The organism is Lolliginicoccus lacisalsi (assembly GCF_014841105.1).
Classification (GTDB): domain Bacteria; phylum Actinomycetota; class Actinomycetes; order Mycobacteriales; family Mycobacteriaceae; genus Lolliginicoccus; species Lolliginicoccus lacisalsi.
Genome location: NZ_JACYWE010000004.1, coordinates 239,928 through 297,598 on the forward strand (window position 1 = coordinate 239,928; position 57,671 = coordinate 297,598).

The window sequence follows — 57,671 nt, forward strand, 5'->3', positions numbered from 1 at the left end:
TCACCAACCTCTTCCTGTACCAGTTGCAGCGCCACTCCGATCACCACGCCAACCCGACCCGCCGCTACCAGATCCTGCGCAGCATGAAGGGCTCGCCCCAGCTGCCCGGTGGCTATGCCTCCATGATCGTTCTGGCGGTCTTCCCGCCCGTCTGGCGCGCGGTAATGGACAAGAGGGTGCTAGACCACTACGACGGCGACATCACGCGAGCTAATATCGACCCCAAGAAGCGTGACAAGATCCTCGCCAAGTACGGTCAAGCAAACACTGTGGAAACTGCCTAGGAGGTCGGGCCCGATGAGTCGATTCGTCTGCCCTGTATGCGACTACGTGTACGACGAGGAGAAGGGTGCCTCCCGCGAGGGGTTCCCGCCCGGGACCCTCTGGGCCGACATCCCGGATGACTGGCCCTGCCCCGATTGCGGGGTCCGTGAGAAGGTCGATTTCGAGCCTGCATCCTGAACATGACGTGCTCCCAGCCTGAGGTGGACAACCACAGGCTGGGAGTTCGCGCAACTACGGCTGCGCGCCGAATTGACAACGCCGTCGACGATTGTGAGATGGAAACGACATGAGCACCGAGTACAAGCTCTATCGCTGCCTGCAGTGCGGATTCGAGTACGACGAGTCCGAAGGGTGGCCCGAGGACGACATCGCGCCAGGAACCCGCTGGGAGGACATCCCGGACGACTGGAGCTGCCCGGATTGCGGCGCGGCCAAGTCTGACTTCGAGATGGTAGAGGTCTCGCGAGCGTGAGCGAAGGTATAGCGCCAGACGGAACCGTTGTCATCATCGGCTCGGGAGTGTGCGGAGCCACGGCCGCCGAGACCCTTCGCAAGGAAGGGTTCGCCGGCAAGATCGTGATGATCAGCAGTGACACCGAGTACCCCTACCGGCGCCCGCAGTTGTCCAAGGAGCTCCTCGAGGGGAAGGTCACCGTCGAGCGCTCGAGGCTGCGGCCCCCGACCTTCTGGGACGAGCAGAACGTCGAGATCATCTCCGGGACCACGGTCGCCGGGATCAAGCCAGCCGATAAGAAGATCGTTCTCGAGAGCGGCGCGGAGCAGCCCTACGATGCGCTTCTCGTCGCCACGGGCGGCCGCCCCCGGATGATGCCCGGCCTCGATCCCGAGTCCCAGCCGAACGTGCACTACCTGCGGAGCATTTCGGACGTGCCCACGTTGCGCGAGGCCATCGACGGCAAGGGCAAGCTGCTCATCATCGGCGCCGGGCTGATCGGCTCCGAGGTGGCGGCGACGGCGCGCACCCTCGGCTCGGAGGTCATCCTCCTCGAGGCTGCCGAGCGCCCGCTCGCGCGGATGCTCCCCGAGCCCATCTCGCGGCTCTACGCGAAGATGCACGAGGACAACGGCGTGGAGTTCCATGCCGGCGTGCAGCTCGACCGCGTGGACGTCGACAAGAAGGGCGTCACGGCGATCTCGCCGGATGGTCGTAGCTGGAAGGCAGCGGCCGCGCTCGTCTCGGTCGGGATGATGCCCAACGCGGAGCTGGCCGAGGAGGCCGGTCTCGCGGTGGATACCTCGGGCCGCCGCGGCATCATCGTCGACAAGTTCTGCCGCACCTCGGATCCCGCGATCTATGCCGCGGGCGACGTGGCGATGTTCCCGAACCTGCTGCTCGGTGGCATGCAGCGCGTGGAGCACTGGAGCAACGCGCAGGAGCAGGGCGCGCACGCGGCGCGGGCGATCCTGGGCATGCCCACCCCGTACGCCGATGTGCCGTGGTGCTGGACCAAGCAGTACGGCAAGAACCTGCAGATCGCGGGCTGGCCGACGCCCGAGGATGATCTCATCATCCACGGCGATCTCGATGCGCTCGACTTCACGGTCCTGTGCTTGCGCGACGAGCAGCTCGTGGGCGTGATCTCCATGGGCAGGCCAAAGGAGTTCCGGAACGCGAAGGCGCTCATTCCGGATGCGCCGTATATCAACCGGAAGGACCTGGAGGAAGGCGTTCCTGCCACTGCTCCAGTACGGGCGGGCGCGCCAGGCGGCAACGACAAATCGTAGTTGTCTAGTGCTTTGACACCGGGCATGGTTTTGACTAGCATCTTGACCATGCCCGGTGGACGCACGCGAGTCACGTACCAGGAAGCCGCGCGGCGACTGCTGCGGGACTCCGTCCTCGATGCTGTCCGGGAGCTCCTCGATGAAAAGGAGTGGTCCGACATCACCATGGCCGAGGTCGCCCGGAGCGCCGGGGTGAGCCGCCAGACGCTCTACAACGAGTTCGAATCCCGCCAGGGCGTGGCGCAGCAATACATCCTCCGCCTCGTCGATCATTTCCTCGATGAGGCAAACGAGGCAGTGCAGACGCATGTCGGGGATGCCCGCGGTGCTATCGGCGACGCGTTCCAGCGCTTCCTCGGCGCCGCCACCCAGGATCCTGCCGTGCGATGGGCCCTGCTCGGCCGCGCGAAGGCAGAGATCCTCAGCCTCATCACCACTGACGGCTGGCCCGTGCTCGAGCGAGCAGTGGACCGCCTGGCCCACATCATGCAGGACAACTGGCCGCGGCTCGACGAGCGCGAGGCGCAGGTGACGGCGATGTATGTCGGTCGCATAGCGCTGAGCTTCATCGCCATCCCGCCACGGGCTCCCGATACCATGGTCGAGGACTTCACCGATTTCGTGGCGCCCTATCTCGAGGCCGCCTATCGGAAGGCTAAGGCTCGCGACATCGCGCCGTCCGCGTGATTCCCGGTCGCCCAGCGGCTAGCCTGGCGGTGCGCACCCCGAACCCAGCTCCTGGCCGCGAGGGCCAGGCCAGCAGCGGATCGCCCCCGCGTCCAATCCCAGCGCTATCGCTGGAACGTATGCCTAACGACGATGGAACAGGCCGTCACGCGGCCCCAACAAGAAGATGGTGACGATAATGTCGGCTCTGCCGGTCGCAGACGTCAAGAATGGAATCGAGCACAAGGTCGCCGACCTCGGGCTCGCCGAGTTCGGCCGCAAGGAGATCCGCCTTGCCGAGCACGAGATGCCGGGCCTGATGTCCCTGCGCCGCGAGTACGCGGAGGTGCAGCCGCTCAAGGGCGCGCGCATCACCGGTTCGCTGCACATGACCGTTCAGACCGCGGTGCTGATCGAGACCCTCACGGCGCTGGGCGCGCAGGTGCGCTGGGCATCGTGCAACATCTTCTCCACCCAGGACCATGCGGCAGCCGCTGTTGTCGTCGGGCCGCACGGCACTCCCGAGGAGCCCCGCGGCACCGCGGTGTTCGCCTGGAAGGGCGAGACCCTCGAGGAGTACTGGTGGTGCGCCGAGCAAGCGCTCACCTGGCCGTCCGCCGACGGCCCCGCCAACATGATCCTCGACGACGGCGGCGACGCCACCATGCTTGTCCTGCGCGGCGCGCAGTTCGAGGTCGCCGGCGTGGTCCCGCCGCTCGACGAGGAGCAGCATTCCGCCGAGTACAAGGTCTTCCTGGAGCTGCTGCGCGCGTCCGCGGCCACTGACCCGGCCAAGTGGAGCACCATCGCCAAGTCGGTTCAGGGCGTGACCGAGGAGACCACCACCGGAGTCCTCCGGCTCTACCAGTTCGCCGCTGCCGGCGAGCTGACGTTCCCCGCGATCAACGTGAATGACTCCGTCACCAAGAGCAAGTTCGACAACAAGTACGGCACCCGCCACTCGCTGATCGATGGCATCAACCGGGGCACCGATGTGCTCATCGGCGGCAAGAAGATCCTCATCTGCGGCTACGGCGATGTGGGCAAGGGCTGCGCCGAGTCGCTCGCCGGGCAGGGTGCCCGCGTGCAGGTCACCGAAGTCGATCCCATCAACGCGCTGCAGGCCCTGATGGACGGCTATGACGTCGTCACCGTCGAGGAGGCGATCGGCCAGGCCGACATCATCATCACCTCCACCGGCAACAAGGATGTCATCACCCTCGATCACATGCGGGCGATGAAGCACCAGGCGATCCTCGGCAACATCGGTCACTTCGACAACGAGATCGACATGGCCGCCCTCGAGCGCAGCCCGGAGACCTCCCGCATCAACATCAAGCCGCAGGTCGATGAGTGGGTTTTCGCGGACAAGGCCGGCAACCCGCTCAAGTCGATCATCGTCCTCTCCGAGGGGCGCTTGCTCAACCTCGGCAACGCGACGGGGCATCCCTCGTTCGTGATGAGCAACAGCTTCTCCAACCAGGTCATCGCCCAGATCGAGCTGTGGACGAAGAACGACGAGTATGACAACGAGGTGTACCGCTTGCCCAAGCACCTCGATGAGAAGGTCGCACGCATCCACGTCGAGGCGCTGGGCGGCAGCCTCACCAAGCTCACCAAGGAGCAGGCCGAGTACATCGGCGTGGACGTCGAGGGCCCCTACAAGCCGGAGCACTACCGCTACTGATGATGGGCATGCTCGTCGTCCTCGAGGGGCTCGACGGCTCCGGGAAGCGCACTCTCGCCGCGGCACTGCGGCAGGAGCTCGCTGACCGGGGCCTGCGCGCCACAAGCCTGGCGTTCCCGCGCTATGGGCAGTCCCAGCCCGCTGACATCGCCGCGGAGGCGCTGAGGGGCCAGCACGGCGATCTGCTGGCCTCGATCAATGGCATGGCCGTGCTGTGGGCGCTGGACCGTTACGGGGCGCGCCCCCTGCTGGAGCAGTTGCGGCAGGAGCACGATGTGGTGCTGCTCGATCGGTACGTCGCCTCCAACGCCGCGTACTCCGCCGCGCGCGGCGAGGCCGGGGCCGAGCACGCCACCATGGAGTGGGTGCGCGAGCTCGAGCACGATCGGCTGGCCCTTCCGGAGCCGGCCCTTTACATCCTTGTCGACGTCGAGGCGGCGGTAGCGGAGCAGCGGGCCCGCCACCGCGAGGCCACCGAGCCTGGCCGCGGGCGGGATGCGTACGAGCGGGACTCCACCCTGCAGGATCGCACTGCCACCATCTACCGGCAGCTCGCGGAGCAGCAGTGGACCTCGCCGTGGGTGGTCTTCCGCGGCTCCGCCGGGGACGGCGCCATCGAGGCCCTCGCAGGACGCATCGAGGACATCCGTGCGGCAGGCGATGGGCGGCGCTAGAGTGGTGGGAAGCGCGGCGCGCCGGCGGCGTCAAAACCACGCTTGCAGGCATTTGAGTGTAACGATATGGGTATGAAGCCGAAGATTCTGGTTGTCGACGATGACGCAGCGCTCGCCGAGATGCTGACCATTGTGCTCCGTGGTGAGGGATTCGAGCCCTACGTCGTTGGAGACGGCACGCAGGCATTGAGCGCGGTCCGGGACATCCGCCCCGACCTCGTGCTCCTTGACCTGATGCTGCCCGGAATGAATGGCATCGATGTGTGCCGGGTGCTGCGCGCTGACTCGGGCGTTCCGATCGTGATGCTGACCGCCAAGACCGACACCGTCGATGTGGTGCTCGGCCTGGAGTCCGGTGCCGATGACTACGTGATCAAGCCGTTCAAGCCGAAGGAGCTCGTGGCACGCGTGCGTGCCCGGCTGCGCCGCCGCGAGGATGAGCCCGCCGAGCTGCTGAGCATCGGCGAGGTCGAGATCGATGTGCCCGCGCACAAGGTGACCCGCAATGGCGAGCTGATCAACCTGACTCCACTGGAATTCGACCTGCTGGTCGCGCTGGCGCGCAAGCCCCGCCAGGTCTTTACCCGCGAGGTGCTGCTCGAGCAGGTCTGGGGCTACCGGCATGCCGCCGATACCCGTCTGGTCAACGTGCATGTCCAGCGCCTGCGCGCCAAGGTCGAGAATGATCCCGAGAAGCCCGAGATCGTGCTGACGGTGCGGGGGGTTGGATACAAGGCCGGACCGCCGTGATCGGTCGCGCCCGCACCCGGCGCAAGATCAATGGTCGGACCACGAGGTGGGTGCGCAGGTTCAGGGCAATAGGCTCGGCGCTGTCGCACTGGTGGCGCCGATCACTGCAGCTACGAGTCGTTGTGTCCACGATGGCGCTGTCGCTCGTCGTCATCCTGGCGCTCGGATTCGCGCTGACGAACCAGCTCACCGCGCGAATGCTCGAGGCCAAGCTTGCTGCTGCGGTGCAACAGCTTGATTCGGCCCGGCAGACCGTGCAGCGGGAGCTTGCCGGGGCGGGGGACACCACGTCCCGCCAGGGCCGCATCAATAGCGCGCGCTCGGCGCTCAATTGGCAGGTCGACAACGAGCAGAGCACTGGCGGCGCGGGATTGTGGACGCCGGTGCTCATCGCGGCCGATCCGGAAGCGACGCAGGGCCTGACCACCAGCGGTGCCGTGGAGCAGATCCCGGAATCGCTGCGCGACTATGTGCGCCAGGGCCAGGTCTCCTACATGTACTCGACCGTTCCCGCGTCCGAGACCAGTGTCGTGTCCGCGTTGATCATGGGCACGCCCACCGCGTCAGACATTCCTGGCCTCGAGCTCTACCTCGTGTTCCCGCTCGAGAGCGAGGCCCGGAGCTTGTCCTTGATGCGGGGAACCGTGCTCACCGGCAGCGCCGTGCTCCTCGTGCTGCTGACCGCGATCTCGCTGCTCGTGGCGCGCCAGGTCGTCATCCCGGTGCGCTCCGCATCGCGGATCGCGGCCCGCTTCGCCGAGGGCAGGCTGAAGGAACGCATGCCCGTGCGCGGTGAGGACGACATGGCACGCCTCGCCATGTCGTTCAACGAGATGGCGGAGAGCTTGTCCCGCCAGATCACCCAGCTCGAGGAGTTCGGCAACCTGCAGAAGCGTTTCACCTCGGATGTGAGCCATGAGCTGCGTACTCCGCTGACCACCGTGCGCATGGCCGCCGACGTGATCTACGACAGCCGCGACGAGCTCGACCCCATGCTCGAGCGCTCGGCCGAGCTGATGATGCGCGAGCTCGACCGATTCGAGAGCCTGCTGGCCGACCTGCTCGAGATCAGCCGCCACGATGCGGGCGTCGCCGAGCTCTCGGCGGAGCAGATCGACGTTCGCTCGTGCGTGCACGCCGCGCTCTCCACGGTGCAACGCCTCGCCACGGACGCCAGCATTCCGTTGATCGTTGACATCCCCGACGATCCGATCATCGCCGAGGTCGATCCCCGCCGCGTCGAGCGCGTCGTCCGCAACCTCCTTGCCAACGCCATCGATCACAGCGAGGGCAACCCGGTGCTGCTGCGGATGCGCGCCGACAACGACACCCTCGCGGTCCTCGTCCGCGACTGGGGCGTGGGGCTCAAGGCAGGCGAGGAGAAGCTGGTGTTCAACCGCTTCTGGCGCTCCGATCCCTCGCGAGTCCGGCGCTCCGGCGGCACCGGACTGGGCCTCGCCATCAGCGTGGAGGACGCCCGGCTGCACAATGGGCGCCTCGACGCATGGGGGGAGCGTGGCTACGGCTCGGTGTTCCGCCTCGCGCTCCCGCTCACGCGCGGCCGCCGGGTCACCACCTCGCCCTTGCCGCTCAAGCCTGATCCCGAGGACATGGACATGCCGGTGATCGCCCCGGCCACGGAACCAAGCACCAAGTCCGAGGTGGAGATCATGCTCGATCCGATGGAATCATCAGCAGTGTTCACGCCCGACGAAGTCACCGACTCCCGTCCAAGCAGGGACCAGGAGGACGCGGGGTGGCGCGCGCAATGATGAGCGAGCAGCGCCCCAGCGCTCGGCGGGCCCAGCGCACTCTGGGCTGGCTGGCCCTCGCTGCGGCCACCATGCTGGTGGCCGCGTGCACCACACTGCCGACGGATTCCCAGCCCCGCGCTATCGGCACCATCCCGCAGGAATCCATCGCCACGTCGGTGCCCGAGCCCACCCCAGGGATCGACGCGTTCCCCCTGGTGCGCGAGTTCCTGCGCGCCAGCGCTGATCCCCGGGGACGGCACGCGGCTGCCCGCAAGTTCCTCACGCCCTCCGCGGACAGCCAGTGGAACGACAACGCGAACATCGTCATCGCGAACCGCATCGACGTGCTCTCCGAGGGGCTGCGCACCGCCGACACCGCGACGTTCGCGATCCGCGCGGAGAAGGTGGGCCAGCTCAGCGCCGACGGCGTCTTCACCGCCGAGGAAGGCACCGTCGAGTCCCAGGTCACGGTGGTCATGAGCGAGGGCGAATGGCGCATCGAGGAGCTCGACAATGGCGTGGTCATCGAGCGCCCGCATTTCCTGACCAGCTACGAGCGGTTCTCCGTGTACTTCCTGGACGGCTCGGGCGAGCATCTTGTCCCGGACCTGAGGTGGGCCGCGGTGGCCGAGGACCAGAAGGTCTCGCAGCTCATGGCGATGCTCATCGACGGCCCGAGCTCCCGGCTCGCGCCCGGCGTGCGGACCCGCTTCAGCGGCGATGTGCGCCTGCGCGGTCCCATCACCAAGGCCGACGGCCGGGCCTCGCAGGTAGGCGTCGGCCTCGGCGGGGTACGCATGGACTTCCAGGGCCTGGGATCGGCATCGCTCGAGGAGCGCAGGCGGCTTGCGGCGCAGATCGTGTGGACGCTCGATAGCGCGGGCATCCCCGGGCCCTACCTCATCGAGGCGGACGGTGCCCCGCTGGTCGAGGAGCAAGCATCCGGATGGGGCCTGCAGGACGTCGCGGCCATGGATCCCGCGAGCAGCACCGCCACCGAGGTGGGGCTGCACGCAGTGGTCGAGGGCCGGGTCGTGGCCGTGACCGATTCCTCGATAACCCCGGTGCCCGGGACTGCCGGGGCGCTCGACAGCGTCGAGTCCGCGGCGATCTCCCATGATGGGCGTTCCGTAGCGCTCGTTGCCCGCAGCGACCAGTCCGACGAGGCGCCCTACCAATTGCTCATCGGCGACTACGGGGGCGCGCTGTCCGTCGTCGGGGAGGGCATGTCCATCACGAGGCCCACATGGTCCACCAGTGCCGACGCGGCGTGGGCAGTGATCGAGGGGGAGACCGTCACACGGGTCGCCCGAGACGCCGGGACCAGCACGTTCTCCACGACGACCGTTGAATCCGGGGCGCTCTCGGCCCTGCAGGGGCAGATCACCAGCCTGCGCCTCGCCTCCGATGGCACCCGGGTAGCGCTGATCATCGGTGGCCGCGTCCATGTCGCCGTGGTCGCCGAGCCTCGTGCCGACGAGTTCACCTTGGTCAACCCGCAGCCTGTAGCGCTCAACCTGACCGATACCGCGGTGGCGCTCGACTGGGGCACGCCCGACGCCCTGCTCGTGGTCCGCGGCGTCGCCGATGCTCCCGTGGCGCGGGTCTCGGCCGACGGCTCGCGCGTCGAGCAGCTTCCGCGCAGCAACCTCTCGCCCCCGGTGACCGCCGTGGACGCCTCGCCGACCACTGAATACGTCACGGATTCCCGCGGCGTGCTGCGGCTCGGCCGCGATGAGCCGCAGGGCGAGCGGTTCTGGCGCGAGGTCACCCGTCTGATGGGGACCGACGCCAAGCCCATCCTCCCGGGCTAGCAGCGCTGGGCCGCCGATCCATCGGCTGTGGATAGCGCGGCGGTCATCCACAGATCCCGGACCACGGGCGCTCAGAGAAGCGGCGGTGCCGCAGGATCGTGGGCATGCAAGCCTTGTGGGAACTCATCGTGCCTCGTGAATGCGGGGGATGCGCGACGCCGGGAACGAGCTGGTGCGAAGCGTGCGACGACACTGTGCCGTGGGTGCCCGCGCGGTGGATGCCCCGGCACGATCCAGGGGTGCCGGTGTGGACGCTGGCCCGGCACAGGGGCCCTCTGCGCCGCGCCCTCGCGGGGTGGAAGGAGCAGGGGCGCAGTGATCTCGCGCCGGTTCTCGCGCACCGGGTGGCGCACGCGCTGGCCATGACCGGCGGCAACGCTCTGGGGGAAGGCACGCTCGCCGGCCGCACCGTGCTCATCCCCGCCCCGAGCCGCTGGTGGGCCACCCGCATGCGCGGCCATGATGCCATCGCCAGTCTCGCGTCGCAGTCCGCCCGGCTCCTCGAGGAGCATGGCGGTGGCGAGGCTGTCGCGGAGCGAGCGCTCGCGCTGCATTGGCGGGCGCGGGAATCGGTGGGCCTGACGGTGCGCCAGCGCGCCGCGAACGTGCGCGGCCGGGTCCGCGCACGCGAAGCCTGGCGAAGCACTCCGAGCAGCGCAGCGAAGCAGGAGCAGGCCCGTGTAGTACTTATCGACGACGTCGTCACCACGGGCGCGCTGCTCGCGGAATCGGTCCGTGTACTGCGGGAATGCGGTATCCCTGTGGGCATGGCGATGGTCCTAGCGGCGGCCTGAACGGACCAGGGCAAATTTTCCGTGACTTTTCGGTCCGAACGGTAGCGCGGGGGGAAACGACGTACTACCGTCGCGTTCACAACCCGTAGCACGGCGATGTGGGGAGGTGAGGTCATCGATCCCTTGTGCCGGGCGTGGTTGAAGAAGTTCCCGGCACTCTCGCACTGCATGCTGACACCGCAGGAACGGTGAGCAGCGGAATCTGGGAGGTATTGTGTCGACTGTTTCTCAAGCGGATCTTGTCCGGGCCCGAAACGGCGAGCCAGTAGAGCTCGACGAGGCCACCGAGGATCGCGGCAATCACGCGGACATTGTTGTCAAGGGCCGAAACGTCGAGGTTCCCGATCATTTCCGGATCCATATCGAGGAGAAGCTGGGTCGTCTCGAGCGGTTCCACCACGATGTCTATCTGTATGACGTCGAGCTCCAGCACGAGAAGAATCGTCGCCAGGCCAAGCATTGCCAGCGCATCGAGATCACCGCGCGCGTCAAGGGGCCTGTTATCCGGGCGGAGGCGTCCGCCGAGAATTTCTACGCAGCGCTCGAGATCGCGGTGGACAAGCTCGAGAGCAGGTTCCGCAGGACGCGCGACCGGCGCAAGGTCCATCACGGAACCCGCACACCGATCTCGGTGGCCGAGGCCACGGCAGCAATGGTCAACGAATCCCTGCTCGAGCCGGGGTCTCCCTCGCTCAACGGCCACGCCCGGGAGAACAGCGCCACGGAGGACATGGTGACTGCCGCTGAGAGCGTGCCGGACGAGGCGATGGAGGAGTATCCAGGTCCGGGGCACATCGTGCGCACGAAGGTGCACTCGTCCAAGCCCATGACCGTCGACGAGGCCCTGTACGAGATGGAGCTCGTAGGGCATGACTTCTATCTGTTCCATGATGTGGATTCCGACAGTCCCTCGGTGGTGTATCGGCGCCATGCCTTCGACTACGGTTTGATCAGGCTGGCTTGAGGAAAGCGACGGATCACGATCCGCGCTCTACCATGGAGTCCGGCTAGGTGGATGCCTAGCCGGATTTTCCATGGCAGGACACCGCCCCGGGGGTGGTCACGCCGACCGGGTGCACGCTGTCACGACGACGATTGAGGAAACCTGTACATGCTCTCGAAGCTGCTGCGAGTGGGCGAAGGCCGGATGGTCAAGCGGCTCCAGGTCATCGCGGACCACATCGGAACGCTCTCGCCCGACGTGGAGAAGCTGTCGGATGATGAACTGCGCGCCAAGACTGACGAGTTCAGGCGCCGCCACGAGGCCGGGGAATCACTCGATGACCTGCTCCCCGAGGCGTTCGCCGTCGCACGGGAGGCATCGTCGCGTGTGCTGTCCCAGCGGCATTTCGATGTGCAGGTGATGGGAGGCGCTGCGCTGCACCTCGGCAACATCGCCGAGATGAAGACCGGCGAGGGCAAGACCCTCACCTGCGTGCTGCCCGCCTACCTCAATGCCCTCTCCGGCAAGGGCGTCCACGTGGTGACGGTCAATGACTACCTCGCCAAGCGCGACGCCGACTGGATGGGCCGCGTGCACCGGTTCCTCGGCCTCGAGGTCGGCTCCATCCTGTCCGGCATGACGCCAGCTCAGCGGCGCGCCGCCTACAAGGCCGACATCACCTACGGCACGAACAACGAGTTCGGGTTCGACTACCTGCGCGACAACATGGCGCATGCCATGGAGGAGCTCGTGCAGCGCGGCCACAACTTCGCCGTCGTCGATGAGGTCGACTCCATCCTCATCGACGAGGCGCGCACCCCGCTGATCATCTCGGGCCCTGCCGATGGATCATCCAAGTGGTACGGCGAGTTCGCGCGCATCGTTCCGCTGATGGAGCCCGACGTCCACTACGAGGTGGACATCAAGAAGCGCACCATCGGCGTCCATGAGCTCGGCGTCGAGTTCGTCGAGGACCAGCTCGGCATCGACAACCTCTATGAGGCCGCCAACTCGCCCCTCGTCAGCTACCTCAATAACGCCATCAAGGCGAAGGAGCTGTTCCAGAAGGACAAGGACTACATCGTCCGCAACGGCGAGGTCATCATCGTTGATGAGTTCACCGGGCGCATCATGCAGGGCCGTCGCTACAACGAGGGCATGCACCAGGCCATCGAGGCGAAGGAAGGCGTGGAGATCAAGGCCGAGAACCAGACCCTCGCCTCGATCACCCTGCAGAACTACTTCCGCATGTACGACAATCTGTCCGGCATGACTGGCACCGCCCAGACCGAGGCCGCCGAGCTGCACCAGATCTACGGTCTCGGCGTGGTCTCCATCCCGACCAACCGGACGATGCAGCGCGTGGACCAGGCCGACCTGATCTACAAGACCGAGCGGGCCAAGTTCGACGCCGTCGCTGATGACATCGCTGAGCGGTACCACAAGGGCCAGCCCGTCCTCGTGGGCACTACCAGCGTGGAGCGCTCGGAGTACCTCTCGCAGTTGCTGCAGCAGCGCAAGATCAAGCACAGCGTGCTCAATGCGAAGTATCACGAGCAGGAAGCGCAGATCATCGCCGAGGCCGGGCGCGCCGGATCGGTGACAGTGGCGACCAACATGGCCGGCCGTGGTACCGACATCGTGCTCGGCGGCAACCCCGAGATCATTCTCGACATGAGGCTGCGCGCCATGGGCCTCGATCCCGTCGAGCATGACGAGGAGTACCAGGCCAAGTGGGACGCCCAGATCAACGACGTTCGCGCCGAGGTATCCGCCGAGGCCGGAAAGGTCCGCGAGGCCGGGGGGCTGTACGTCCTCGGCACCGAGCGCCACGAGTCGCGGCGCATCGACAACCAGCTCCGTGGCCGGTCCGGCCGCCAGGGTGATCCAGGCGAGTCGCGCTTCTACCTCTCGCTCGGCGATGAGCTGATGCGCCGCTTCGGTGCCGTCGAGGTCATCATGTCCCGGCTCAACCTGCCCGAGGACGTGCCCATCGAGTCCAAGATGGTGTCGCGCTCGATCCGCTCCGCGCAGACCCAGGTGGAGCAGCAGAACTTCGAGATGCGCAAGAACGTCCTCAAGTACGACGAGGTGATGAACCAGCAGCGCAAGGTCATCTACGCCGAGCGCAACCGCATCCTGCGCGGCGAGGCGCTCGATGGCCAGATCAGCCACATGATCGACGATGTCATCACCGCGTACGTCAACGGAGCCACAGCCGAGGGCTTCGCCGAGGACTGGGATCTCGAGCAGCTCTGGGCCGCGCTGAAGACCCTCTACCCGGTGAGCTTTGGCTGGCAGGAGCTCGCGGGCGAGACCAAGCCCGGCGAGCACTCCGAGCTCACCCGCGAACAGCTTCTCGCCGCGCTCCTCGAGGACTGCCACGCGGCCTATGCCAAGCGCGAGTCCGACATCGAGGCCGTCGCCGGGGAAGGCTCGATGCGTCAGCTCGAGCGCCGCGTGCTGCTGTCCGTGCTCGATCGCAAGTGGCGCGAGCATCTCTACGAGATGGACTACCTCAAGGAAGGCATCGGCCTGCGTGCCATGGCGCAGCGCGATCCGCTCGTCGAGTACCAGCGCGAGGGCTACGACATGTTCACCGGCATGATCGACGGCGTGAAGGAGGAAGTCGTTGGCTTCCTGTTCAACGTCTCGATCGAGCAGCAGCCCTCCCGGACGGTCCAGCCTGCCGCAGGGCTCGGTGGCGCGGGCGCGAGCCCGCTCGCCCAGGCCGCGGCCGCCTCGCGTGCCCGGCAGGCCCAGGCCCAGGGCGCGGCCCCGCAGCGACCGGCCCAGGATCCGGCTCCGGCCCAGCCCGCGGCAGGCAACGCCCCGCAGCCCCTCGGCGTGCAGGCGAAGGGCCTCGAGGAGGATGAGCGGCAGCCAGCCCGGCTCACCTACAGCGGCCCGTCCGAGACCGGCGAGACGCAGGTTCGTGGCGAGAACAACACCGTCGAGGAAGGCGTGAGCACCAACCGTCGCGTGCGGCGCCAGGCCGAGAAGGAGCGCAAGAAGGCCACCCGCGGGCTCCGGCGCTAGGCACCACCGAGCGGGTGGGCGGGTGTGCGGCGGGTGTGCGCCCGCCCGGCTCGCGAGAGTGCGATAAACGACAGGCTTGAACGCGGAAGCTGTCGTTTATCGCACTCCGGTGGCCAAGTCGCACTCTCGCGACCGAGCCACACCGGCGCCCGCGCCCGCGCCCTCACCGGCGCCCGCGCCCGCGGCCGAGCGCGAGCCGCCCTAGCCGAGGTCGAGAGCGGTGCAGTGCCATGCGCCGTGGCGGCTGATCTCGAACCGCGCGGCGATGGCGAAGACCCGCTGGCCCCGCTCGCAGGTGCACGATGCCTCGATGCAGTGGGCCGTCACGGGGCGCACGTGCACGCTGAGTATCCGGGCCGGGGGCATGCTCGCCGGGCACTGCTTGGATCTCTCGGCGAGCAGGTCGATCACGGCGGGCGTCGCCGCGCGCCTGAGGTGGCCGGTGTCCCGCCGCTGGTCGAGCACGTCGATCATGAGGCGGAACAGTGCAGCGGCGGCGCGCGAGGAATGCCCTGCTGCTGGGTCGCTGGCGCGGCGATGGAGCGGGTTGGGTCGTCGGCGCGAGCTAGTCCCTGGTAGCCGACGCGGGGCAGCGCAGGGCTTGGCGTGGCGCCCGGGGGAGGGCTCGCTCCGCGGGAGCTCAGCGATGCGCGCGCTATGGATGCGCGCGAGGTCAGTGCGCGCGATGGGGCGTGGTGATGGTGTGGCCATGATGGTCCCTCCGTGTCCGCTGTGATGCGGGCGCCGTTCGTCGCGGCGTCCGAATCGTCCTTGTGGATCGTCTAGCGGCCGCGCGGAGAGGAGCGAGGCAGCATCAGACTACCGCGCCGTGTCAAGTGCTCGCCGCGCTCGGCCCGGTGGACCGGACATGGTGGGCTCAAACCGGGTAGTCTGTGGTGCGGTATCGCTGAGGAAGCGTGAGTGAGGGAGATTACAAGCTTGGTGCCGGTGTGTCCGCGCCGCCACATCGGGGGGGTCGTGAGAAAGGTTTCCGCGTCGCGCGGTGTTGACTCCTGCCCGGTGCATGGTGGTGCAAGGTGGCGCGCCTGCGTGGGGGACCGGGAGGTCGTGCTGTGGTGAAGAAGCTATCCAATCTCGACGCCTCGTTCTACTACATGGAGGAGAGCACGACGCCCATGCATGTGGGCACGTTGGCGATCTTCCAGAGCTCCGATGATGAGCAGCTCGACTATGACAGCTTGCTCAATCTGGTGGAGGAGCGGATCGGGCTGGTGCCGCAATACCGCCAGAAGGTGCGCGAGGTAGCGCGTGGCCTGGGGCGACCGGTATGGGTCGATGACGCGGATTTTGATATCACCTATCACGTGCGTCGCTCGGCATTGCCGCGGCCGGGCGATGATGAGCAGCTCCATGACCTGATCGCGCGGCTCGTCTCGCGCCCGCTGGATCGGTCGCGGCCGCTGTGGGAGATGTATCTGGTCGAGGGATTGTCGGCTGGTCGCTCGGCGATCTTCATCAAGTCGCATGAATCGCTGGTCGATGGCATCGAGAACATGGAGATCGGGCAGGTGATCTTCGATCGCAAGCCGCGCCCGGCGGAGCTCTCGGACGACCTGTGGATGCCGGAGCGCGAGCCCGGTGACCTGCGGCTCGTCGCGGGTGCCGTGATGGATCTCGTATCCCGCCCGCGCGATGGCGTGCACACACTGCGCATGGCGACGAAGGATGTATCGGCGACGGTGGGCAAGGTCGCGCAGGGCGCGGGGAAGGTTGCCTCGATGGTGTGGTCGGCGGCGAGCACCGCGCCCACGAGCCCATTGAACGTCACGATCTCGCGGAACCGCCGGTATGCGGTGTCGGCGAGCTCCCTGGATGAGTTCCGGCGGATCCGTGCCCGTTATGGCTGCACGGTCAATGACGTGGTGCTCTCGGTGATCACCGGCGCGCTGCGCAACTGGCTGGTATCGCGGGGGGAGCCGGTCTCGGCGTCCTCGACGGTCCGGGCGCTCGTGCCGATGGCGGTCTACCTCGAGGGCGCGCTCGATGGCTCGGGCGGCGAGGCCCGCCGCAATGTCTCGTCCTTCCTGATCGATCTGCCGGTGGGGGAGCCGAACCCCGTGGTGCGTCTCTCGCAGGTAGCGCATGCCACGGAGGTCCATGCCCATTCGGGACGCTCCGTGGATGCGGGCACGCTGGTGCAGCTCTCGGGCTTCGCGCCCGCGACGCTGCATGCGATGGGCGCGCGCGTGGCGAGCTCGTTCCCGCAGCGGGTGTTCAACCTGATCGTCACGAATGCCCCCGGCCCGCAGTCCCCGCTGTACTCGGCCGGGGTGCGGATGACGGAGATGTATCCGGTGCCGCCGCTGGTGAAGAACCAGGCTCTTTCCATCGGAGTGACGTCGTACAACGGTCGGATCTATTTTGGGCTGAACGCGGATCGGGGAGCGATGTCCGACGTTGATGTGTTCGCGTCGATGCTCGCCGAGTCGCTCGATGAGCTGCGCGAAGCGTGTGGCTGAAGGAGTTCGAGTGCGGATCTATGTGCCGGTCACGGTCAGGATGCTGCAGCAGCTCGTCGCTGATGAGCAGTTGTTCCCGGTCGGGGGCACGGCCTTCGCGGTGACCCCGGCGTTGCGGGAGGCGTATGCCTCCGGTGATGAGGAGGAGCTTGCCGAGGTGGCGATGCGCGATGCTGGGCGCGGTTCGCTGCGCCTGCTCGCCGCCGAGATCGATGGCGCCGGAACTGAACGCGCCGGAACTGATGGCGCCGGGACCGAAGGGCCAATCTTGCGTCGCGCGGTGCTCGCGGTGGATGCCGACGACGCGGTGCTGCGACCGGATCTCGACGATGCGGTAGTGAAGGTCTCCGGCCCGGTGCGGCTCGCTGACGTGGCGAGCGCGCATATCGATCTGGCTGGCGCCGAGGAATCGATCGCGCGACTATTGCCCGTGATCGACCAGGCGGACCTCGGGGACGAGGACGCCGAGCTCGCGCTCGGTGACGTCGAGGATCACGATCTAGCCTGGTATGCCACGCAGGAGCTGCATTTCCTGCTGGAGCTGTTGTAAGCAATGGGGCTGCGGAAGTGGCTGGAGAAGCCGATCGAGGACCTGCCAGCGGTTGCGGATCGCAGGCTGCACGCGACCCGCGCGGTACTGACTCGCTTGACCACGCCCCTCATTCCGGATGACTACCTGCACCTGATCAATCCGTTGTGGTCGGCACGGGAGCTGCGGGGCCGGATCGTCGAGGTCCGCGCCGAGACGGCGGATTCCGCGACGGTCGTGATCAAGCCGGGCTGGGGATTTGATCATCGCTACCGGGCCGGGCAGTTCGTGGGCATCGGGCTGGAGATCGATGGCCGCTGGCACTGGCGCTCCTACTCGTTGACGAGTTCCCCGCGCGAGGGCGGCGGGACCATCTCGATCGCGGTGAAGGCCATGCCGGAGGGGTTCCTGTCGTCCCATCTCGTCGACGGGGTGGAGCCCGGCACCATCATCAGGCTCGCTGCCCCGCAGGGCGAGTTCGTCCTGCCCGAGCCACCTCCACGGAAGATCCTGTTCGTGACGGCCGGCAGTGGCATCACCCCGGTGGTCAGCATGCTGCGGACCCTGGATAGTCGTGGCGGGGCGCCGGATATCGTCCATGTGCATTCCGCTCCGCGGGAGAGCGATGTGATGTTCCGCGGGGAGCTCGCCCGGCTTGAAGCGCGGCCCGGCTACCGGCTGCATCTGCAACTGACGGACGATCATGGCTTCTTCTCCCCGGCGATGCTCGACGTCATTGCTCCGGACTGGCGGGATCGGGAGGCGTGGGCGTGCGGCCCGCAGGGGCTGCTCGATGCGATGGAGGCGCAGTACCAGGCGGAGGGCGCTGGGGAGCACCTGCACGTGGAGCGATTCACGGTGGACCGTTCCGCGCACGCGACCGATGGTGGCACGGTGCGCTTCGCCCTGTCGGGCAAGGAGGTCGCGGTCGACGGCGCGACGACGCTGCTCGAGGCGGGCGAGCAGGCGGGGGTGCGCATGCCATTCGGGTGCCGGATGGGCATCTGTCACACATGCGTCACGCAGCTAGGGGCTGGTTTCGCGCGGGATCTGCGCAGTGGCCGGGAGGCAAGCCCGGGGGAGCGGATCAAGACCTGCATCTCGGTCGCTGCGGGGGACTGCCAGCTGGTACTGTGATTCAGATCACCATCGGATCCCCGTAATCTGCGGTGCAGTAGCCTGCGTGCAGGTAGTTAATTTTTGTCGCTTCGCCAAGGACGGTTGCGGATGGCCATCACCAACATCAAGGAGTACGCGCACCTCACGCCCGAGGATGTTGATGCGCTCGGCCGCGAGCTTGACAAGATCCGGGCGGAGATCGAGGCATCGCTCGGCGAGCGCGACGCCCGCTACATCCGCAACACCATCCGGTTCCAGCGCGGCCTGGAGATCGCCAGCCGTGGCGTCCTGTTCGCTAGCTGGTTCCCGCCGGCCTGGCTCCTTGGCACCGTCGGCCTCGGCCTCTCCAAGATCATCGAGAACATGGAGATCGCGCATAACGTCATCCATGGCCAGTGGGATTGGATGAACGACCCCGAGATCCACAGCAGCTCGTGGGAATGGGACATCAGCGACCCGTCGGCGCACTGGAAGCAGACCCACAACCACTTGCACCACAAGTACACCAACATCATTGGCCTCGACCCCGATGTGGGCTACGGCGTGCTGCGCGTCACCCGGGACAGCGAGTGGGCGCCGTTCAATCTCGGCAACCCGATCTACAACCTCGTGCTCGCCCTGCTGTTCGAGTATGGAGTCGCCGTCCAGCACCTTGAGCTCGCCAACGTCGCCGCTGGGCTGAAGGACATGGACGAGTTCGCGGAGCAACGCGATGAGGTGCTGCGCAAGGTGCGCAAGCAAGTGGCCAAGGACTACCTGTTCTTCCCCGTCCTCACCGGCCCAGCGTTCCTCACCACGCTCGCCGCGAACATCGGTGCGAACATCATCCGGAACGTCTGGGCGCACGGCATCATCTTCTGCGGGCACTTCCCCGACGGGGCCGAGAAGTTCACCCAGGAGCAGTACCTCAGCGAGACCAAGGGTGAGTGGTACCTACGGCAGATGCTCGGATCCGCCAACTTCAAGGCGGGCCCGATCATGCGGTTCATGAGCGGCACGCTGTGCTACCAGATCGAGCATCACCTGTTCCCGGACCTCCCCAGCAACCGGCTCGAGGAGATCTCCAAGCGGGTGCAGGTGCTCGCCGAGGAGTACGACCTGCCCTACACGATGGAATCGTTCCCGAAGATGTACCTGCAGACCTGGCGGACCATCTTCAAGCTGGCCCTGCCAGATCGGTTCCTCACCGGCACAACCGATGATGCCCCCGAGACCAACTCCGAGCTGAAGTTCCGCATCGCCGGCGGCTTGCGCGACACCTTCATCGGCGCTGACCCGGTCACTGGTGCCCGGCGCGGGCTGCGGACCGCGCTCGCTTCGCGGCGCAAGCGCCCGGGCCTCGTGCTCGCGCTCCGCAAGGTCATCACCGGCCAGCCCGCGGGCCCCCGACTTCCCGAGCCGGTCGCGGCCTGACTCCAACGCGCTAGCCGGGCGCGCCGGTCACCAGGGGTCGTTGGTGCCCAGCGCCTCGAGCAGCAGGCGCACCGCCATGGCCCTGCGCAGCACGGCACCCTCGAGCTGATCGAACGCGCACCCTGGATCCTCCGGTGCCCCGAGGTGCCCGCAGCCGCGCGGGCAGCGCTCCACGATCTCGGTGAGATCGTCGAACGCCGCGACCACGTCCTCGACACCGATATGGGCGAGGCCGAAGGAACGTACTCCTGGTGTGTCGATCACCCATCCGCCACCAGGAAGAGCCAAGGCGACCGACTGCGAGGAGGTGTGCCGGCCCTTGCCGACGCCCGATACCCGGCCGGTCGCCCGGTAAGCATCCGGGACCAGCCGATTGACCAGGGTGGACTTGCCCACGCCGGAATGGCCGATCATCGCGGACATGGTCCCGGAGATGTGTTCGAGCAGCGGCTTGAGATCATCCTCGACTCCCGTGGTCACGATGGGGAGGTCCAGTCCGTCGAAATGCGCGGTGAAGGTGCTCGGGTCCGCGATATCGCTCTTGGTGACGCACAACACCGGCTTGAGCCCGCCCACGTACGCGGCGATCAGGGCGCGCTCCACGAACCCCGTGCGTGGCGGGGGCTCCGCCGCCGCGACAACGATCAGCAGCACCGTGGCATTGGCCACGACGATCCGCTCGAACGGATCGGTATCGTCAGCGGTGCGGCGCAGCACGCTCGTGCGTTCCTCGAGGCGCACGATCCGCGCCAGGGTGTCGTGGGTGCCGCTCGTATCGCCGACGATGCCCACATGGTCGCCGACCACGATCGGGGTGCGACCGAGCTCGCGGGCCCGCATCGCCACTACGAGGCGCTCGCCGGGCTGTCCGTCGAGGACCATGCAGCCCCAGCGGCCCCGATCCACCGAGACCACGAGGGCCCGCTCGGCATCGAGGTGCTCGGGGCGGGTCTTGGTGCGCGGCCGGGTGCCCTTGCCCGGGCGGATGCGCACATCCGATTCGTCGTAGCGGCGACGGGTCAGCGTGGATCGCCCCCTTCGAGCATGCTGTTCCACATCCCGTCGAAGCCGGGAAGCGTCTTGGCGGTGGTGCCGATGTCATCGACCTCCACGTCGGGGACGACCAGCCCGATGATCGCCCCAGCCGTGGCCATGCGGTGATCCGCGTAGGCATGCCACAGGCCACCGCGCAATGGCACCGGGGAGATCTCCAGGCCATCCTCGGTCTCCACGCATTGCCCGCCGAGCCGGGTGATCTCGGTGGCGAGCGCGGCCAGGCGATCGGTCTCGTGGCCACGCAGGTGCGCGATGCCCCGCAATCGTGACGGGGCCTCCGCGAGGGCCGCGAGCGCCGCGATCGTGGGCGTGAGCTCTCCGATATCCCCGAGGTCCGCATCGATGCCCGCGAGGGCGCCGGTGCCCGTGACGGTGAGGCCATCCGCGTCCAGCCGGACCTCGCACCCCATGCGCTCGAGCAGGACACGGATCTGATCGCCCGCCTGCGTCGTCTCCTTCGGCCAGCCTGGCACCGTCACCGAGCCCCCGGTGACCGCGGCGGCCGCGAGGAAGGGCGTCGCGTTCGACAGGTCGGGCTCGATGTCCCACGTCGTCGCGGCCACGGGCGTGGGCGCGATCCGCCAGGTCGTGGGCTCGGGCCGCTCCACGGTGACCCCGGCCTGGGCCAGCATCTCCACCGTCATGTCGATGTGCGGCGTGGAGGGGACCTTGCCGCCCGAGTGCCGCACCGTGACGCCCTGCTCGAAGCGCGCCCCGGCGAGGAGGAGGCCCGAGACGAACTGGGAGGACCCCGAGGCATCGATCGTTACCTCGCCTCCCCGCACGGCTCCCGTGCCCCGGACGGTGAAGGGCAACGCTGATCCCTCGACGTCCGCCCCCAGGGCCCGCAGCGCGTCGAGCGTCACGCCCTGGGGGCGGACGCGGGCCTGCTCATCGCCATCGAACCGCACCGCGCCACTGGCGAGCGCCGCGACGCCGGGCAGGAAGCGCATCACGGTGCCGGCGAGCCCGCAATCGATATCCGTGCCATGCAGCGGGCCTGGCTCCACGAGCAGCTCGGTGGGGGACTGCTCAGTGATGCCGGTGCCGAGCGCGCGCAAGCCCTCGATCATCAGGTTCGTGTCCCGGCTGCGGAGCGCGCCGCGCACCGTGGACGGGCCGTTCGCCAGCGCCGCGAGCACCAGCGCCCGGTTGGTCGCCGATTTCGATCCGGGGACGGCAACGACAGCGGAGATCGGGGCAGGATGATGCGGGGCGCGCCATGAGCTCATGCGCCCATCTTCTCGCATCCGGCACGCCCTCCGCGACAACGGGGCCGATCGGGCCGGCTCGATCGCGGTGAATTGTCAGGCACTCGTGCCACGATGGAGCCATGTGCGGACGATACGCGGTGACCGCGGACCCTGCGACGCTCGCGGAGGAGCTCGATGCTCTGGACGAGACCGAGGGCGCGGCCCGGACCGGATACAACATCGCGCCCACCACGGAGATCGCGGCGGTCGTTGACCGGCATGATCACTCCGGGGGCGACGACAATGCCGGGGCAGCAGTGCGGCGCAGGATCAGGGCGATGCGCTGGGGGCTTGTTCCGGCGTGGGCCAAGGATCTCCAGTCCGGGCCCTTGCTGTTCAACGCGCGCTCGGAGACGGTGGCGACCAAGCCCGCGTTCCGCACGTCCTATGCCCGCCACCGGTGCCTCGTGCCGATGGATGGCTGGTACGAGTGGATGCCCGCCACGAGCGGCAGCCGCCCTGCCAAGATTCCGTACTTCATGAGCCGGCACGACGGTGAACGGCTCTATGCGGCCAGCATCTGGTCGGCATGGAAGAACCCCAAGGGGCCCGGTGACGGCACCACAATGCTGAGCTGCTCGATCCTCACCACGGCCGCAGTAGGGGACCTCGCGGCCATCCACGATCGCATGCCCCTGATGCTCCATGCGAGGCAGTGGGATCAATGGCTCGATCCCGATGGAGGCCCGCCCGACGCGCTGCTCGAAAGCCCCGGCGAGGCCTTCGCGTCGGCGATCGCCATCCGCGAGGTCCGGCCGCTGGTCAACAGCGTCCGCAACGATGGCCCCGAGCTAGTCGAGCCCGTGCCCGGGGCGAGCGACGGCGATGATGCACCGGCGTTGTTCTAGGAAGCGCGGCGGCATCCTCGAGCTGCGCGGGAACAAAAGCCCTCGTCCACAGGTTGCACCGGACGGACGATAAACAAGGGGCGATCAGTGTAAGAGGTGTCGCGTGGGCTCATTGTGCATGGAAGCGCCGGTGGATCAGCGCCTCGGGCAGGCGGTAGTCTTGAAGACTGCTATCAGTGAAGGGGCGCCTGTGCCAAAAGCGAATCAGTACAGCCCGGCGGAGGGCACTGACGAGTCAGACAACGCCGTGGAGACCGCCACGCAGCTAGTGGAGCGGTTCGAGCGAGACGCCATGCCCATGATCGACCAGCTCTACGGGGCAGCGCTGCGGATGACGCGCAACCCCACCGATGCTGAGGACCTCGTCCAGGAGACCTACCTCAAGGCGTACTCCGCGTTCAGCTCGTTCAAGAAGGGCACCAACCTCAAGGCGTGGCTGTATCGCATCATGACCAACACCTATATCAATGGGTACCGAAAGAAGCAGCGGCAGCCCGCGCAGTATCCCACTGACGAGATCACCGACTGGCAGATGGCCGCATCGGCCGAGCACCAGTCCACCGGCCTGAAGTCCGCCGAGGTCGAGGCCCTCGATGCACTGCCGGACGATGAGATCAAGAACGCCCTGCAATCCCTGCCCGAGGAATTCCGCATGGCTGTCTACTACGCCGACGTGGAGGGATTCCCCTACAAGGAGATCGCGGACATCATGGGCACGCCGATCGGCACCGTCATGTCCAGGTTGCACCGTGGTCGCAAGCAGCTCCGTGCCGCTCTCGCCGATGTCGCCCGTGACCGGGGATTCATGCGCAACGCCGCAGACGGCGAGGAGGAGAACGCGTGATGAGCAGCCACGACCACACCGGCTCCGGCCTGGATCCCCACGATGATGGCCACGATCACGAGCATGGGCTCGACTGCTCCGCAGTGATGGCTGACGTCTATCTCCTGCTCGACAACGAATGTGCCGACGGGGTCCGCGAACGGCTCCAGGCGCACCTCGACAATTGTGGTCCATGCCTCGAGCACTACGGCATCGAGGAGAAGATCAAGCGCATGCTGTCTCGAAAGTGCGCGGGGGAGCGGGCCCCCGAGAGCCTGCGCGAGCGCCTCACCCTCGAGATCCGGCGCCAGGTCATCTACGGCGAGATCACCCGCGTCCGCTACGAGGACTAGCTGCCGGGTCCGCGGGCGGGGGCTGGCCGACGTCCGCGCGGTGGCCGGCGTCCGCGCGGTGGCTGGCCGGCGTCCGCGAGTGGTGGCTGGCGGCAAAAGCACCGGAAACGGGCAAACGCGATAGAAGCTGACCAGGATATTTCACGGCTTCTATCGCGTTTGCTGTCGTGGCACGCCCCCGAGCCGGCACGCCCCCCCAGGTCAGGATTCACGCCTGCAGGAACACCTGTGGGGCCTGACCGGTGTATCGGTCGGGCCCCACAGGTGACGGCTCAGAGCGTTCGGTGCTCAGGCGTTTGGGCGCTTGCCGTGGTTTGCCTTGTTCTTGCGGCGGTCACGACGCTTGCGGCCTCGCTTGCTCATGGGCTGTCTCCTTGGACATGAAATGGTTATCCACGCATTGGGTTGCCGATCCAGTGTACTCGTTGCCGGAGCATGCTCCGCACAGCAGCGGCACAGCAGCCGCACAGCAGCGGCACGGCACGGCACAGCCCTGCGCACGGCCCAGGACAGCCTCTCGTGCGCCCTCCGCCATGCCTTGGCTGCCCTGCTGGCTTTTGGCGCGCGCTGTGTCCGCGGAGCCGGTAGCGGCGCGCTAGTTGCCTGCCGGTGCGAGGTGGCGGGTAGTGACTGGGCTAGCCTTGGGGGATCAGTGTGATCGATGTCGCTGCGGAGGAACCCATGGCGGAAAATGTGCGTGCGGAAATGGTCGCGAAGGTGCTCGATGTCGTGGTCCATCCTGGTGATGTCGTGAAGGAGGGGGACACTCTCGTGCTGCTCGAGTCGATGAAGATGGAGATCCCCGTCTTGTCCGAGTTCAACGGCACGGTCGACGTCGTGAACGTCACGAAAGATGATGTGATCCAGCAGGGTGACCTCATCGCGGTCATCTCCTAGGCCCCGCTTGTGTCCACCCTGAGCGCGCTGCTCGCCGAGCACACCGATCTGCCGGGCGAGGCCGTGAACCATCTGCAGCGCCTGGTGGGCGAGTGGCAGTTGATCGCGGACCTGGCATTCTCGGACTTCCTGATGTGGGTCGCCACCGGGGACCTCGAGGACGATGACGGCGCCGACGACCTGGCCGGGGCCCGCGCGGTGTGCGTGGCGCAATGCCGGCCAACGACGGCGCCGACGGTGTATCCGCGGGATCTCGTGAGCAGTGGCGTCGAGTGGGAGGATCACCCGGAGCTCGTGGCGGCCATGCTGCGGGGGGAGATCCTGCGGGAGGATACGCCCCGCTGGCATGAGGGCACGCCGCTGGCGCGCGAGGCCATCCCGGTGCGCTCTGGCGGTCAGATCATCGCTGTGCTCACGCGGGATTCCTCGCTGGCGCAGCTGCGGGTGCCGAGCGCCCTGGAGATGGCCTACATCGCGTGCGCGGGCGACTTGTGCCAGATGATCTGCGATGGCAGCTTCCCGCTCCGCGAGGATCTCGCGGGCATCCAGTCGAGCCCGCGGGCGGGGGATGGGCTCATCCGGATCGGGGTCGATGGCGTCGCGGAGTACGCGAGCCCTAACGCTTTGTCTGCGTATCACCGGATGGGTCTGAGCACGGAGATTTCGGGCCATGATCTCGTGGCGCTGACGCGGCCGCTGATCTCGGATCCGTTCGATGCGCAGGAGTTCGCGGTGCGGGGCAAGGCCGTGACGGCGCGGGAGTCGAGCATGCGGATGGAGATCGATGCGCGCGGGGCGACGGTGCTGTTCCGCGCGCTGCCGCTATACCCGCATGGTGTCGCGGGCGGCGCGCTCGTGCTGGTGCGCGACATCACCGAGGTCAAGCGGCGCGATCGGGCGCTGCTGTCGAAGGATGCGACGATCCGCGAGATCCATCATCGGGTGAAGAACAACCTGCAAACGGTGGCAGCCTTGCTGCGCCTTCAGGTGCGGCGGACGACGAACGAGGAGGCGCGCCAGGCGCTCGCGGAGTCGGTGCGCCGGGTGAGCTCCATCGCGCTGGTCCATGACACGTTGTCGATGTCGGTGGACGAGCAGGTGAACCTCGATGATGTCATCGATCGCTTGGTCCCGATGATGGTGGATGTGGCGACGATCGGGAAGCCCATCGACGTGCGGCGCGAGGGCAGCCTCGGGGTGATGCCCGCGGACAAGGCGACGCCGCTGGTGATGGTGCTGACCGAGCTCGTTCAGAACGCGATCGAGCATGCGTTCAACATGGGCGCGACGGCGGACCTGCACTACGCCGCGATGACCGAGACGGACGATTCCCGCGGCGAGATAGTGCTGCGCGCGGAGCGGTCCGCCCGCTCGCTCGACGTGGTGATCCACGACAACGGCAACGGGCTTCCCGATGGCTTCAGCCTGGAGAAGTCCGACCGGCTGGGCCTGCAGATCGTGCGGACTCTGGTCGCGGCCGAGCTCGGAGGCTCGCTGACCCTGCAGGAGAGCGCGGATGGTGGCACGGATGCATTGCTGCGCGTGCCGCTGGGGCGGCGGCGATAGATCATGCGAGGAGGACGGTTCACGCGGGGGGCGAGCGGCCCCGGGCATGAGCAAGCCCGGGGCCACGAATGGTCCCCGGGCTTGATGCTCGGCGCGGCAGGTCCCCGTCCTGGGGCGGCTCCCGCCAGTGTTGTGCTAGACCGTGCTGCGTGCGCGGGTGCGAGCCTTGCGACGCTTGAGCGCGCGGCGCTCGTCCTCGCTCATGCCGCCCCAGACGCCCGCGTCCTGTCCGGATTCCAGCGCCCACGAGAGGCATTCCGGGGGGACGGGGCATCGATTGCACACGATCTTGGCCTGCGCGATCTGTGCCAGCGCCGGACCGCTGTTCCCCACGGGGAAGAACAGTTCGGGATCCTCGTCGCGACAGACCGCCCTATGGCGCCAGTCCATAATCGGTACTCCTCACTGGGTGTGCCGCGCACGAGGGGCCAGGGTGCGTCACACCATAGTTGTTAGCAATTTATCCACGCGTAGCCAAAGTGTTTCCGCGCTGTTAACTAAGAATCGTGTCACGATCCCTGTGGAAGTCAATAGGTTTCCGCAGGGCGTAACCTAAGTCACTGCGCTGGACCCGCGTGCGCGTCTTCGTAGCGCTAGCGCGTACGGGAGAGTGATGCTGCTCACTCCAATAGTTCTACGCTCGGAGACTCCAGTGTGCGGCAATTCGGGCAGATTCGCTACCGATGAGGAGCGCGCGGACACTTCTGTGTCCAGAATCACACGCGAGAATTCTCCGGCGCGATCACGTCGAGCATGTCGGGCACCGCGTGGAATGCAACATCCTCCCGCATGCCGATATAGTCCCCGTCCACCTGCAGGCCTATCGGCCGCGAAGCCCGGACCCGTACGCTGGGCACATCGTCGACCCGTAGCAGATGGCGATGCGAGGGCCCCGCGCTGTCGAACACGATCTGCCGGGCCACCCGGGCTATCGGGACGACGCCTGCCGAGCGCATCGCGAAGACTCCCAGCCCATTATCGAAACTGACACCGGGATTTGTCAGCACGGGCCGATCATCGATGAAGGTCCATGGGCTCGCGTTGGAGACGAATGCGAAATACATGCCGTCATGGACCACTCCATCGGGTAGCTCCACCGACAGGGCCGGGGGCAGCCGCCGTTCCCGCAGGAATGCCCGCACCGCGGCCCGCATGTATCGGCCTGGTGTCGCGGCGTGCCCCGCCGCTCGCTTCTTCTCCACCGCGCGCACCGCATGAGCATCGAGCCCCAGGCCAGCATTGAACAGGAACCAGCGACCCTCGCAATGCGCGAGGCCGATCCGGCGATGCTGCCGGCGCGCGGTCAGGTCCAGGATCTGGTTGGCAGCATCGAGCGGGTCCGGCGCGATTCCCAGCGACCGCGCGAACACGTTCGCGGACCCTCCCGGGATCACCGCGACCGACGGCACAGCCCCCATCGGTAGCGAGGTCAGCAGCCCCTCGCGCGGTGGCTCGAGGATGCCGTTGACAACCTCGTTGACGGTGCCATCGCCGCCATGAACGATGATCAGCGGATAGCCCTGCTTGGTCGCCTCGGCCGCGAGCTCGGCCGCGTGCCCGCGATGCTCGGTCTGCTTGATGCGCAGCGCCAGCTTGCTCGAGAGCGCATGACCGATGAGGTCACGTCCGGCTGACGAGGTGGTCGTCGCGTGAGGGTTCACGATCAACAAGGCGCGCACGAGGACCTAGCCTAGCGGGTGAAAGTGTCCCCAGCGCGCCGCTGCGGATCCGCGGGCCGCGCGGTCGGTGGGCTACCACCTCGCGGTGCCGCTGCCTTACCCTGGCAGGGTGCCTAGGACTGGACCCGCCATGCCCCCCGAGCCGGACGAGACCCTGCCGCTCCCGGTGCCGTGGGGAATCCGCGCCGCCGGAACCATCGTCGCCGCCCAGGGCGCGACCTGCTTGGGGCTCGGCTCCTGGTTCGCGGCCCGCGCGATCGGCGCGGGGGGCAACGAGGCGCGGTTCGGCCTCGTGCTGTCCTCCTGGTTCCTGCTGCTGGGCGCCGCGGTCCTCGCCGGCGGCATCGCGCTCGCGCTGGGCAAGCGGTGGGGGCGGGCCGTCGCGATCGTGATGCAGCTGCTCCTGCTGCCCGTGGTGTTCTCGATGATCACGACCTCGCACCAGTACGCGCTCGGGTTCGGGCTCGGTGGCGTCGTCGTGCTGACGCTGGTGCTGATGATGTCCGGGCGCTCGAGCGACTGGCTCAACGCCGACTGAGGCCCCGGCGGAGAGCGGATATCGAATCGCCAGGCAAAACGCCCGCGCCGGTCCTCGCTTCGCGCGTGTTGGTCAGGGACTATAGGACACGTGACCAGAGTTCTCGCAATCGCCAATCAAAAAGGTGGCGTCGCCAAGACCACCACAGTGGCATCGCTGGGGGCTGCCCTCGCCTCGATGCAGCAACGCGTGCTGATCGTCGATCTCGACCCGCAGGCGTGCTTGACCTTCTCGCTCGGTCACGACCCCGACAACATCGACGCGTCGGTGCATGACGTGCTCGTTGGCTCGCAGAAGGTCAGCAACGTGGTCCTCGAGACCAGCGACGGGATGACCCTGCTGCCGTCCACCATCGACCTCGCCGGCGCCGAGGCCATGCTGCTCATGCGCCCCGGCCGCGAGTTCACGCTCCGCCGCGCCCTCGACACCGTCGCCCCCGAGTTCGACATCATGCTCATCGACTGCCCGCCGTCGCTCGGCGTGCTCACGCTCAATGGCCTCACCGCCGCGGACTCGGTGATCGTGCCGCTGCAGTGCGAGACGCTCGCGCACCGAGGGGTGGGGCAGTTGCTGCGCACGGTGTCGGAGGTGCAGCAGATCACCAACCCTGACCTGTCGCTGCTCGGCGCCCTGCCGACGCTGTATGACGCGCGCACCACCCACAGCCGCGATGTGCTCGCGGATGTGTCCGACCGGTACGGCCTGCCCGTCCTCGCGCCACCGATCCCGCGCACCGTGAAGTTCGCCGAGGCCAGCGCGTCCGGTGCTTCCATCCTCGCGGCCCGGCGCAACAAGGGCGCCGATGCCTACCGCGCGCTCGCGCGCCAACTGCTCGATCACTGGCAGCAAGGCACCCCGCTCGCGACGTTCGACCCGTACGCCAAGGTCTCCTGATCAGCAGCGGCCGCTAGGAGCCCGGGGCCAGCGCGACCAGGGTCTCCCCGCGCTGCTCGATGACCACCTCGCCCGACACGGCGAGATTCACGGAGCCCGGCACCTGCTCGCGGTCCACCGCGAGGACTCGGGCTGGCTCGCCGGTGCGCACATCCACGACGGCGATGCCGGACGGGACGGGCACGAGCAACCTGCCCGCCATCATCGCGGGCTGCCCCAGGGACCCCGGGAAGGTCCAGAGCGGTCGCTGATCGTTTGGTGACAGTGCTAGCAGCCCTGCCCCGGTATCCCAGACCGTGATCCCGGAGTTGCCATCGATCACCGCGGGCAACGCTGCGCCAGCGTGCTCGCCCGAGGTGTCCTCCACGTGCTCGGGCGCTACACCAGGGGGAAGCTCGTGCCGCGCGCGCGGATTGCCCCGCCCGTCGAACATCGCGATCGTGGGGCGGTCACCGGGCACCACGATGACGGTCGTCTGCGGCGAGGCCGAGACGATGCGCGCGCCGTCCACCCCTGGCACCTCGCCGAGGGTCGCATCGGTGCGGGTCAGCAGTGAATCACCGAACTCCTCGGGCTGCCGGAACGTCTCGGGATCGCTGGCCAGCATGACGAGTCGCTCGCCCACGTCGTCCGGGCACTTGACGATCATCGGGATACGGCTCCGCGTGATGGTGGCATCGCGGATCTCGCAATCCTGGCGCGGCTGCGATCCCGGCTCGATCGGTGCGCTCACCCGGCCGAACTCCAGCGTTCGCACGAGATCAGAGCGCCAGGCCTCGAGGCGGGTCGGGCCGAAGGAGACGAAGCGGGATCCGTCGGACTCGAGGGTCACCGAGTCATCAGCCTCGCTGGTGCGCTGCGCGCCCCGGTCGCCCGTGGCTGGATCGAGCGAGGCGACCTCGCTGCACCCGCGTGGCCCGCGGAACACCACGATCACCTTGTTCCACGTCGTGGTCGCCGCGCAGACGGGCTCCGCGCGCCGGTAGGACCATGCCTGCTCGCCACTGCGTGCATCGAGCCCGCTGGCCTCGTGGGCGCGCACCGAGAGGACAGCGCCCCGCGCGACCAGCGGCATCGTCGTGCCAGGGCTGCGCGCGCGCCAGGCCTCGGCGAGCGCCCCGGGAACCGTGGTGGCCGACGTGGCCTCGGGAATCGGTTCCGCAGCAGTGACGAGCGAAGCGTGGCGGGCCGGGCTCGACCACCACACCCCTAGCGCAGCGACGGCGAGGACCGCGACCAGGAGGGCCGCCACCGCGATATCAGCGCGGTGGCGGCGTTCGGGCGCGATCATGGCACCTAGCTGCTCGCGGGGCCCGAGCTGGAGGCCGAGCTGGAGCTCGAGGAGGCCACGGATTGTGCCTCGCCCGCGGGCTTGCGGCGGCGGCGACGGCGACGGGGGGCACCTGGGCCTTGCTCTCCCGCGCTTCCCTCCTCGCCGCTTCCTGGCGCGCCGCCCTTGCCCGGGCCGCTACCGCCGGGCGCGGATCCGGTGTCGGCGCTTGCTCCGCCGCTAGCGGACTGCCCGGAGCCGCCCTGCTGGCCGCCCCGGGTGCGGCGGCGCTTGCGGTTACCCTCGGCCTTGCGGGGTGGCCGTGACGCTTCCGCGGCACGAGGCTGCTCGGCGTTGTTGCCCGCGCTCGCGCGGGGAGGGATGGACACCCGGCCCGTGACGTCCTTGGGGATATCGAGATCGGAGTACAGGTGATCCGACGTCGAGTAGGTCTCCACGGGGTCGGGCTTGCCCAGGTCCAGCGCGGTATTGATGGCCTTCCACCGCGCCGTGTCCTCCCAGTCGACCAGCGTGATCGCGATGCCCGTGCGGCCAGCGCGGCCAGTGCGGCCCACGCGGTGCACGAAGGTGTTCTCGTCATCGGGGCAATGCAGGTTGATGACGTGCGTGACGTCGTCGATGTCGATGCCCCGGGCCGCGACGTCGGTGGCGACGAGGATGTCTACCTTGCCGGTGCGGAACGCCTTGAGCGCCTTCTCGCGCGCGATCTGGCCCAGGTCGCCGTGGATGGACCGCACGGAGAAGCCGCGCTCCTCGAGATCCTTGCTGAGCTGGTCCGCCTGCCGCTTGGTGCGGGTGAAGATCATCGTGGCGCCGCGGTCCCGCGCCTGCAGCACGCGCGAGACCAGCTCGAGCTTGTCGAGGGCGTGCGCTCGGTAGACGAACTGCGCGGTGCGGGCATGCACGGCCGGGGAGTCATGCTCCTCCGCCCGCACGTGGGTGGGGCGGCGGAGGAACGTGCGGGCGAGGGTGATGATCGGACCCGGCATGGTGGCCGAGAACAGCATGGTCTGGCGGTGCTCGGGAACCCGGCTCAGCAGCTTCTCGATGTCGCGGAGGAACCCGAGGTCGAGCATCTCGTCGGCCTCGTCGAGAACGGCCACCGCGACCCGGTCGAGCTTGAGGTGCTTCTGCGAGCAGAGGTCGAGCAGGCGGCCCGGGGTGCCCACGATGACGTCCACGCCCTCGTTGAGCGCCGAGATCTGCTCCTCGTAGGGGCGGCCGCCGTAGATAGCCTGCACGCGCAGCATGCGGGGCGCGTCCGCCGAGCCGACCGGGATAGCCTGCGAGACGCCAGTGAGGTCCTTGGTGACCTGCAGGCACAGCTCGCGAGTGGGCACCACGACCAGGGCCCGCGGAGTGCCATCGAGGTCATCGCCGGTGGAGATGCGGTGGAGCAGCGGGACGCCGAAGCCGAAGGTCTTGCCCATTCCGGTCCGGGCCTGGCCGATGAGGTCATCGCCGGCCATGGCGAGCGGGAGCGTCAGCTCCTGGATGGCGAAGGTGCGCTCGATGCCGAGCTTCTGCAGCGCGGCGACGATCTCGGGCCGCACGCCCAGCTCGGCGAAGCTAGGTGATTCGTGGGGTGCTGTCAGCTCGTCCGCGTCGGCGACGACGGTCTTGCTGGCGTCCTGCGTCGTGTCGGATTCGCTGTCATGAGTGAAGGTGCTCAGGATGTCCCTTTCGTTCGGGCTGCTCCCGGGCTAGCAGGCACAGGGAGCAGCATCCGGGCTATGCGGGCGCGCAGGGGCACGCCATGCAGGTTCGAGCGCGATGACTCGCATGCATCCGGTCGCAGGGCATCCCAGGCCGCGCGGAGCCATGCACCGGGCAGGCGGCCTGGCGACTCGACATCGCGACCGGGACGCGCGCTATGAGGATGCGCGCGCATCGTGTCCCCCCTATGGTAACCGCCACAAGGCCCAGTGCTGCCCCGTAGCGGTTCCCTGGGCCATGGCGTGGTACCCCGGCTGCCGGGGTGGGCCCGGCGAGGAGCAGGTTTCGCTACTAGCGCAGCCGGGCACCGGTGCCGCGGGCGCTGCGTTCGCTAGCCTTGCTGGAGTAGGGATGCCGGTCCCGGGCCCGACCATCGCGCGGGCCGCCGGTGTCGTTGAAGGCGTGACCGGCCATGCGGGCCGGGACGGATCGGAGGACAGCGTGGAGGTCAAGATCGGCATCGCCGACAGCAACCGGGAGCTCGTGATCAACAGCACCCAATCGGTCGAGGACGTGGAGAAGCAGGCGCGCTCGGCGTTCGAGTCCGGCAACCCGACGACCCTGGAGCTGACCGACGAGAAGGGGCGCAAGTACCTCGTGCCCTCGGACAAGGTCGCTTACGTGGAGATCGGTCCCGCCGATCCGCGCAAGGTCGGCTTCGCGGCGCTCTGACCGGTCGCCACGGCGCGAAGCGCGGAGCCGCGTGGCGGTGGGCCTGGTGGCGGTGCGCGTGGCGGTGGGCCTGGTAACGGCCTCGTAGCGGCAGAAGCACCGGAAACAGCCAAACGCGATAGAAGCTGCACCGTTTTCCCGGCAGTTTCTATCGCGTTTGCTGTGTGGTGATGAGGCACGGTGGCCTGTCGACTGCCTATTCGGGCACTGTCATTCCCTGGCCGAGCGGCTCGGGAAGCGCGGTGCCCGCTCGCTGGTAGGGGACGTGCGAGAGCCCGCCCCAGGCCAGGGCGACGGTCGTCTCGACCGCGTCGGACTTGCTGATCGGGCGGCGGGCCTCGAGCCAATAGCGTGCATTGACCTGGCTGATGCCCACGAGCCCCACCGCGAGCATGCGTGCCCGGTAGGGGTCGAGCCCTGAATCGTGGCTCACGCGATCGAACACAGCATCGATGCACGCCTCGGTGGCTTCCTCCACCCGCGCCTGCACCGCCGGATCGCCCAGCGCGTCCGATTCGAAGATGAGCCGGTATCCCTGCGTGTCGTTGTCGACGAAGTCGAAGAAGGCTTGGATCGCCGCGCGGAGCCGCCGCCGGTTGTCGGTCGGTGAGCGCAAGGCCTGCCGGACGCTTGCCACCAGGTTGTCCACGTGCGAGTGGAGGACGGCGAGATAGAGCTCGAGCTTGCTCGGGAAATGCTGGTACAGCACCGGCTTGCTCACCCCGGCGCGCTCAGCGATGTCATCCATCCCCGTCGCGTGGTAGCCCTGCCCGGCGAAGACCTCGCTCGCGGTGGCCAGCAATTGCGCGCGCCGGGCGCCCCTGGGCAGACGGCCACTGCGACGTGGCAGAGCCCCTCCGGACGCGGGTGGCTTGCCTCGCGCGGCAATCGGGCTGGGTGCTCCAGGCGAACGATCCGCAGCCCGGGTCACGTCCTTCACAGTGCGTCCCACCACCTTCCTGGTTGCACCGGCCACGCTGCATCGCGATCATTGCTCACGGGCATCGGCGCCTGCGGCCTTGCTGGTAACACGACACTACCTTGCCGGTCGGGGAGCGGAACCCGGCGCGGAGACGCGGCCGGTCTGCTGCAAAGCCGAACAGTGCCTGCTGGTTTACCCTGGACTGGTGGTGGAGCGTTGTCCCGGCGCGGCCCGGGACGACGGGCCGCCGGGCACCAGCAAGCGGAAACGAGGAGAGACTGTGACGGGATCGGCGAGCGATCGCATCACGAGGGGGACAGAGAGCGCAATCATGAGGACCCGCAGGACGCGACAGCGCCAGGCTCGGCGCGGGCCAGCCCGGCACGCCACCGCTGCGACGTCGCGGCGGTTCCGGGGTACAGGATGGCGGATCGCCGCGGCGCCGTTGCTGGTCCTCGCGCTCGTGGTGACCGTGCTGCATCCGCTAGCGCGCACTGGCACGGACGTGGGCGAGGTCGAGGCCCGCCTCTCCGAGTCCGCGCACGGCTCGATCCCGTTGCTCGATGGCGGGGTGCACGGCACCCGGGAGGGTCACGCGGAGCTCGACGCGCCGCCCTCTCCCAACGGTGGCTTTCCCGTCGACTTGCCCACCGGGCACCTTCCCGACGGAGGCGCCTACACCACCGACGGTTCCGGCCAATGGCGGATCGTTCCGGGCGGCACGGAGCCGATCGGGGCGCCCGGCGCGCGCGTGTTCCGCTACACCGTCGAGATCGAGGAAGGTGTGGATGCCACGAGCTACGGCGGCGACGAGGCGTTCGCGCGAATGGTCGACGCGACACTGGCGAACCCGAAGAGCTGGACGGGCGACCCCCGGTTCGGCTTCCAGCGCATCTCCGATCCCGCGCACGGCGAGCCCGACTTCCGGGTGTCCCTCACCGCAGCGATGACGGTCCGCGAGATGTGCGGCTACACCATTCAGCTCGAGGTCTCGTGCTACAACCCCATCCCCGGCCGCGTCATCGTCAACGACGCTCGCTGGGTCCGCGGAGCCGTGCCATTCCAGGGGGACATCGGCTCCTACCGGCAGTACGTGATCAACCACGAGGTCGGGCACGCGATCGGCTGCGCTGCCCATGTGCCCTGCGATGCCGAGGGCGGGCTAGCGCACGTGATGATGCAGCAGACTCTCTCGGTCGCCAACGATGACATCGCCCAGCTCGACCCCCACGGTGATGTCCCGGCAGATGGGCTAGCCTGCCGATACAATCCATGGCCGTTCCCGCAGGCCCCGTAGGGCAGGTGCGACGATGACATCAAGCGGGGCATTGCCGCCCCTCGTGGAGCCCGGACCGCCGCTCGCGCCCGGCGAGGCGACCCGCTACAGCCGCCACCTGCTCATCCCCGGCATCGGAGCAGTGGGGCAGCGGCGGCTGCGCCGCGCCCGCGTCCTGGTGATCGGCGCGGGAGGGTTGGGCTCGCCGATCCTGATGTACCTCGCCGCGGCAGGCATCGGCACCCTCGGAGTGGTCGAGTTCGATGATGTGGAGCTCTCCAACCTTCAGCGGCAGGTCATCCACGGGGAGTCTGGCGTGGGCCGGCCCAAGGGCGCGAGCGCTCGGGAGGCGATCCGCGAGCTCAATCCCGGCGTCGAGGTGCGCTGGCACGATGTGCGGCTCGCGCCCCGCAATGCCGTCAACATCTTCCGCCAGTACGACCTCATCATCGATGGCACCGACAACTTCGCCACCCGCTACCTCGTCAGCGATGCCGCGGTGCTTGCCGGCAAGTGCTGCGTCTGGGGGGCGATCTTCCGCTTCGAGGGCCAGGCCTCGGTGTTCTGGGACGCGGCCCCGGGCGGGCAGGGCGTCACGTATCGGGACCTTTTCCCCGAGCCCCCGGCAGCGGGCACCGTGCCCTCGTGCGGCGAGGGAGGAGTGTTCGGGGTGCTCTGTGGCACCATCGGCTCGATCATGGCGACCGAAGCGATCAAGCTGATCACCGGGACCGGCGAGCCGCTGCTCGGCCGGGTGCTCGTCCATGACGCGCTCGCCATGTCCTTCCGGACGCTGCGGCTGCGGCGCAACGAGGCCGCGCCGCGCGTCACCGCGCTCGATGACTACGAGCAGCTCTGCGGCGTCCCTTCCCCTGATGTGCCTCCCGGTGCCGAGATCGCGCCAAGCGAGCTGCATGATCTTCTCGGCGCGGACGGAGGGCCCGTGCTGATCGACGTGCGCAGCGAGGGCGAATGGGCCCTGGCCCACCTGCCTGGCGCCCAGTGGATTCCGCATACCGAGTTCCTGTCGGGGGAGGCGCTCGCCCGAATCCCCGACGGCAGGGACCTGGTCCTCTACTGCAAGACCGGCGTCCGGTCCGCGGCCGCGCTCGAGGTCCTGCGCGCCCAAGGCCTCGCGACCGCGCGGCACCTCGCCGGTGGCATCGACGCCTGGGCCGAGCAGATCGACCCCACCCTGCCGCGGTACTAATTACTGGCGGTGGGAGTTTTCACGACACCACGGCCTGTCTGCGGCGCCCCGGCGCCGGGAGCAGGTAGGTTACCGACCGTGAGTCCTGCCCCGCCCCCGGAACATGTGCGCGCCACCTTTGGCCTGCGCGAGATCGAGCCCGTGTCTCTCGGAGACGATTGGGACGGCGGGTGGCGGCTCGGGGACGTGGTGCTCTCCCCGGTCGGTGACCACGCTCGCGCCGCTTGGTCGGCGAAGGTCCGCGAGACGCTGCTCGTCGATGGTGCCCGCGTCGCCAAGCCCGTTCGCGCCACCGACGGCCGCTATGTCGTCGCCGGATGGCGGGCCGAGACCTACCTCGAGGGCTCGCCCGAGCCTCGGCATGACGAGGTCGTGTCCCTCTCGGTGCGGCTCCATGCCGCCACGGCCCGCATGGAGAAGCCTCGCTTCCTCACGCAGCAGCCCGTCGCGCCCTTCTCCGACATCGACGTGTTCGTCGCGGCCGACCGCGCCGCATGGGAGCCCGTGCCGCTGCGCGACCCACGCCGCACCGGGCTGCTTGACATGGCCAAGCCCGGCGTCGACCGCAGCCTCGACCTGCTCAAGCATCTCGGGGAGCAGCGTCGCGAGGTCAACCTGCCCGGCCAGCTCGTGCATGGCGACCTCTTTGGCACCGTGCTGTTCTCCGAGACCGCCGCGCCCGGCATCACTGACATCAGCCCCTACTGGCGGCCGATGTCCTGGGCGGCCGGGGTCGTGGTCGTCGACGCTCTCTCCTGGGGCGGCGCCGACGAGGGGCTCATCGAGCGGTGGGACGGCATGAAGGAATGGCCGCAGATGCTGCTGCGTGCCCTGATGTTCCGCGTCGCGGTGCATGCCCTGCATCCGCGATCCACCGACTCCGCGCTCGTGGCTCTCGAGAGCACAGCCGAGCGCGTGCTCGAGCTCGTTCGCGAGCAAGCCAGCACCGCGCGCTAGTCCGCGGGAGCGGCGGGCCGCCCGGTTGTGTGCGCTTTTGCACCCGGAACCGGTCGCGGCAGGGTGCATTCGGTAACACTTCCGAACGCCGGCATCCGAGCCCCTGCGCCGGAGTCGCGGATCTGCGACTTTGGGGTGCCGACTGCGCGCCAGGGGCAGCCCGGCGGGGCGGCCCGGCGGGGCGGCCCGGCGGGGCGGCCCGGCGGGGCGGCCCGGCGGCAAAAGCACCGGAAACTGCCAAACGCGATAGAAGCCACCCGAGGTTTTAGGCGGCTTCTATCGCGTTTGGCGCCGCGCTGGTGCAAGTCTGCAGCAGCCCGAGGCTGGACCTAGCCGTCGAGCTGGTCGATGAGGCTGGTGAGGAATTGCTGCGCCTCGCGGCTGGCCTGATCGGGGTCGCCGTTGATGATGGCCTGGACGAGTCGCTCATGCTCGGGGTCGTAGTGGGGGGCCTCGCCGGGATGCGCATCGGCGTGGGCGTGGATGGTGGTGCTGATGATGGGCAGCAGGGAGTCGTAGAACTCGACGTAGAGGGCGTTGTGGCTGGCAGCGACGATGGCGCGGTGGAGGGCGATATCAGCCTGGACGGAGGCCTCGTGGTTGCCCTGGGCGGCGAGGTCGCGGCGCTGCTGGAGCAGGTCGCGCAGGGTGGTGATGTCGTCGGGGGTGCGGCGGCGGGCGGCGAGGGCGGCGGCGGTGACGTCGAGTGCCTGGCGCAGCTCAAGGACGTCGCGATCGGCGGCGGCGGCGAGGTGGGTGGCGAGCGCGCCGGAGACGGGGGAGTCGGATAGCACGTAGGTGCCGGAGCCCTGGCGGCGCTCGAGCAGCCCGGCGTGGACGAGGGCCTGCACGGCTTCCCGGATGGTGTTGCGGCCGGTGCCGGTCATCTCGGTGAGCTCGGGCTCGGTGGGGATGCGGGTGCCTACTGGCCACTTCCCGCTGGTGATCTCGTGGCGCAGCATGGTGGTCACTTGCGCGATGAGGCTGTTGCGTTGCACGGGCCGCACCATGTGTGCTCCTTCTTTGCTTGGGCCGGGACGCCAGCTTGGGCCGGGACGCCAGCGCGGGGATGGGACGAATCGTGTGAGCGGGGCGTGACCAACAATACTGTTGCCTCCCGCAGATAATTCATCCTATGATTCGATGAATTGTCGAGAGCGAGGTGACCAGCCCCCATGCCCCCCTATCTCCCATCGCAGGCCATCGATAGCGAGCACGCCACCGCCGCCCCAGCTCGCCCGGCAGCGCGCATGGCCTGGCGCCCCTGGCGCGGGCGCGCGCTCGTGCTGCTCGGCGTCGTCCTTGCCGCGTTCACGCTGCGCCTCGCGGTCACCTCGTTCACCCCGCTGATCGCCGACATCGGCACGGACATCGGGTTCGGGTCGGTCATGGCAGGCGTTTTCGGCATGTCAGCCCCGGCGATGTTCGCCATCGCCGGCATCACCGCGCCGCGCATCATGGGCCGCATCGAGCTCGAGCGTGTCGCGCTGCTGTCGGTCGTCCTCACCACGGCAGGCCTGGCGCTGCGCCCGTTCATGGGCTCGTCCACGACCATGCTCGCGGCCACCGTCCTGGCTCTCTACGGCATGGGCATCGGCAACATCGTGCTGCCACCCCTCGTCAAGCGCTACTTCTCCGACCGGCTCGCCCTGATCTCCACGCTGTACATCACCTTCGTGCAGCTCGGCACCGTCGTGCCCGCGGTGGTGGCGATCCCGGTGGCGGACCAGCACGGCTGGAGGGCCTCGCTCGCCATCTGGGCGTTCGTCGCGGCCGCGGCGGTCCTGCCCTGGATCGGGCTGCGCAACGCATTCAAGAGCAATGCGTACAAGAGCAACGCATTCACGAGCCACGCATCCACCACCGCCGCGCCAGCCCTGCCTGGCGATCCCGCGACCACCGCGCGCACGATGATGGTCGCGCCGAGCACCGGGCGGCCCTGGCGCTCGCCGGTCGGGTGGGGCCTCGCGGTGATGTTCGGGATGACCTCGCTGATCACCTACAGCTTCCTCACCTGGTTGCCCACCATGCTCACCGATGCGGGCATCGATCGGGTGGACGCTGGCGCCTACCTCGGGGTGTTCATCTTCTCGGGCTTGTTCGCGATCATGCTGGTCCCGGCCATCACGACCCGCATGACCAACCCGTTCCCGCTGGCGCTGGCCAGCATGACCTCCCTCGCGATCGGCATGGCCGGGCTCGCGATCGCTCCCGCCGCCTACCCGCTCGCGTGGGCGATCCTGCTCGGTCTCGGGCCGTCGACGTTCCCGATGGCACTGACTCTGATCAACCTGCGGACCCGCAGCGCGCACGCCGCGGGATCCCTGTCGGGCTTCACCCAGGGGCTCGGCTACCTGCTCGCCTGTGGCGGCCCGCTGCTCGTGGGGTTGCTCCACGATGCGACCGGTGGCTGGAACCTTGCCCTCGGGCTGCTCGCGGTCGCGATGGTGACGCTGATCACTGGAGCCCACCACGCATGCAAGCCCCGTGTGATCGAGGACACCTGGCACTAGCGGATCTTGCCTCCCTGACACGCCCGCGAAACATCGGATTAACGCTCACCGTGCACTATTTGTGCAGGTGAGGAGATCTTGACGGTGAGGTCATCGCACGCAGCACCGAGGCAACACCTGGTGCCTAGCGTGAGGTCCACGGTCCAGCAGCAGCGCTATCCCGCGCTGCGGCTGGCGACACAACACCTTCGTCGTCGAACCGCCCGGCCACCACGCCGGACGGGGTCAACGAGGCCTAGGAAAGGGATCCAGCGATGACACTAGTGAGCGAGAAGCCCACTCCGGGCGAGAGCGCATCACCGGACGCAACCATCAAGGGTGGCCAGTGGATCGATCACTGGGAGCCCGAGGACAAGTCGTTCTGGGAGAAGACAGGCAAGAAGGTCGCCAACCGCAACCTGTGGTTCTCGGTGTTCGCCGAGCATGTCGGATTCAACGTGTGGGTGCTGTTCAGCGTGCTCGTCACGCAGATGGGCAACGCCGGGTTCGCGTTCATGCAGGGCGACTCGGCCGTCAACAACCAGCTGCTGCTCGTGTCGATCCCCGTCCTCGTCGGTGCGACGCTGCGCATTCCCTCCACCTTTGCTGTGACGATCTTCGGCGGTCGAGGGTTCACCACGTTCAGCGCAGCGATGCTGCTGATCCCGACCTTCGGCCTCGCGATCGCGTTCACCCAGCCGACCACGCCGATGTGGGTCTTCCTGGTGCTCGCTGGCCTCGCTGGCTTTGGCGGTGGCAACTTCTCCTCGTCGATGGCCAACATCTCCTTCTTCTTCCCCGAGGGCAAGAAGGGCGCCGCGCTCGGACTCAACGCCGCCGGTGGCAACCTCGGCGTCGCCGTCACGCAGCTCGCGGTCCCGCTCGTCGTTGCGCTGGGCCTGCTCCTCACGGCCAGCGACCCCGCGGGCTACCGGTTCGCCCTCATGCTCGCGTCGCTGTTCTGGGTACCGTTCATCGCCGCTGCCGCGATCGGTGCATGGTTCGGCATGAACAGCATCCGCAGCGCCAAGCCGGACGGTGTTTCCTACCAGCTCGCCATGACGAACAAGCACACCTGGATCATGTCGTTCCTGTACGTCGGCACCTTCGGATCCTTCATCGGGTTCTCGTTCGCCTTCCCCACCTTGATCAACGCGAGCTTCCCCGAGCTCCGCAATGTGGGCCTGATGGTGGCGCTCGGCAATCTTGCGTTCCTCGGCGCGCTGCTCGGCTCGTTCTCCCGCCCCTTCGGCGGCTGGCTCGCTGACCGCGTCGGCAGTGGTGCTCGCCTGACAGCCCTCGTGTTCGTCGGATTGTCGGTCGGCGTCGCAGCGATCATGGCGTCGCTCGCCATCGGTAGCTTCGCCCTGTACCTCGCGTCGTTCATCGTTCTTTTCATCATCACCGGAATCGGCAACGGCTCGGCCTATCGCATGATTCCGACGATCTTCGCCGCTAGCGCCCGCTCCCGCGCCGCGGAGACGGGGCAACCGCTCGACGAAGCGATCGCCTCCGGCAAGCGCCAGGCCGCCGCCGCGATCGGTGTCATCGGCTCGATCGGCGCGTTCGGCGGATTCATCCTGCAGCAGGCGCTGCGGCTGTCGAACGTCCACCTCGGCACCATGGAGCCCGCGTTCTGGGCGTACGCCGGCGTGTTCCTGGTCATGGCCGCCGTCACGTGGTGGTTCTACCTGCGCTCGAGCTTCGCTATGCAACGCGTCCCCAACCTGGCCTACGCGAACGTGTAGGTCCCACCTGATCCGCTTGCTGCCAGCATCGCCGAAGCGCGGTGCTGGCAGCGGCATTCGGAGGTATTCGCTGCGATGTCCATCACATCACGCAACCTGGTCGCGACCAGCTCGCACTGCCCCTACTGCGGGCTGCAGTGCGCGATGACGATCACCGCGGACAGCGCAGCGGCAACTCCTGGGGACAGTGCCCGCTCGGCCACCGTGGAGGGCCGCGCGTTCCCCACCAATCGTGGCGGGCTCTGCCAGAAGGGCTGGACCAGCGCGGAACTGCTGCGCGCCCCCGACCGCATCGTCACCCCGCTGGTGCGCCGTGGCGACGAGTTCGTCGAGACAGGCTGGGACGAGGCCCTCGACCTGATCGCTGGCAAGATCCGCGCGATCCAGCAGCAGCACGGCAACGATGCCATCGGGGTGTTCGGTGGTGGCGGGCTCACCAACGAGAAGGCCTACATCCTCGGCAAGTTCGCCCGGGTGGCGCTGCGCACCTCCAACATCGACTACAACGGCCGCTGGTGCATGTCGTCGGCGGCCGCGGCCGGTATCCGGTCCTTCGGCGTGGACCGGGGCCTGCCTTTCCCGGTCAGCGATCTGACCCGGGCGCGGGCGATCATGATCTACGGCGGCAACGTCGCCGAGACCATGCCCCCGTTCGTGGGCCACCTCGCCACTGCCGCGGACGCTGGCGGCCTCATCGTCGTCGATCCGCGCCGCACTGCCACCGCGGCCCGCGCCGAGGACGGCGGCGGGCTGCACCTGCAGATCAAGCCCGGCACCGATATGGCGCTCGCGCTCGGCCTCGCGCACATCGCGATCACCGAGGGGCTGATCGACCGCGACTACCTCGACGCCCGCACGGAGGGCTACGACGAGTACTGGCCGGAGGTGGCGCAATGGCTGCCCGAGCGCACCGAGCGCATCACGGGCGTGCCGGTGTCGCACATGCGTCGCGCGGTCCGGATCCTCGCCGCTTCCCAACGGGACGACACGGGTTCCTACATCCTGACCGCGCGCGGTGCCGAGCAGCATGCCGACGGCACGGATACCGTCTCCGCGATCATCGGGCTCGCGATGGTCCTCGGCCTGCCTGGCAACCGGGGGAGCGGCTACGGCTGCATCACCGGCCAGGGCAACGGCCAGGGCGGTCGCGAGCACGGGCAGAAGGCTGACCAGCTCCCCGGATACCGCAAGATCACCGATCCCGCGGCCCGTGCCCATGTCGCGGCCGTGTGGGGCATCGACGCCGATGAGCTGCCCGGGCCAGGCAAGAGCGCCTACGAGCTGCTCGACAGCCTCGGCCAGCCCGGTGGCGTCCACGCGCTTCTCGTGCATGGCTCCAACATCGCGCTCTCTGCTCCCCGCGCCGGTCACATCGGCGAGCGGCTCGAGGCACTCGATCTGCTCGTGGTGTGCGACTTCGTGATGTCGGAGACCGCGGCGATGGCCGATGTGATCCTGCCGGTGCTGCAATGGGCCGAGGAGGAAGGGACCCTGACGAGCCTGGAGGGGCGCGTGATCCGGCGCCGGACCGCAGTGGTTCCCCCGGAGGGCGCGCGGGGCGAGCTCGTGATCTGGCGGGGGCTGGCCGAGCGACTGGGGCAGCCCGCCGAGCGCTTCCCCGTAGCGCCGCGCGCCGTGTTCGATGAGCTGCGCCGCGCCTCGGCCGGGGGCATCGCGGACTACAGCGGTGTCACCTACGAGCGCCTCGATGCGGGCGAGGCACTGCACTGGCCCTGCCCGGAACAAACCGCTGGTGCGCACCCGGGCACGCCGCGGATGTTCCTCGACCGCTTCAACACTCCCACCGGGCGCGCCCGCTTCATCGCCGTGGGCTACCGGGGCCCCGCGGAATCCGTGGACGCGGCGTTCCCGCTGATCGCGATCACCGGCCGGGTGCTCGCCCAGTACCAATCCGGCGCCCAGACCAGGCGTGTTGCCGAGCTCGCCCAGGCCGCCGGGGAGATGTTCGTGCAGGCTCACCCCGATACCGCCGAGCGGTGCGGCCTGCGTAACGGCGATTTAGCACAACTGGTAAGCCGTCGTGGCACCACGCGCGCCCGGGTTCATTGTGACGAAACAATGCGCGCCGACACTGTCTTCATACCGTTCCACTATCCCGACGCGGAGCGCGCCAACCTGATCACCAATCCCGCGCTGGACCCGACCAGCCGGATGCCGGAGTTCAAGGTCAGCGCGATCCGATTGGAGAACGCGACATGATCAGCCAGCACGCTACCGGCGAGCGCGACATCGTCATCGTCGGCAACGGCATGGCCGGTGCCCGCATGGCGGAGGAGCTGCGCCAGCGCCAGCCCGACCCGCGCCAGCTCACCATTACTGTCATCGGTGACGAGCCGTGCCCTGCCTACAACCGCATCCTGCTCTCCACGGTCCTCGCCGGGGGCCTCACCGCGCGGGAGACCCGCCTCAAGCCAGACGCCTGGTACGAGCGCAATGCCATCACCGTCCGGACCGGAGTGCTCGCGGAGAAGATCGATCGCGATGCGCGGCGGGTGTACCTCAACGACGGCTCCATCGTCGAGTACGACGACCTCGTGCTCGCCACCGGAAGCCGGTCATTCATCCCACCGATGGAGGGCATCCGCACCAGTGACGGTGCCCTCGCCCGCGGGGTGCGGGCGTTCCGCACCGTCGAGGACTGCGACGCCATCCTCGCCGCGACAACTCCCGGGGCGCGCATCACGGTGCTCGGTGGCGGCCTGCTCGGCCTCGAGGCCGCCCGCGGCGCCCTCGGTCGCGGCGCGGAGGTCACGGTGGTGCACCCGGCGAGCCACCCGATGGAACGACAGCTCGACGAGGACGGCGGTGCCGTGCTCGCGCGCGTCCTCGAGGACATGGGCATGCGCCTCGTGCTCGGGCAGCGCGCCCAATCGCTCATCCACGACGAGGACGGCGCCCTGACGGGACTGCTGCTCGAGGACGGCACAGAGCTTGCCACCGATCTGGTGGTGCTCTCCGCCGGCATCCGGCCCTGCACCGAGCTCGCCGAGCAGTGCGGCCTCGACATCGACCGCGGGGTGATCGTCGACGATCATCTCCGTACCTCCGATGAGCGCATCCGTGCCATCGGCGAGTGCGCGGAGCATCGCGGCATGGTCTATGGGCTGGTGCAACCCGCGTGGGAGCATGCCGCGGTCGTGGCTGATCACCTCACCGGCACGAACGCCACGAGCAGCTACCAGGGGACATCCCAGACAACCCGGCTCAAGGCACACGGCATCGACCTCGCCTCGATGGGGGAGGTCTACACGGAGCTGCACGATCGCGAGGCGGAGGTGCTGGCGCTGGCGGACCCGGCGCGCGGGCGCTACGCGAAAGTGATCGTGCGCGACGAGCGGCTGGTGGGGGCTGTCCTGCTGGGCAACCCCGAGGTCACCGGCATGCTTGCCCAGTACTTCGACACCGGCATGGCCGTGCCCGCGGACCGGATGGCTCTGCTGCTCGGCCGTGGGGCAGCAGGAATAGCGGAGGCTGCCAGCCCGGCGAACATGCCAGGCTCCGCCGTGGTGTGCAAGTGCAACTCCGTCACCAAGTCCCAGATCACCGCTGCCTTCCGCGAGGGGGCCCGCGATACGAGGGCCGTGGCATCGGTGACGCGCGCCACCACCGGCTGCGGGGGCTGCACCAGCGCGGTGGACGGCCTGTGCGGATGGCTTAAAAAGGGCGACCCGGACGCGAAACACGCACGCAACGAAGCGTCCATACCTTTGGAACATCAGCACGAAGAAGGAGCGGCATGATGCAGAAGAACATCGTTGTCGTCGGCCACGGAATGGTCGGCCACCGATTCATCGAAGCGCTCCGGGCACGCGATGAGCAGGGCGAGTGGAAGATCACGGTCCTCTGCGAGGAGCCCGTGGCAGCCTACGACCGAGTAGCCCTCTCGTCCTACGTCAGCACGTGGGACCACAAGGAACTCGCTCTCAGCGGCAACGACTACCCCGGCGACACGCACGTCGAGGTCCGGCTGGGCGAGCGCGGCGAGGCCATCGATCCCGAGGCCCGTACCGTCACGACCACCCGCGGCGACGTCATCCACTATGACAAGCTTGTCCTCGCCACCGGGTCGTACGCGTTCGTCCCGCCGGTTCCGGGCAAGGACGCCGAGCGCTGCTTCGTGTACCGCACCCTCGAGGACCTCGACAAGATCCGCGCCGCGGCGGAAGCCTCGCCCGCCGGTGCTGTCGGTGTCGTCGTCGGAGGCGGGCTCCTCGGCCTCGAGGCCGCCAACGCACTCAAGCTCATGGGGCTTACCCCTCACGTCGTGGAGCTCGCGCCCCGGCTCATGCCCCTGCAGGTCGACGAGGGCGGCGGCGCCCAGCTCAAGAGCCTCGTCTCCGACCTCGGGCTGACCATCCACACGGGCGTCTCCACCGCTGCGATCATCGAGCAGCAGGACGGCACTCTCGCCGTCGAGCTCTCGGACGGCTCGGTCATCGACGCCTCCCTGCTCGTGTTCTCCGCCGGCGTGCGGCCCCGCGACGAGCTCGCCCGCACCTCCGGCATCGACGTCGGCGAGCGCGGCGGCATCATCACCGACCTTTCCTGCCGCACCTCCAGCGAGGACATCTACGCCATCGGCGAGGTCGCCGCCATAGAGGGCCGCTGCTACGGCCTCGTCGGGCCCGGCTACGCCACCGCCGAGGTGGTCGCGGACCGGCTGCTCGGCGGCACGGCCGAATTCCCCGGCGCGGACCTGTCCACCAAGCTCAAGCTGCTCGGCGTGGACGTCGCGAGCTTCGGCGATGCCTTCGCCACCACGCCGGGCGCGCTCGAGGTCGTCCTTAGCAACCCCGCGGCCGGGACCTACGCGAAGATCGTCCTCTCCGACGACGCGAAGACCCTCCTCGGCGGAATCCTCGTTGGCGACGCCAGCGCGTACGCCACCCTGCGCCCGATGGTGGGCCGCGAGCTGCCCGGCGACCCTGCCGCCCTCATCGCGCCCGCCGGTGGTGGCTCCGCCGAGATCGGCACCGCGGCCCTGCCCGACGACGCCCAGATCTGCTCCTGCAACGCCGTCACCAAGGGCGACATCTGCGGAGCCATCGACAACGGCGCCTGCGACGTCGCCTCGGTGAAATCCTGTACCAAGGCCGGTGCCTCCTGCGGTGGCTGCCTCCCGCTGGTCAAGAAGCTCCTCGCCGACTCGGGCGTCGAGCTGTCCAAGGCCCTGTGCGAGCACTTCAGCCACTCGCGGCAGGAGCTCTTCCAGATCGTCCAGATGACCGGGATCCGCACGTTCTCCGAGCTCATCGCCAAGCACGGCACCGGCAAGGGCTGCGACATCTGCAAGCCCACCGTCGCCTCGATCCTCGCCTCGACCTCCAGCGAGCACATCCTCGATGGGGAGCAGGCAACGCTGCAGGACACCAACGACCACTTCCTCGCCAACCTGCAGAAGAACGGCACCTACTCCGTGGTGCCGCGCATGCCCGGTGGCGAGGTCACCCCCGACCAGCTCATCGTGATCGGCCAGATCGCCAAGGAATTCGACCTGTACGTCAAGGTCACAGGCGGCCAGCGCATCGACATGTTTGGCGCCCGCGTCGAGCAACTGCCGCGGATCTGGCAGCGCCTCGTCGATGCAGGCATGGAATCCGGCCACGCCTACGGCAAGTCCCTGCGCACCGTCAAGAGCTGCGTCGGATCCTCCTGGTGCCGCTACGGCCAGCAGGACTCCGTGAAGATGGCGGTCGACCTCGAGAAGCGCTACCGCGGACTGCGCTCCCCGCACAAGCTCAAGCTCGCCGTGTCCGGCTGCGCCCGCGAGTGCGCCGAGGCCCGCGGCAAGGACGTCGGCGTCATCGCCACCGAGCGAGGCTGGAACCTCTACGTCGGCGGCAATGGTGGCCAGACCCCCAAGCACGCGGTGCTGCTCGCCTCCGACCTCGACGACGAGACCCTCATCAAGTACATCGACCGCTACCTGATGTTCTACATCCGCACGGCCGACCGATTGCAGCGCACCGCCCCCTGGCAGGAATCCCTCGACGGCGGCATCGACTACGTGCGCCAGGTGGTGTGCGAGGACAGCCTCGGCCTCGCCGACGAGCTCGAGGCCGCCATGGAGAAGCACGTCGCCGGCTACAAGGACGAATGGGCCGGAGTCCTCGAGGACCCGGAGAAGCTGTCCCGGTTCGTCTCCTTCGTCAACGCGCCCGAGGAAGCCGACCCGACGGTCCAGTTCACCGAATCCGATGGCCGGAAGGTTCCTGTCGGCCTCGGGATGCCCGCAATGCCCGCCACCACCACAGCAGGGGTGAAGTGATGACCGCGCTCGATTTCCGCCAGCCCGTCCCCGGCGAGGACACCGCCTGGACCCGTGCCTGCGCCTACGAATTCCTCATCCCCAACAGGGGGGTCGCGGTGCTGCTGCCCGGCAACGAGCAGGTCGCGCTGTTCCGCCTCGACGACGGCACCCTCCGCGCCGTCGGCAACATCGATCCCTTCATGAACGCCGCCGTGATGTCCCGCGGCATCGTGGGCGACCGCAAGGGCACCCCGGTCGTGGCATCGCCACTGCTCAAGCAGGCATTCTCCCTCGAGACCGGAGCATGCCTCGACGACGAGTCGATGGCACTGCCCGTCTACGACGTACGCATCAGCGAGGGCATGGTGGAGGTCCGTCCAGCTGACCCGCGGTGGCGCGACGAAGTAGCGTGAGAACCGTGCCCCCATCCGCGACAACGCCCCGCCCCCTCACGACGCAGGGAGAAGACGCGTCCGCCATGCTCGCGGGCTTCACCGTCGGCATCACGGCCGCGCGCCGCGCCGAGGAGTTCGCCGCGCTGCTCGAGCGCCGTGGCGCGACGATCATGCACGCCCCCGCGATCCGCATCATCCCCCTCGTCGACGACACCGAGCTGCGGCGCGCCACCGAGGCCGTGATCGCCGACCCGCCCGACATCGCTGTCGCCACCACCGGCATCGGATTCCGCGGCTGGGTGGAGGCCGCCGACAACTGGGGCCTCGCCGAGCCACTGATCGAGGCATTGGGCGCCGCGCGCTCGCTTGCTCGCGGGCCCAAGGCCAAGGGCGCCATGCGCGCCGCAGGGCTGCGGGAGGAATGGTCCCCGGAATCCGAATCCTCCGCCGAGGTGCTCGACCACCTCCTCGAGGAAGGCGTCGAGGGCAAGCGCATCGCGGTGCAGCTGCACGGCGCGACCACCGAATGGGAGCCCATCCCCGACTTCTGCGAGGTCATGCGCAGCGCCGGCGCGACAGTGATCCCCGTGCCCGTGTACCGCTGGCTGCCGCCCAAGGATCTCAGCCATCTCGACCGCATGATCGAGTCGGCCATCAACGGCGAGCTCGACGCCATCACCTTCACCAGCGCGCCCGCCGTTGCCTCGCTGCTTGGCCGAGCCCAGGACACCCACGTCCTCGAGCTGCTGCTCAACGCCATGCGCACTCGCGTCATCCCGTTCAGCGTGGGCCCCGTCACCGCGGCACCGCTCGAGACGCTCGGCGTGGCCACCACCCAGCCCCACCGCGCCCGGCTGGGAGCTCTCGCCCGGCACATCGCCGAGGAGCTGCCACGTCGTGCCCGCAACCTGCAGGCCGGAGGCCATCACCTGAGCCTGCGCGGGAGCTGCGTCGTCGTCGATGGCGAGGTCAAGCAGGTCCCGCCAGCGTCGCTCGCCATCATGCGTGCCCTCGCCAAGCGCCCCGGCATGGTTGTCTCCCGGGAGGACCTGCTCGCGGTGCTTCCCGGCGCCGGGGACGATACCCACGCGGTCGAGACCGCCGTCGCACGCTTGCGCGCAGCGCTCGGAGCGCCCAAAGTGGTGCAGACCGTCGTCAAGCGTGGCTACCGCCTCGCCCTCGACCCAGTGCACACCCATCCGACGGAGGACCGATGACCCGAGCCGCAGCTCAGCGCGGGCCCACCGTGGTGCTGGTCGCCCACGGCACCCGCAACCCCCACGGCGTGGAGATCATCGCCCGGATCGCCGAGTCGGTCGCTGCTCGGCTCGGGCACGTTCCGGTGGCCTTCGTCGATGTGCTCGGTCCATCGCCGAGCGAGGTGCTGAGCGATCTCGACGGGCCCGCGATCGTGGTGCCCGCGTTCCTTGCTTCGGGCTACCACGTGCGCACCGATGTTCCCCGCGAGATCGCCGAGAGCGGCCACCGGCACACGACCGTCGCCCGCGCGCTCGGACCAGACCCCGTTCTCGCCGGGATCCTCGAGGACCGGCTGCGCGATGCGGGCTGGCAGCCCGGCGATGCCGTCGTGCTCGCCGCCGCGGGATCCTCCGACAGCCGGGCCCTCGCGGATGTCGAGGAGGCTGCCCGGCTCCTCTCCGCGCGCCTCGGCGCCGTCGTCGAGGTCGGCTACGCGGCCACCGCCGAGCCGCGCGTCACCGAGGTGGTTGCCGGGGTCCGCGCGCGCACCGGAGCGCGGGTGTTCATCGCGAGCTACCTGCTCGCCGAGGGGCTGTTCCAGAACCGGCTCCGGGAGTCCGGCGCTGATGGCGTCGCCGATCCCATCGGTGTGCATCCGGGGCTCGTGGACCTGGTCTGCCGGCGTGCCAGCGAAGCGCAGCGCCCTGGCGGCCCCGGCGCTGGCTCCTCCCGTCCCGGTGCCTCTCGCGCGGGATTGCTGCGCTCGGCCGCTGCGCGACCCGGCCGCGCGCTGGTCGGACGCTGGTCCGTGCGGGCCCGCTAGCGCCGCATCCGCCCAAGCCCTCAGGCGGGGAAGGCGTGACGATGCTGCGGCAGTCGCACCCGGTCGGCGGCTACCGCCACGCCCTCGGCACGCAGCCGCCGCGCTTGCTCCTGCACGAGGTGCGGGGCCAGCGTTCCGTCGGCACGCACCACGCGGTGCCAGGGCACGTCCGCGCCGTCGGTCCGGAGGATCCATCCCACTAGGCGGGCATTGCCCAGGCCGGCGGCTCGGGCGACATCGCCGTAGGTGGTAACCCGTCCCGCGGGCACCGCGCTGATGAGCGCGCGCACTCGTTCCACGTCCGCTTCCTGGAGTGCAGGCATGTACTTTTCTGGCTCCCAATCGATATCGCGCGGCCCCGGCGCTGGCGACCGGCGCTGCCTGCTCGCGCGAGCGAGGACGGTCGCGCGAGCAGGAACGACTCCCGAGCGGGGGCGCGGCCCCGGAAATGGTGTCGGGATTGTGGCTACATGTAAGCTGTGTCACGCTGCACGGCATGGTATTGGCGACACCAGTCGGGGTCATTGTTCGCGGCATGAATGCGAACTGCTCGCAATCTTGTCGAGAATTGACATGACTGTAATCGTGCCCGCTGTAGCCTAGTAACACCACGATCACAAGCTACTTGCGTTAGTGATCGTGCAGCGTGTCCCGCGGAGCGGCGCTCAAGCCCGGAAAGCCGGGCCGTGTGCCATCGAGCACTGGGGGAGCGCGCGCATGATGCCATGCCGCCTCGCGAGCCCAAGCGCGTCGGCTGACTCGCAGTTTAAGGAGTGCTTGAAGATGGATGACGCACCCCACGGCCAAGCCGGGAGGGGCGCCACGCGGCGTCACGCCTCGTCGTCGCCCGCAACGAGCGCGAGCGAGTTCCACCGCTGCCGTCCGTCGCGAATCCCGCTCTCCCTGGCCGAGCAGCGGCTCTGGCTCATCAACCGCTTCGATCCACGCGCCGACGTGCACAACGTGCCGATCTCCGTCGAGCTGACCGGCGACCTCGACCAGGCCGCCCTCGCCGCCGCGACCGCCGACCTGCTCGAGCGCCACGAGATCCTCCGCACCCGGTTCCCTGTCGCGGCCGATGGCCCGCACCAGGAGATCATTCCCGCGTCGGTCGTGCCCATCGACATCGCTCCGGTCCATGTCCCGGCACATGTGGACCCCTCCGAGCTCATCGAGGAGTTCGCCGCGGCGGGATTCGACCTCGCCGTCGAGCCACCCTTCCGCGTCCGGCTCCTGCAGCTCGCGGAGGCCGAGTACATCCTCACCATCGTCGTCCATCACATCGCGGTCGATCGCGCATCCCTCAAGCGACTCGTCGCTGACTTGTTCCAGGCCTACGAGGCGCGGTGCGCGAGCTGCAGGCCGGACTGGTCCGAGCTTCCCGTGCAGTACGCCGACTACGCGCTCTGGCAGCGCGAGATCCTCGGCGAGGAGAACGACCCCGCTAGCATCACCGCGCGCGAGATCGCATTCTGGCAGGGCGAGCTCGCCGGCGCTCCCGAGCTGCTCGATCTGCCCCTCGACCGGCCGCGCCCGGAGTACCAGCTGCTCCAGGGCCGCGCCGTCGAGTTCTTCGTCGGCGACACCGCGCACGCGGGGCTGCGCCGGATAGCCGAGGAGCAGCAGGTCTCGGTGTTCACCGTGCTGCAGGGCGCGCTGACGTTGCTGTTCTCGCGCCTGTGCGGCACCGATGACGTCACGATCGGCACCACCGTCGAGGCGCGGGCGGACGAGTCGCTCGCGCCGATCGTGGGCATGTTCGGCAATACCCTCGCCCTGCGCAACCAGGTGGTCGCCACCGACACCGTCGCGACGTTCCTGCGGCAGGTGCACAAGCGCGGGACCAATGCGTTCGCGCACGCGGAGACCCCGTTCGAGCGCATCCTCGATGTCCTCGACATCACGCGCACAACGTCGTACCACCCCCTGTTCCAGGTGGCCATGTCGATGCACTCCGACGACGGGTACGTCGCGTCCATCGGCGGCATCGACATCGCGATAGGCTCGGTGCAAGCGAGCTCCGCGGACTGCGACCTCGAGCTGGTGCTCACCGAGCACACCGATGCACAGGGCGGGCCTGCTGGCATCGCCGGATCGATGGTGTACGCCATCGATCTGTTCGACGAGTCCACTGTCGTGGCGATCGTGCAGCGCTTCCAGCGGCTTCTTGCCGCGATCGTCGACGATATCGACACCCCCATCCGTGACATCGACGTCCTCACCGACAAGGAGCGCGGCCTGCTGCTGCCGCACCGCACGCTGGTGCACCGGTCGCTCGATCAGGCACTGCGCACCACCACCAGGCGGCTCGCGGCGCTGACGGCATCGACGAAGGCCCGCCGCGCCGAGTCCGGGTATGACGAGGTCAAGGGCAAGGTGTCAGGCACTGCCAGCAAGATCGCCCCGGTGGCCGCGGGCAACGAGCTAGCCCTCGCCCTGCTCAGCTACGCCACGGGCAAGATGGACTCCACCGCGGCCCAGCGCCTCGCTGACACCATGATCCCCACCCGCGACCCAAGCGCTGGCACCCGCGAGATCACGGCATAGCCAGGCCACCTGGCCCCCCGGGCAAGCAGCAGCCTGGCGAATCCAGCAGCGTTGTCGGACCCGCGTGATTGCATAGGACCATGGCAGCCAAGGCAGGGATTCCGGATGGCGTGAGGCTTGCGCTCGTCCAGGCGCGCCCCCGGGCATCGGGGGCGCGCGAATGGCCGGGCGCGGCAGGTACTGTGCTTGCCGCGATAGCCCGCACCTGCCAGGCTGCCGACGGGGCGAGCGCGGGACAGTCCTGGCATCCCTACCAGGTGCTTGGTGGGCCAGGCACGGGCAAGTCGTCGCTGATCGCGGATCTCGTGGTCGAGGCGCTGCGTGGCGGCGCGGATCCGGAGTCCATTCTCGTACTGGTCCCGTCGAAGCACGCGGCCGGCACGATGCGTGACGCGATCAGCGAGGCAATCGTCGATGACTCGCCCCATGGCGCTCCGCGCGCGAGCCGCGAGCCGCTCGTGCGGACCGTGCACTCCTATGCCTTCGCCGTCCTGGCCCTCCATGCCAGCCTGTACGGGAATCCCCCGCCCCGCCTGATCACGAGCAGCGAGCAGGACGCGGTGATGCGCGAGCTCCTGCGCGGTGATATCGAGGACGACGCCCAGTACTGGCCGCCCGAGCTGCGGCCAGCGCTCGGCCTGGACGGCTTTGCCTCCGAGCTGCGTGACCTCGTGCGCCGGGCTGGCGAGCGCGGCCTGGGGCCGGAGGATCTCTCGCGGCTCGGCAAGTCGCACAAGCGGCCCGCGTGGGTCGCGGCAGGATGGTTCGCCACGGTGTACGAGCAGGTCATGATGCTGCGGGGCTCGGTCGGCATGGAGGCCCCCCAGGCCACGGCCCCCGCGCTCGATGCCGCGGAGCTCGTGAGCGCGGCGGTCACCGCCTTGGCCTCCGATGCGGACCTGCTCGACCAGGAACGGGCGCGGGTCCGCCATCTCTTCGTCGATGACGCGCAGCATCTCGATCCGCAGGCGGCCCAGCTCGTCGAGCTGATCGGCACTGGCACACGGATGGCTGTCCTGACGGGCGATCCGGACCAGGGGATCTACCGCTTCCGGGGGGCCGATACGCGTTTCCTCGAGGGCCTAGCCGGGCCCGGCTCGGACCGGCGGGTGCTGCTGGGCGAGAGCTTCCGCATGCCGGCGGCGATCGCTGGCGTGGCGGCGCGGATCTCGGCGCGCATCCCCGGCAGCCAGCCGCATCGCGCGCCCGGGTCCAGGCACGCCGTGCCCGGCCATGTCGTCGCCGAGATCGTTCCCACGCAGGCGCGCGAGGCCGCACTGATCGCGGACGCGCTGAGGCGCGCTCACCTGATGGAGGGCATCGCGTGGTCCGACATGGCCGTCGTCGTCCGATCCGTGCCCACGCTGTCCGCTCCGCTCCGCCGCGCGCTGGTCTCCGCGGGGGTCCCGGTGACCACGCCCGTCCCCGAGCATCCGCTGGCCATCCAGCGTGCCTCGCAGGCCATGCTTGTTGTCGCCCGCGCGGCGGCCCGGCGCGGCGCGGGCGCACTTGGGGCAGAGGATGCCCTGCTGCTGCTGACCGGGCCGATCGGTGGCGCGGACCCGCTGCTGCTCCGGCGCGTGCGGCGCGGCGCCCGGCGCGCCGAGATGCGGCGCGGCGGAGAGCGTGATTCCGCCGAGCTGCTCGCGCTGCTCCTCACCGCCGAAGAGGACGACGAGGACGCCGAGGGACTGCGCCGCGACCTCACCCGCGCCGAGGCAGCTCCGATCAACCGGGTGCGCGCCGTGCTGCGCCGGGCGCGCCGGGCCGAGCGCCGCGGCAGGGGAGTGGAGGACGTGCTCTGGGAAGCGTGGTCGGCTACCGGGCTGCAGCAGCAGTGGCTCACGGCGGCGCTGCGCGGCAGCGCGGCCGGAGCGCAGGCCGACCGGGATCTCGATGCCATCGTGGCACTGTTCGACGCGGCGGCCTCGTATGTCGATCGGCTCCCCGGGGGCTCCCTCGCGGGCTTCGTCGAGCACGTCGAGCAGCAGCAGATCGCCGCCGAGCCGTTCCAGCAATCCCAGCTCCACGAGGAATCAGTGACGCTGCTCAGCGCGCATGCCGCTGCCGGGCGCGAATGGGATGTCGTGGCGGTCGCGGGCGTGCAGGAAGGGACCTGGCCCTCGCTGCGGGGGCGCAGCAGCCTCCTCGGCGCCGAGGACCTCGATGACATCCTGGAGCGCGAAGCCAGCGGCGAGCCCGAGGCCCCGCTCTCCCGGCTCGCGCCGCTGCTGGCCGATGAGCGCAAGCTCTTCCTGGTGGCATGCAGCCGCGCCAGGCGCACGCTGCTGGTCACCGCTGTCGAATCGATCACCGGGGACGCGGACCTCGCGCCCTCCCGGTTTCTCCTGGACCTGCAGGCCAGCCTCGAGCCCGGCGAGCCAGCCATGCCGGAGGAACCAGACCTGCTCATCGAGCGCCCGGCCCGCACGGTTCTCGCCCTGCCCGCGCTCGTGGCCCGCCTGCGCTCGGTCGCCTGCTCGCCGCACGAGCCCGCGCAGCGCAAGGAGCATGCCGCCGCGCAGCTCGCCCGCCTCGCCGCCGCGGGAGTCCCCGGCGCCGACCCCAAGCGCTGGTACGGCCTCGCTCGGCCCAGCACCAGCGCCAGCCTGTGGGAGCCCGCGGACGGTCCTGTGCCCCTCTCGCCCTCGTCGGTGGAGGAACTGCTCGCGTGCCCGCTGCGGTGGTTGCTCACCAAGCACGGCGGCACCGATTCCGACACCCTCAGCGCCATCAAGGGCACGCTCGTGCACACCCTGGCGCAAGCCGTCGCGGGTCGCATTCCCGACGAGGAGATCGCGGGCGCGCTCGAGCGCGCCTGGCAGAAGGTCAATGTCGGCGCCCCCTGGTTCGCCCGCCACGAGCTCGCCCGGATGGAAGGCATGCTCGACAACTTCCGGCACTGGCTGCAATCCACGCGCCGCGAGCTCACCGAGGCCGGAGTGGAGGTCGTGATCGACGGCGTGCTGCCCGGCGCATCGGCCGAGGACGGTGCCGCCGAGGGCCCGGATGTGCGGCTGCGTGGCCGCATCGACCGGCTCGAGCGCGACACCGAGGGCCGCCCCGTCGTGGTCGACATCAAGACCGCTCGCACGCCGATCAGTGCAGGGAAGGCGGCCGAGCACGCGCAGCTCGCCACCTACCAGGTCGCGGCACGATCCGGACTGATACCGGGCGAGGACCTCGCGACCGGCGGCGCCCGATTGCTGTATATCGCTCAATCGCACCGCACCACGGGCGCGGCCCAGCGTGCCCAGGACCCGCTCGACGACGAGTCCTGGCAGGAATGGACTGGCCTGATCCGCCAGGCCGCCAGCGCGACCCAGGGCCCCGTCTTCGAGGCCCGCATCAACGACGGCTGCGACCATTGCCCCGTGCGCTCGAGCTGCCCGGTCCAGGAAGAAGGACGGCAGGTGACCGAGCCGTGAGCGGACGACCAGGCAGCCGGGACGCGTTCGCGCGGGCACGATTTACTCCCGAGCAGATCGCCCACGCCATCGGGCAGCACCCGCCCACCGCGGAGCAGCGCGCGGTGATCACCGCGCCCGCCGGACCGGTGCTCGTCGTGGCCGGGGCAGGCGCCGGGAAGACCGAGACCATGGCTGGCCGGGTGATCTGGCTGGTGACCAACGGCTTCGTCAGTCCCGAGGAGATCCTCGGCCTGACCTTCACCCGCAAGGCGGCGCAGCAGCTCGCCCAGCGCATCCGGGCCCGCCTCGCCCGGATCGCGGGATCCGCCCTGCTGCGCGACGCCGACCCGGGCGGCGAGGTGCGCGCCCGACTCGAGATCGCCGAGCCCGACGTGAGCACCTACCACGCCTACGCGGGGCGGCTGCTATCCGAGCATGGCCTGCGCCTGCCCATCGAGCCATCCGCGACGCTGCTCGGCGAGACCGAGCTCTGGCAGCTCGCGTTCACGGTGGTCAACACCTGGGACGGGCCGCTGGACATCGAGCACACCCCCGCCACGATCACGAGCACCGTGCTGGCCCTCTCCGGGGCCCTCGACGAGCACCTGATCGACATCGACGAGCTCGAGGACCATCCGCACGAGTTCGAGGACCTCCTCGCCACCCTTCCGCCCGGCCCGCGCCAGCGACCCGAGCCGAGCAAGGACCTGCTCAAGCAGGCCACGGTGCAGCAGCACCGGCGCCAGCTCATCCCGCTCGTGCGGCGGCTGCGCGACGCGCTCCGCGCGGAGGGGGCGCTCGACTTCGGCAGCCAGATGTCCCTCGCCGCCCGGGTCGCGTCCCTGCACCCCGAGGTGGGCAGCATCGAGCGATCCCGCTACCGCGTGGTGCTGCTCGACGAGTACCAGGACACCGGGCACGCGCAGCGGGTGCTGCTGTCCTCGCTGTACGGAGGCGGGCAGGACCGCGGGCTCGCCGTCACCGCGGTGGGCGACCCCATCCAGTCGATCTACGGGTGGCGCGGTGCCTCCGCGGCGAACCTGCCCCGGTTCGCCGCGGACTTCCCCGGCCCGCGCGGCAAGCCCGCCACCCGCCTCGAGCTGCTCACGAGCTGGCGCAACCCCGTTCGTGCCCTCGCGAT

Annotated in this window: 49 protein-coding genes and 1 pseudogene (1 of these 50 only partly in view); 39 read left to right on the forward strand and 11 right to left on the reverse strand. The window is 68.8% G+C overall.

Going from position 1 to position 57,671, the window contains the following annotated elements; genetic code table 11:
* The 13 genes and pseudogenes from HT102_RS08935 to secA all read left to right on the forward strand — a co-directional run.
* Positions 1-284 (forward strand): annotated as a pseudogene (locus tag HT102_RS08935) (alkane 1-monooxygenase); the annotation flags it as partial.
* A 13-nt stretch (positions 285-297) separates the two neighbouring features.
* Entirely contained in the window at positions 298-462 is a 165-nt protein-coding gene (locus tag HT102_RS08940; RefSeq protein ID WP_192039062.1) for a rubredoxin, read from the forward strand.
* 109 nt (positions 463-571) lie between these two features.
* The gene (locus tag HT102_RS08945) at positions 572-757 is read left to right on the forward strand and encodes a rubredoxin (protein WP_192039063.1); all 186 of its coding nucleotides are present in this window, start codon (positions 572-574) and stop codon (positions 755-757) included.
* On the forward strand, positions 754-2,031 hold the full coding sequence (locus HT102_RS08950) for an NAD(P)/FAD-dependent oxidoreductase (RefSeq protein WP_192039064.1): 1,278 nt from the start codon (positions 754-756) through the stop codon (positions 2,029-2,031). The genes HT102_RS08945 and HT102_RS08950 overlap by 4 nt, the downstream gene beginning before the upstream one ends.
* A 48-nt stretch (positions 2,032-2,079) precedes the next feature.
* The gene (locus tag HT102_RS08955) at positions 2,080-2,718 is read left to right on the forward strand and encodes a TetR family transcriptional regulator (protein ID WP_192039065.1); all 639 of its coding nucleotides are present in this window, start codon (positions 2,080-2,082) and stop codon (positions 2,716-2,718) included.
* A 166-nt stretch (positions 2,719-2,884) separates the two neighbouring features.
* Positions 2,885-4,384, forward strand: a complete 1,500-nt coding sequence (gene ahcY, locus HT102_RS08960; RefSeq protein ID WP_192039066.1) for an adenosylhomocysteinase — start codon at positions 2,885-2,887, stop codon at positions 4,382-4,384.
* Positions 4,385-4,386: 2 nt separating this feature from the next.
* Complete coding sequence (locus HT102_RS08965; RefSeq protein WP_192039140.1) at positions 4,387-5,058, forward strand: dTMP kinase; 672 nt, start codon at positions 4,387-4,389, stop codon at positions 5,056-5,058.
* Between the two features lie 72 nt (positions 5,059-5,130).
* On the forward strand, positions 5,131-5,808 hold the full coding sequence (gene mtrA / locus HT102_RS08970; RefSeq protein WP_149361265.1) for an MtrAB system response regulator MtrA: 678 nt from the start codon (positions 5,131-5,133) through the stop codon (positions 5,806-5,808).
* Positions 5,805-7,580 (forward strand): MtrAB system histidine kinase MtrB, encoded by a 1,776-nt coding sequence (gene mtrB / locus HT102_RS08975; RefSeq protein ID WP_192039067.1) that lies wholly within the window; start codon positions 5,805-5,807, stop codon positions 7,578-7,580. The genes mtrA and mtrB overlap by 4 nt, the downstream gene beginning before the upstream one ends.
* Positions 7,565-9,376, forward strand: a complete 1,812-nt coding sequence (gene lpqB / locus HT102_RS08980; RefSeq protein ID WP_333473359.1) for an MtrAB system accessory lipoprotein LpqB — start codon at positions 7,565-7,567, stop codon at positions 9,374-9,376. The genes mtrB and lpqB overlap by 16 nt, the downstream gene beginning before the upstream one ends.
* A 239-nt stretch (positions 9,377-9,615) precedes the next feature.
* Positions 9,616-10,170 (forward strand): ComF family protein, encoded by a 555-nt coding sequence (locus HT102_RS08985; protein WP_192039068.1) that lies wholly within the window; start codon positions 9,616-9,618, stop codon positions 10,168-10,170.
* Between the two features lie 310 nt (positions 10,171-10,480).
* Entirely contained in the window at positions 10,481-11,134 is a 654-nt protein-coding gene (hpf, locus tag HT102_RS08990) for a ribosome hibernation-promoting factor, HPF/YfiA family (protein ID WP_408611339.1), read from the forward strand.
* Between the two features lie 147 nt (positions 11,135-11,281).
* On the forward strand, positions 11,282-14,152 hold the full coding sequence (gene secA, locus HT102_RS08995; RefSeq protein ID WP_192039070.1) for a preprotein translocase subunit SecA: 2,871 nt from the start codon (positions 11,282-11,284) through the stop codon (positions 14,150-14,152).
* A 201-nt stretch (positions 14,153-14,353) separates the two neighbouring features.
* Here the strand turns inward: secA and HT102_RS09000 are convergent, their stop codons facing one another.
* The gene (locus HT102_RS09000; RefSeq protein WP_192039071.1) at positions 14,354-14,863 is read right to left on the reverse strand and encodes an Rv3235 family protein; all 510 of its coding nucleotides are present in this window, start codon (positions 14,861-14,863) and stop codon (positions 14,354-14,356) included.
* Positions 14,864-15,225: 362 nt separating this feature from the next.
* Here HT102_RS09000 and HT102_RS09005 point away from each other — a divergent pair, with 362 nt between their 5' ends.
* From HT102_RS09005 to HT102_RS09020, 4 genes are all read left to right on the forward strand, one after another.
* Positions 15,226-16,632, forward strand: coding sequence for a WS/DGAT/MGAT family O-acyltransferase (locus tag HT102_RS09005; protein ID WP_192039072.1), 1,407 nt, complete (start codon positions 15,226-15,228; stop codon positions 16,630-16,632).
* A 10-nt stretch (positions 16,633-16,642) separates the two neighbouring features.
* A complete protein-coding gene (locus HT102_RS09010) occupies positions 16,643-17,182 on the forward strand; it encodes a DUF6912 family protein (protein WP_192039073.1) in 540 nt (179 codons plus the stop codon).
* 3 nt (positions 17,183-17,185) lie between these two features.
* Positions 17,186-18,298: a ferredoxin reductase gene (locus HT102_RS09015; RefSeq protein ID WP_192039074.1), complete on the forward strand. Its 1,113-nt coding sequence runs from the start codon at positions 17,186-17,188 to the stop codon at positions 18,296-18,298.
* Positions 18,299-18,388: 90 nt separating this feature from the next.
* A complete protein-coding gene (locus tag HT102_RS09020) occupies positions 18,389-19,693 on the forward strand; it encodes a fatty acid desaturase family protein (RefSeq protein WP_192039075.1) in 1,305 nt (434 codons plus the stop codon).
* 27 nt (positions 19,694-19,720) lie between these two features.
* On the opposite strand, the gene rsgA is transcribed toward HT102_RS09020, so the two are convergent.
* Both rsgA and aroA read right to left on the reverse strand, forming a co-directional pair.
* The gene (gene rsgA / locus HT102_RS09025) at positions 19,721-20,749 is read right to left on the reverse strand and encodes a ribosome small subunit-dependent GTPase A (RefSeq protein WP_456298953.1); all 1,029 of its coding nucleotides are present in this window, start codon (positions 20,747-20,749) and stop codon (positions 19,721-19,723) included.
* Complete coding sequence (aroA, locus tag HT102_RS09030) at positions 20,713-21,981, reverse strand: 3-phosphoshikimate 1-carboxyvinyltransferase (protein WP_192039076.1); 1,269 nt, start codon at positions 21,979-21,981, stop codon at positions 20,713-20,715. The genes rsgA and aroA overlap by 37 nt, the downstream gene beginning before the upstream one ends.
* Positions 21,982-22,082: 101 nt before the next feature.
* On the opposite strand from aroA, the gene HT102_RS09035 reads away from it, so the two are divergent.
* The 3 genes from HT102_RS09035 (at position 22,083) to rsrA (ending at position 24,026) form a co-directional block, all read left to right on the forward strand.
* The gene (locus HT102_RS09035) at positions 22,083-22,850 is read left to right on the forward strand and encodes an SOS response-associated peptidase (protein WP_192039077.1); all 768 of its coding nucleotides are present in this window, start codon (positions 22,083-22,085) and stop codon (positions 22,848-22,850) included.
* Between the two features lie 118 nt (positions 22,851-22,968).
* The gene (locus tag HT102_RS09040; RefSeq protein WP_192039078.1) at positions 22,969-23,694 is read left to right on the forward strand and encodes a sigma-70 family RNA polymerase sigma factor; all 726 of its coding nucleotides are present in this window, start codon (positions 22,969-22,971) and stop codon (positions 23,692-23,694) included.
* The gene (gene rsrA, locus HT102_RS09045) at positions 23,694-24,026 is read left to right on the forward strand and encodes a mycothiol system anti-sigma-R factor (RefSeq protein ID WP_192039079.1); all 333 of its coding nucleotides are present in this window, start codon (positions 23,694-23,696) and stop codon (positions 24,024-24,026) included. Before HT102_RS09040 ends, rsrA begins: the two co-directional genes overlap by 1 nt.
* Before the next feature lie 288 nt (positions 24,027-24,314).
* On the opposite strand, the gene HT102_RS16430 is transcribed toward rsrA, so the two are convergent.
* Positions 24,315-24,389 carry a 50S ribosomal protein bL37 gene (locus HT102_RS16430; RefSeq protein WP_131245889.1) on the reverse strand — a complete coding sequence of 25 codons (75 nt, stop codon included), beginning with the start codon at positions 24,387-24,389 and terminating at the stop codon, positions 24,315-24,317.
* A gap of 318 nt (positions 24,390-24,707) precedes the next feature.
* Here HT102_RS16430 and HT102_RS09050 point away from each other — a divergent pair, with 318 nt between their 5' ends.
* Both HT102_RS09050 and HT102_RS09055 read left to right on the forward strand, forming a co-directional pair.
* Entirely contained in the window at positions 24,708-24,923 is a 216-nt protein-coding gene (locus HT102_RS09050) for a biotin/lipoyl-binding carrier protein (protein WP_192039080.1), read from the forward strand.
* Between the two features lie 9 nt (positions 24,924-24,932).
* Positions 24,933-26,489: a sensor histidine kinase gene (locus tag HT102_RS09055; protein WP_192039081.1), complete on the forward strand. Its 1,557-nt coding sequence runs from the start codon at positions 24,933-24,935 to the stop codon at positions 26,487-26,489.
* 135 nt (positions 26,490-26,624) lie between these two features.
* Here the strand turns inward: HT102_RS09055 and HT102_RS09060 are convergent, their stop codons facing one another.
* Together HT102_RS09060 and HT102_RS09065 are read right to left on the reverse strand one after the other, a co-directional pair.
* The gene (locus HT102_RS09060) at positions 26,625-26,879 is read right to left on the reverse strand and encodes a WhiB family transcriptional regulator (RefSeq protein WP_192039082.1); all 255 of its coding nucleotides are present in this window, start codon (positions 26,877-26,879) and stop codon (positions 26,625-26,627) included.
* A gap of 326 nt (positions 26,880-27,205) precedes the next feature.
* On the reverse strand, positions 27,206-28,168 hold the full coding sequence (locus HT102_RS09065; RefSeq protein WP_192039083.1) for a diacylglycerol/lipid kinase family protein: 963 nt from the start codon (positions 28,166-28,168) through the stop codon (positions 27,206-27,208).
* A 109-nt stretch (positions 28,169-28,277) separates the two neighbouring features.
* Between HT102_RS09065 and HT102_RS09070 the strand changes: the two genes are divergently transcribed.
* Positions 28,278-28,706: a hypothetical protein gene (locus HT102_RS09070; RefSeq protein ID WP_192039084.1), complete on the forward strand. Its 429-nt coding sequence runs from the start codon at positions 28,278-28,280 to the stop codon at positions 28,704-28,706.
* Between the two features lie 90 nt (positions 28,707-28,796).
* Complete coding sequence (locus HT102_RS09075; protein WP_192039085.1) at positions 28,797-29,600, forward strand: ParA family protein; 804 nt, start codon at positions 28,797-28,799, stop codon at positions 29,598-29,600.
* A 13-nt stretch (positions 29,601-29,613) separates the two neighbouring features.
* On the opposite strand, the gene HT102_RS09080 is transcribed toward HT102_RS09075, so the two are convergent.
* Together HT102_RS09080 and HT102_RS09085 are read right to left on the reverse strand one after the other, a co-directional pair.
* Positions 29,614-30,891 carry an Rv3212 family protein gene (locus tag HT102_RS09080; protein ID WP_192039086.1) on the reverse strand — a complete coding sequence of 426 codons (1,278 nt, stop codon included), beginning with the start codon at positions 30,889-30,891 and terminating at the stop codon, positions 29,614-29,616.
* A 5-nt stretch (positions 30,892-30,896) separates the two neighbouring features.
* Positions 30,897-32,567 carry a DEAD/DEAH box helicase gene (locus HT102_RS09085; RefSeq protein ID WP_192039143.1) on the reverse strand — a complete coding sequence of 557 codons (1,671 nt, stop codon included), beginning with the start codon at positions 32,565-32,567 and terminating at the stop codon, positions 30,897-30,899.
* 481 nt (positions 32,568-33,048) lie between these two features.
* Here HT102_RS09085 and HT102_RS09090 point away from each other — a divergent pair, with 481 nt between their 5' ends.
* On the forward strand, positions 33,049-33,279 hold the full coding sequence (locus HT102_RS09090) for a DUF3107 domain-containing protein (protein ID WP_192039144.1): 231 nt from the start codon (positions 33,049-33,051) through the stop codon (positions 33,277-33,279).
* A gap of 196 nt (positions 33,280-33,475) precedes the next feature.
* Here HT102_RS09090 and HT102_RS09095 read toward each other — a convergent pair whose 3' ends face one another.
* Positions 33,476-34,168, reverse strand: coding sequence for a TetR/AcrR family transcriptional regulator (locus tag HT102_RS09095; RefSeq protein WP_192039145.1), 693 nt, complete (start codon positions 34,166-34,168; stop codon positions 33,476-33,478).
* A gap of 364 nt (positions 34,169-34,532) precedes the next feature.
* On the opposite strand from HT102_RS09095, the gene HT102_RS09100 reads away from it, so the two are divergent.
* The 3 genes from HT102_RS09100 (at position 34,533) to HT102_RS09110 (ending at position 37,644) form a co-directional block, all read left to right on the forward strand.
* A complete protein-coding gene (locus HT102_RS09100) occupies positions 34,533-35,498 on the forward strand; it encodes a DUF3152 domain-containing protein (protein ID WP_192039087.1) in 966 nt (321 codons plus the stop codon).
* A gap of 13 nt (positions 35,499-35,511) precedes the next feature.
* Complete coding sequence (moeB, locus tag HT102_RS09105; protein WP_192039088.1) at positions 35,512-36,687, forward strand: molybdopterin-synthase adenylyltransferase MoeB; 1,176 nt, start codon at positions 35,512-35,514, stop codon at positions 36,685-36,687.
* A 78-nt stretch (positions 36,688-36,765) separates the two neighbouring features.
* Entirely contained in the window at positions 36,766-37,644 is an 879-nt protein-coding gene (locus HT102_RS09110; protein ID WP_192039089.1) for a TIGR02569 family protein, read from the forward strand.
* A gap of 329 nt (positions 37,645-37,973) precedes the next feature.
* Here HT102_RS09110 and HT102_RS09115 read toward each other — a convergent pair whose 3' ends face one another.
* Positions 37,974-38,654 carry a FadR/GntR family transcriptional regulator gene (locus tag HT102_RS09115; protein ID WP_192039090.1) on the reverse strand — a complete coding sequence of 227 codons (681 nt, stop codon included), beginning with the start codon at positions 38,652-38,654 and terminating at the stop codon, positions 37,974-37,976.
* Between the two features lie 165 nt (positions 38,655-38,819).
* Between HT102_RS09115 and HT102_RS09120 the strand changes: the two genes are divergently transcribed.
* The 8 genes from HT102_RS09120 (at position 38,820) to HT102_RS09155 (ending at position 50,573) form a co-directional block, all read left to right on the forward strand.
* Positions 38,820-40,157, forward strand: coding sequence for an MFS transporter (locus tag HT102_RS09120; protein WP_192039091.1), 1,338 nt, complete (start codon positions 38,820-38,822; stop codon positions 40,155-40,157).
* Between the two features lie 254 nt (positions 40,158-40,411).
* The gene (locus HT102_RS09125) at positions 40,412-41,884 is read left to right on the forward strand and encodes a NarK/NasA family nitrate transporter (protein ID WP_192039092.1); all 1,473 of its coding nucleotides are present in this window, start codon (positions 40,412-40,414) and stop codon (positions 41,882-41,884) included.
* 75 nt (positions 41,885-41,959) lie between these two features.
* A complete protein-coding gene (locus HT102_RS09130; RefSeq protein ID WP_192039093.1) occupies positions 41,960-44,104 on the forward strand; it encodes a molybdopterin oxidoreductase family protein in 2,145 nt (714 codons plus the stop codon).
* The gene (locus HT102_RS09135) at positions 44,101-45,645 is read left to right on the forward strand and encodes an FAD-dependent oxidoreductase (protein WP_192039094.1); all 1,545 of its coding nucleotides are present in this window, start codon (positions 44,101-44,103) and stop codon (positions 45,643-45,645) included. Before HT102_RS09130 ends, HT102_RS09135 begins: the two co-directional genes overlap by 4 nt.
* A complete protein-coding gene (gene nirB, locus HT102_RS09140) occupies positions 45,642-48,173 on the forward strand; it encodes a nitrite reductase large subunit NirB (RefSeq protein WP_192039095.1) in 2,532 nt (843 codons plus the stop codon). The genes HT102_RS09135 and nirB overlap by 4 nt, the downstream gene beginning before the upstream one ends.
* Positions 48,173-48,568 (forward strand): nitrite reductase small subunit NirD, encoded by a 396-nt coding sequence (gene nirD / locus HT102_RS09145; RefSeq protein WP_192039096.1) that lies wholly within the window; start codon positions 48,173-48,175, stop codon positions 48,566-48,568. Before nirB ends, nirD begins: the two co-directional genes overlap by 1 nt.
* A 65-nt stretch (positions 48,569-48,633) precedes the next feature.
* Entirely contained in the window at positions 48,634-49,767 is a 1,134-nt protein-coding gene (locus HT102_RS09150) for a uroporphyrinogen-III synthase (RefSeq protein WP_192039146.1), read from the forward strand.
* Positions 49,764-50,573 carry a sirohydrochlorin chelatase gene (locus HT102_RS09155; RefSeq protein WP_192039097.1) on the forward strand — a complete coding sequence of 270 codons (810 nt, stop codon included), beginning with the start codon at positions 49,764-49,766 and terminating at the stop codon, positions 50,571-50,573. Before HT102_RS09150 ends, HT102_RS09155 begins: the two co-directional genes overlap by 4 nt.
* Positions 50,574-50,593: 20 nt before the next feature.
* On the opposite strand, the gene HT102_RS09160 is transcribed toward HT102_RS09155, so the two are convergent.
* A complete protein-coding gene (locus HT102_RS09160) occupies positions 50,594-50,896 on the reverse strand; it encodes an MGMT family protein (protein WP_192039098.1) in 303 nt (100 codons plus the stop codon).
* 460 nt (positions 50,897-51,356) lie between these two features.
* Here HT102_RS09160 and HT102_RS09165 point away from each other — a divergent pair, with 460 nt between their 5' ends.
* The 3 genes from HT102_RS09165 to HT102_RS09175 form a co-directional block, all read left to right on the forward strand.
* Positions 51,357-53,120 (forward strand): condensation domain-containing protein, encoded by a 1,764-nt coding sequence (locus tag HT102_RS09165; protein WP_192039099.1) that lies wholly within the window; start codon positions 51,357-51,359, stop codon positions 53,118-53,120.
* Positions 53,121-53,200: 80 nt separating this feature from the next.
* Positions 53,201-56,548 carry an ATP-dependent helicase gene (locus HT102_RS09170; RefSeq protein WP_192039100.1) on the forward strand — a complete coding sequence of 1,116 codons (3,348 nt, stop codon included), beginning with the start codon at positions 53,201-53,203 and terminating at the stop codon, positions 56,546-56,548.
* Positions 56,545-57,671, forward strand: partial view of an ATP-dependent helicase gene (locus tag HT102_RS09175; protein ID WP_192039149.1) — the 5' end (the start) only. The gene runs 2,287 nt beyond the window's last position; the window shows 1,127 of its 3,414 coding nt (coding positions 1-1,127); its start codon is at positions 56,545-56,547; the stop codon falls past the right edge of the window. Before HT102_RS09170 ends, HT102_RS09175 begins: the two co-directional genes overlap by 4 nt.

Coding starts and splice junctions, on each gene's coding strand:
- HT102_RS09100 (WP_192039087.1), top strand. CDS start 34,533: ATGAGGACCCGCAGGACGCGACAGCGCCAGGCTCGGCGCGGGCCAGCC.
- aroA (WP_192039076.1), bottom strand. CDS start 21,981: ATGAGCTCATGGCGCGCCCCGCATCATCCTGCCCCGATCTCCGCTGTC.
- HT102_RS09120 (WP_192039091.1), top strand. CDS start 38,820: ATGCCCCCCTATCTCCCATCGCAGGCCATCGATAGCGAGCACGCCACC.
- HT102_RS09165 (WP_192039099.1), top strand. CDS start 51,357: ATGGATGACGCACCCCACGGCCAAGCCGGGAGGGGCGCCACGCGGCGT.
- HT102_RS09135 (WP_192039094.1), top strand. CDS start 44,101: ATGATCAGCCAGCACGCTACCGGCGAGCGCGACATCGTCATCGTCGGC.
- nirB (WP_192039095.1), top strand. CDS start 45,642: ATGATGCAGAAGAACATCGTTGTCGTCGGCCACGGAATGGTCGGCCAC.
- HT102_RS09050 (WP_192039080.1), top strand. CDS start 24,708: ATGGCGGAAAATGTGCGTGCGGAAATGGTCGCGAAGGTGCTCGATGTC.
- HT102_RS09170 (WP_192039100.1), top strand. CDS start 53,201: ATGGCAGCCAAGGCAGGGATTCCGGATGGCGTGAGGCTTGCGCTCGTC.
- HT102_RS09115 (WP_192039090.1), bottom strand. CDS start 38,654: ATGGTGCGGCCCGTGCAACGCAACAGCCTCATCGCGCAAGTGACCACC.
- HT102_RS09150 (WP_192039146.1), top strand. CDS start 48,634: ATGCTCGCGGGCTTCACCGTCGGCATCACGGCCGCGCGCCGCGCCGAG.
- HT102_RS09160 (WP_192039098.1), bottom strand. CDS start 50,896: ATGCCTGCACTCCAGGAAGCGGACGTGGAACGAGTGCGCGCGCTCATC.
- HT102_RS09060 (WP_192039082.1), bottom strand. CDS start 26,879: ATGGACTGGCGCCATAGGGCGGTCTGTCGCGACGAGGATCCCGAACTG.
- moeB (WP_192039088.1), top strand. CDS start 35,512: ATGACATCAAGCGGGGCATTGCCGCCCCTCGTGGAGCCCGGACCGCCG.
- mtrA (WP_149361265.1), top strand. CDS start 5,131: ATGAAGCCGAAGATTCTGGTTGTCGACGATGACGCAGCGCTCGCCGAG.
- HT102_RS09035 (WP_192039077.1), top strand. CDS start 22,083: ATGTGCGGACGATACGCGGTGACCGCGGACCCTGCGACGCTCGCGGAG.
- nirD (WP_192039096.1), top strand. CDS start 48,173: ATGACCGCGCTCGATTTCCGCCAGCCCGTCCCCGGCGAGGACACCGCC.
- HT102_RS09000 (WP_192039071.1), bottom strand. CDS start 14,863: ATGGCCACACCATCACCACGCCCCATCGCGCGCACTGACCTCGCGCGC.
- secA (WP_192039070.1), top strand. CDS start 11,282: ATGCTCTCGAAGCTGCTGCGAGTGGGCGAAGGCCGGATGGTCAAGCGG.
- HT102_RS09155 (WP_192039097.1), top strand. CDS start 49,764: ATGACCCGAGCCGCAGCTCAGCGCGGGCCCACCGTGGTGCTGGTCGCC.
- HT102_RS09015 (WP_192039074.1), top strand. CDS start 17,186: ATGGGGCTGCGGAAGTGGCTGGAGAAGCCGATCGAGGACCTGCCAGCG.
- HT102_RS08945 (WP_192039063.1), top strand. CDS start 572: ATGAGCACCGAGTACAAGCTCTATCGCTGCCTGCAGTGCGGATTCGAG.
- HT102_RS08955 (WP_192039065.1), top strand. CDS start 2,080: ATGCCCGGTGGACGCACGCGAGTCACGTACCAGGAAGCCGCGCGGCGA.
- ahcY (WP_192039066.1), top strand. CDS start 2,885: ATGGTGACGATAATGTCGGCTCTGCCGGTCGCAGACGTCAAGAATGGA.
- HT102_RS09020 (WP_192039075.1), top strand. CDS start 18,389: ATGGCCATCACCAACATCAAGGAGTACGCGCACCTCACGCCCGAGGAT.
- HT102_RS09080 (WP_192039086.1), bottom strand. CDS start 30,891: ATGATCGCGCCCGAACGCCGCCACCGCGCTGATATCGCGGTGGCGGCC.
- HT102_RS08965 (WP_192039140.1), top strand. CDS start 4,387: ATGGGCATGCTCGTCGTCCTCGAGGGGCTCGACGGCTCCGGGAAGCGC.
- HT102_RS09130 (WP_192039093.1), top strand. CDS start 41,960: ATGTCCATCACATCACGCAACCTGGTCGCGACCAGCTCGCACTGCCCC.
- HT102_RS09040 (WP_192039078.1), top strand. CDS start 22,969: ATGGAAGCGCCGGTGGATCAGCGCCTCGGGCAGGCGGTAGTCTTGAAG.
- rsrA (WP_192039079.1), top strand. CDS start 23,694: ATGAGCAGCCACGACCACACCGGCTCCGGCCTGGATCCCCACGATGAT.
- HT102_RS09125 (WP_192039092.1), top strand. CDS start 40,412: ATGACACTAGTGAGCGAGAAGCCCACTCCGGGCGAGAGCGCATCACCG.
- HT102_RS08940 (WP_192039062.1), top strand. CDS start 298: ATGAGTCGATTCGTCTGCCCTGTATGCGACTACGTGTACGACGAGGAG.